Genomic DNA, 57,223 nt, shown 5'->3' with positions numbered 1-57,223 from the left:
GACGGACGCCGAGGCGCTGCGGGCCCAGCTGGCCGCGTACGGCGAGCAGGAGACGGTGCTCGTCGAGGAGAAGGTGACGGGCCCGGAGTACTCGGTGGAAAGCCTGGTGCAGCACGGCAAGGCCATCTTCGCCTCGGTGACCCGCAAGGACACCAACGACCACGACGGCAGGCACTTCGTGGAGCTCGCGCACACCGTGCCGAGCGACCACGCGGCCGTCACGGAGCTCCTGCTGGACGCGAACCAGCGGGTGCTCGACCGGCTGGACGTGCAGGACGGGATCACGCACGCCGAGTGGCGGGTCACCGCGAACGGGCGCCCGGTCCTGATGGAGATCGCGGCTCGCCCGCCCGGCGACGGCCTGTGCTCGCTCTACGAGCTCGCCACCGGCCGCCCGCTGGAGACCGAGGTGCTGCGCATCGCGCTCGGCGAGCACGCCGACTACCCGGCGCCGCGCCGCCGGACCCGGCAGGTCTACCTCGAGCACCCCGAGGGCGTGCTCGACGACGTCGTCGTGGACTGGCCCGGCGTGCGGGTCGAGTGGGTCGGCGAGGCCGGCGTCTGGGAGCAGCCGGAACCGCTGCCCGCGGACGCTCCCGCGGCACTGCGGGCGGTGCACGTGCACGCCGAGCGCGGCGCCGTGCTGGGCCCGATCACCTGTTCCGAGGACCGCTCCGTCACGTTCCTCGTCGACGCGCCCACCGCGGCCGAGCTCGACGAGATCACCGAACGCGTCCGGCGCGCCATCGACATCCGCACCACACCCGCGCCGGCCGAGGAGGCATCGCGATGAGCAACCTGCTGATGGTCATGCCCTACCGCGCCTATCTGGCGAAGGCCAAGGCCGAGGGCTTCCGCGTCGGTGCCGTCTGGGACCCGAAGGTGGCGGTCGAGATCTTCGGTGGCCTCGCCGAGCGCTACCTCGACGACGTGCGGGCGCAGGCCGACGCGTTCTGGGAGGCCGACTTCGCCGACCCGGCGGGATACGAGCGGGTGCTGCGCGAGGCGGCACGGGAGTTCGGCGCGGACCTGATCTGCCACGTGGGCCAGGAGGAGAGCATGGGCCTGGCCGCCCGGGTCGCCGAGGACCTCGGTCTCGCGGCGAACTCGGCGGAGTCCGTGCACCGCCTCAACGACAAGGTCGCGCTGCGCCGGCTGCTGGAAGAGCACGACCTCTCCCCCGTCAAGCACGCGGACGCGCCCGACTGGCGGTCGGCCGCCGCGCTGCTCGACGGCTTCGAGCTGCCGGTCGTGGTGAAGCCCACCCAGCTGTCCGGTAGCCGCGGGGTCGTGCTGGTGCGCGACCTGGCCGAGTTCGAGTCTTGGGGCGCGGGGCTGGACGAGACCGGCTACACCGGGCCCGTGCTGGTCGAGGAGTACCTCACCGGCCAGGAGTACAGCGTGGAGACGATCAGCGTGCACGGCAGGCACCACGTGATCGGCGTGACGCACAAGAGGCTCGGCGCGCCACCGCTGTTCGTCGAGGCGGGGCACGCCCACCCGGCACCGGACTCGGTCGACAAGGACGCGATCGGTGCGGTGGTCGTGGCGATGCTCGACGCCGCCGGGTACCGCACGGGTCCGGCGCACACCGAGCTGCGCGTCACCCCGGCCGGGCCGCGGATCATCGAGTCGCAGGCCCGCCTGGGCGGTGACCGGATCCCGCGCCTGGTGGAGCTCGCCACCGGGATCGACCTGGAGGGCGCGGTGTTCGCCTCGCTGGCGGGACGTGACCCGGCGCCGCGCTCGCGGCCGGACGTGGCGTGGATCCACTACTTCGCGCTGCCACCGGGCGTGCTGCGGTCGGTCAGCGGGCTCGACGAGATCCGGGCGCTGCCCTTCGTCGACGAGCTGTCCTTCCCGTTCGCGCCCGGTGCGCGGGTGCCGTTCACCGTGGACTGGCGTTCGCGGCACGGTTTTGTGGTCGTGTCGGCTGCTTCGCACGAGGAGGCGGCGTGGCGCGTGACGAGCGTGGAACTGCTCCTCCAGGTGTCCGTGGACAGTCTCTCGGAGGTGTCGTCGTGAACATCAGGACGTTGCACCCGAGCCTGCGCATCCGCGTGGGCGTCGGGTTCGTGAACCGGCTCGTGGACTCGATGATCACCTCGTTCATGGCGGTCCACCTCGCGCTGGCGTGGGGTGTGGCGGCCGCGGGCGTGCTGCTGATCGTCGTGGTGGCGCTCGGCGTCGTCGGCATGCTGTTCGGCGGGCACGTCGCGGACCTGCACGGCAGGCGGCGCACGCTGCTCGCGGCGGAGGCCGGCGCGGCCGTCACGTTCGGTGTGATGGCGCTGGCCGACTCACCGGTGCTGTCGAGCGCACTGCTGGTGTACCTGGCGTACGTCGCCAACAAGTTCGCCGCCAGCGTCGCACTGCCGGCCAACGACGCGATGATCGTGGACCTCACCACGCCGGAGACCCGCAAGGGCGTGTACACGATCAACTTCTGGGCGACCAACCTGGCGCTCGCCATCGGCGCGCTCGTCGGTGCGGCGCTCTACTCGCGGTTCGCGGTGGTGCTCGCGGTGGCCACCGGTGCGACGCTGGCGGTGCTCGCCACGACGTGCTTCCTCATCACCGAGTCCAAACCGGACAGTGACGTGGTGCGCGAGCGCCCACGGGGTGTTCTGGCGGTGCTGCGGGAGTTCGGTGGGGGATACCGGCTGGTGCTGCGCGACCGGATCTTCCTGCGGCTGATGGTCGCCGGGACGCTCACGCTCGCGATCGAGTTCCAGCTGGTGAACCACATCGCGGTCCGCCTGGCCACGAACTTCCCGTCGCAGCGGCTGCTGTCGTGGACGCCCGCGGTGGACGGGGTCGGGATGATCGGCCTGCTGCGGGCGGAGAACACGATCCTGGTCGTGGTGCTGGCGTTGTTCTCCACCGTGCTGTTCCGCGGGGTGTCGGACAAGACCGGCCTGTACCTCGGCACGGCGTTGTTCGCGGGTGGGTACGCGGTGCTCGCGGTGAGCTCGTCCGGCTGGGTGCTGATGGCCGCGGGCGGAGTGTTCACGGTCGGCGAGCTGATGAGCGTGCCGGTCAAGCAGGCGCTGCTCGCGAACCTGGTGCCCGACCACAGCCGCACCCGCTACATGGCGGTGTACAACCTGAACATCCGGGTGGCGCAAGGACTCGCCGCCGGCTGCGTCACGCTCGGGGCGGTTCTGCCCGCCTGGGGCATGGCCGCGCTGTACGTGGTGCTCGGCGCGGTGATCGTGCGGCAGTACCGGTTCGTGCTGGCCGGTCGCCCGGTGGCCGAGCAGCAGCCGGTGGGGGTGGCGTCGTGATCCGCCCGGTGGTCGCGTCGCTGCCGACGTTCAAGCCCGGCCCGCCGGTCGTCTCGCCCTCGGGGGAGACGTTCCTGCTGGGCGCCAACGAGTCCCCGGACGGCCCGTTGCCGTCGGTCGCGGAGGCGATGGCCCGCGCGGCCGCGGACGCGCACCGCTACCCGGACTACACCTCGGCCGAGCTGGTCGGCGAGCTCGCCTCGTCGCTCGGTGTCGGCACGGGTCAGGTCGCGGTCGGCTGCGGGTCGTGCGGAGTGATCGCGAACCTGCTGTCCGCAGTGGAGGAGCCCGGCGGCGAGGTCGTGTTCCCGTGGCGGTCGTTCGAGGCCTATCCGACGATGACCAAGCTCGCGGGCATGACGCCGGTGCCGGTGCCGTTGCGCGACGAACGGCACGATCTGCCCGCGATGGCGGCAGCGGTGACCTCGAAGACCCGCGCCGTGATCGTGTGCAATCCCAACAACCCCACCGGGACCGTCGTGCGCCGCGCCGAGCTGGAGTCCTTCGTGGACTCGCTGCCGCCGGACGTGCTGGTGCTGCTGGACGAGGCGTACTTCGAGTACGTCCGCGACCCGGAGTCGCCGGACGGGCTCGACCTGCTCGCGGGACGGCCGTCGCTCGCCGTGGTGCGCACGTTCTCCAAGGCGCACGGGCTGGCCGGCCTGCGCGTCGGGTACGTGATCGCGGACGAGCGGCTCGCCGGTGCGGCGCGCACGGCGAGCCTGTCGTTCGGCGTGAACCGGATCGCGCAGGCCGCCGCGGTGGCGTCGCTGCGGGCGGGTGACGAGCTCACCGCCCGCGTCGAGGCCACGGTGAAGGAGCTGGCCCGAGTCCGGGCCGCGCTGCTCGACCAGTGCCGGACCGTGCCCGAGTCCGAGGCCAATTTCGTCTGGCTCCCCCTCGGTGAGGAGTCGGTCGCGTTCGCCGCCACCTGTGCGGCGGCCGGGGTGGCCGTGCGGGCCTTCCCCGGCGAAGGCGTCCGGGTCTCCATCGGCGATGCCAGGGCCAACGACGCCTTCCTCGCGGCGGCGGAGCACCACTCCCGCTGCCACTGACCCCGCCGTGTTGTCGATGAACGGCGCATTTGTTCACCTCAGGTGCACAAATGCGCCGTTCATCGCGAAAGCTGCCGCCGGCACCAGGTGCCGTGGTTGGAGACTCAGAGAGGAGGAGTCCGCGATGGATCCCTCAGAAAGACTCAGCAACCGCAGCCGAGGGCTGCGAGCCTCGGAGATCAGGGCGCTGTTCGCCGTCGCGGCACGCCCCGGCGTGGTGTCACTGGCCGGTGGCATGCCCGCCGCGGAGGCGCTGCCCAGCCAGGTGCTGGCGCGCATCCTCGGCGAGGTCGCCGCGGAGCCCGGCGCGCTGCAGTACGCCACCGGCCAGGGCGCTCCCGGCCTGCGCGAGATGATCTGCGAGGTGATGGCGGAGGAAGGCATCTCCGCGAACGCGGACGACGTCGTCGTCACCACCGGCGCGCAGCAGGCGCTCGACCTGGTCACCGCGGTGCTGGCCGATCCGGGCGACGTCGTGCTCGCGGAGTCGCCTGCCTACGTCGGCGCGCTGGCCACGTTCTCCGCGCACGGCGTCCACGTCCGCCATGTCCCCGACGACGGCGCGGGGCTGAGCGGCCCGGCCATCGCCGAAGCGGTGGACCGGGCGCGCAGGTCCGGCCGGCGGGTGGCGTTCCTCTACACGGTGCCGAACTTCGGGAACCCGTCCGGCGTCACGCTCAGCGCGGCACGGCGGGCCGAGGTGCTCGCGACCTGCGACAGGATCGGGCTGCAGGTGGTGGAGGACAACCCGTACGGGCTGCTGCGCCTGGAGGGTGAGCCGCTGCCCGCGTTGCGCGCCGCTCATCCCGGCGTGGTGTACCTCGGGTCGTTCTCGAAGATCCTGGCGCCGGGCCTGCGGGTCGGCTGGGCGCTCGCGCCCGGGGAGATCACCGTCAAGCTGGTGCTGGCCGCGGAGGCCGCGATGCTCTGCCACTCGGGGCTCGCCCAGGTGGCTGTCGCGCGGTACCTGGCCAACGAGCCGTGGATCGATCACGTCAAAGGGCTGCGCGAGCTCTACTGGGAGCGCCGGCAGACCATGGTCGCGGCGCTGTCGGCGCTGATGCCGCGTGGTACCCGGTGGCAGGTGCCGCAGGGAGGGTTCTTCCTCTGGCTCGCGCTGCCGGACGGTGTGAGGGCCAAGGCGATGCTGCCGCGGGCGATCCAGGAAGGTGTGGCGTACGTCCCCGGAACGGGTTTCTTCGCCGATGGTTCCGGTGACGACCACCTCCGGGTGTCGTATTCATATCCAGAACCGGCTGCCATCACGATCGGCGTGCGCAGGCTCGCCCGCGTCGTGAAGGAAGCCGCCGAACCACAACCGAACCGGAGAACACCCTCATGACGGCCCAGAAACCGCGCGTCGACTTCTACTTCGACCCGGCCTGCCCGTTCGCCTGGATCACGTCCCGCTGGATCCTCGAAGTGGAGCAACACCGCGACATCGACCTGTCCTTCCAGGTGATGAGTCTCTCGGTGCTCAACGAGCACAAGGAGATCGAGCCCTGGTACCGCGACTTCTGCAACCGGGCTTGGGGTCCGGTGCGGGTCGCGATCGCCGCGGCCGAGAAGTACGGCGACGAGGTGCTGCGCTCGCTGTACACCGAGCTCGGCACGCGGATCCACAACGGCGGCAACAAGGACTACCCGGTCGTCATCGCCGAGGCCCTGGCCGCGCTCGACCTGGACCCGTCCCTCGCCGAGGCCGCGACCTCGGACGCGTACGACGAGAAGCTGCGGGCCTCGCACCACCGCGGCATGGACCCGGTCGGTGAGGAGGTGGGCACGCCGACGATCCACATCGACGGCGTGGCCTTCTTCGGCCCGGTCTTCATGTCGATCCCGCGCGGCGAGCAGGCGGCCCGCCTGTTCGACGCGGCGGTCGAGCTGGCCGCCTACCCCCGGTTCTTCGAGCTGAAGCGCACCCGCACGGGCGAGTTCGACTTCAGCTGACACCACACCGGCGAGGCCCCTGGACGCACGAACCAGGGGCCTCGCCGCGTACGGGGCAACCACCGTCGATGAAGGGCTCCTTCCTCCACTTGGGGTGGATGAAGGGCGCCTTCATCCACGTCACCACGCGCCTGGCGAGGCCTGACCGCACGGTGCACGGCAGTGCGGCAGATCCGGTACGCCCGGCGAGTGCGGCGAACCCGACCGGGATGAACGGCGCAACGCGTCGCCGCTTGAGTTCCTGGCATTGCACGCCAGGTGGATGAAGGAGCCCTTCATCCCGCCCCACCGGCCCCGGATCGCGACCACGACTTCGCAATCCCCCGCCGGCGTGGCCCGTGGACGCACAAGCCACGGGCCACGCCGCCACACCCAGACCCCACATCACGCCGACGAGGCCTCCGGACGTACGAGCCGGGGGCCTCGTCGCATCTCCGGAGGTCCCGAAAATGACCGCAGCAAGCACGGTTCCCGTTGCCGAGGACGCCCTGGAAGCCTTGCGCGCCAAGCTCGACGCCATCGACGTCGTGCTGCTCGACACCCTGCGCCGGCGCATCGGGGTGTGTGTCGACATCGCGGTGCACAAGCGCGAACACGGCGTTCCGATGATGCAGCCGCACCGGATAGGCATCGTCCAGCGCCGTGCGGCCGACTACGGCCTCGAACACGGCATCGACCTGGACTTCCTGCGCAACCTCTATGACCTGATCATCGCTGAGACCTGCCGCGTGGAGGACGAGGTCATCGGCGCCTGAGCCACCGCGAGAGAGCTGCGAAAGGGCGGCCCCACCATGCGCACGCTTCTGATCGACAACTACGACTCCTTCACCTACAACCTCTTCCAGCTGCTCGGCGAGGTCAACGGCCAGGCGCCGACCGTGGTCCGCAACGACGTCGACTGGTCGTCGATCGACGTGAGCGAGTTCGACGCGGTCGTCATCTCCCCCGGTCCCGGCAGTCCCGACGTCGAGACCGACTTCGGCGTGAGCGCCAAGGCGATCCTGGAGAGCGGACTGCCGGTGCTCGGTGTCTGCCTCGGCCACCAGGGCATCTGCCACCTCTTCGGCGGCACGGTCGGGCTGGCGCCGTCACCGGTGCACGGGCGGGTCTTCCCGGTCGAGCACACCGGCGTGGACGTCTTCGCGGGGCTGCCCTCGCCGTACAACGTGGTGCGCTACCACTCGCTGGCCGCGACCACGCTGCCCGACTGCCTCGAGCCGATCGCCTGGACCGACGGCATCATCATGGGCGTCCGGCACCGCAGCCTGCCGATCTGGGGCGTGCAGTTCCACCCCGAGTCCATCAGCAGCGAGTACGGCCGCGAGCTCCTCGCGAACTTCCGCGACCTCGCGCTGTCCCGCAAGCGCGGCTACCAGGTGCACGTGCGCAAGGTGGCGGCGCTGCCGGACACGGAAGCGTTGTTCCGCAAGCTCTTCGCGGGCGGCAGCCACCCGTTCTGGCTGGACAGCAGCTCGGTGATCGACGGGCTCTCGCGGTTCTCGTACCTGGGGGACGCGTCCGGGCCGCTCGCCGAGTTCCTGAGCTACCGGATCTCCGAGAACACCGTCACGATCGAGAAGAACGGCACCACCACGCAGGTCGAGTCGCCCTTCTTCGAATACCTGGACCAGCAGCTCGCCGAGCGCGCCATCCCGACGCCCGACGGCGTGCCGTTCGACTTCAACCTCGGCTACGTCGGCTACCTCGGCTACGAGCTCAAGGCCGAGTCGGGCGCGCAGATCGCCCACACGGCGGAGGAACCCGACGCCGCGATGGTGTTCGCCGACCGGCTGGTCGCGGTCGACCACGTCGCCGGCGAGACGTGGCTGCTGGCGTTGAGCCTCGACGGTGCCGACGCCGACGCCCTGTCGTGGCTCTCGGTCATGGGCGACCAGGTCGCCGCCACGACACGGGCAGGCGAGAAGGCCGCGCGCACGACGCAGTGGTCCGACATGAACTCGCCGGCGGCTCGCAAGATCGCCGTGCTGCGGCACGACCACGACGCGTACCTCAAGCGCATCAACGAGTGCTTCCACGAGATCGACCACGGCGAGTCGTACGAGGTCTGCCTCACCAACGAGGTGAGCATGGACGTGTCGATCGACCCGCTCACCACCTACACGTACCTGCGCGGCATCAGCCCCGTGCCGTACGGCGCCTTCCTCGACTTCCCCGGCGTCTCGGTGATGAGCGCCTCGCCGGAGCGGTTCCTGTCGATCGGCGTGGACCGGGTCGCGGAAGCCAAGCCCATCAAGGGCACGCGGCCGCGCGGCGCCACGCCGGAGGAGGACGCGGCGCTCAAGGCCGACCTGTTCTCCAACGAGAAGGACCAGGCCGAGAACCTGATGATCGTCGACCTGATCCGCAACGACCTCAACGTCGTCTCGGAGATCGGTTCGGTGCACGTGCCGAAGCTCTTCGACGTCGAGACCTACGCGCCGGTCCACCAGCTGGTGTCGACGATCCGCGGCACGCTGCGGGAAGGCCGGTCACCGGTGGCCTGCGTGCGGGCGGCGTTCCCCGGCGGTTCCATGACCGGTGCGCCGAAGCTGCGCACGATGGAGATCATCGACCGGCTGGAGGAAGGCCCGCGCGGCGTCTACTCCGGCGCGATCGGCTGGTTCGGGCTGAGCGGCGCGGTGGACCTCAACATCGTCATCCGCACGCTCGTGGCGACCGAGTCCGGTGTCCGCTTCGGTGTCGGCGGCGCGATCATCGCGCTGTCGGACGCCGAGGAGGAGTTCGCCGAGACCGCGGTGAAGTCCCGCGCCATGATCACCGCGGTCGTCGACACCGCGCTGGAGACCGCACTCGAGGACGTGGCATGAGCACCCGCGTCGTCGTCGCGGGCGGCGCCGGCGCGGTGGGCACGTTGTTCGTCGAGCTGCTGACCGCGGCGGGTGCCGAGGTGCACGTCGCGGACCACGCGTCCGGAGCGGACATCACCGCTCCGGACGCGTTGCTCGCCGCCGAGCTGGCCGTGGCCGACGTCGTGGTGCTCGCGGTGCCGGAAACCGTTGCACTGCAAGCGCTCGGACCAGTCGTGGCGGTGCTGTCGCCCGGCGCGCTGGTCGTCGACACGCTGTCGGTCAAGTCGCGTTACGCCGCGGCGACCGAAGCCGTCCGGTCCGATGTGGAGCTTCTCGGGCTCAACCCCATGTTCGCGCCCTCACTGGGTTTCCCGGAGCGGCCGGTGGCCGCCGTGGAGCTGCGAGGTGGCCCGCGCACCGAGGAGCTGCTGACCCTGCTGACCGGCGCGGGTGCCCGCGTCGTCCGCGTCACGGCCGACCGGCACGACCGGCTGGCCGCCGCGACCCAGGCGCTCACCCACGCCGCCGTCCTGTCGTTCGGTGCGGCGCTGGCCGAGCTCGACGTCACAGTCGACGAGCTCGCCGCGCTCGCCCCACCCCCGCACGCGACCCTGCTGGCCCTGCTGGCGCGGATCGCGGGCGGAACTCCCGAGGTCTACTGGGACGTCCAGTCGGCGAACCCGTTCGCCGAGACCGCCCGCGACGCACTGCGCGCGGGCACGGCCACCCTTGCCGCCGCGGTCGGCGCGGGCGAGGCCGAGTTCACCGATCTTCTGTCGGCTCTGCGTTGCGTGCTGGGCGATCGCCTGCCCGAGTACGGCGAGCACTGCGCCCGGATGTTCCAGGTGCGGGGAGCCGGCCAGAGCGCATTACCTCTCACCACCGCGAGAAGGGATTCTCCATGACCACGTTCGCTCCCACCGTCCTGACCGTCGAACAGCGCGCCGTCGTCGCCGCCGACCCCACGATCGGTGGCGGCAACCTGCTGCCCTCGGCCATCGCCGCGAGCCCCGCGCCGGACCAGCCGTTCCTGCGCACCCTGAGGCCGCTGCTGAATACCTCGGGCGAGCCGCAGAGCGAGTTCAGCCTGCTGCAGCTGGACGAGCTCGTGCAGAGCTGGTCGGTCTGGTACTACGACCAGATGGGTGTCCGCCCGCGCGACCGCGTCGTCGTGTGGATCGAGGACACCTTCAACTACCACGTGCACTTCTACGCACTGGCCCAGATCGGCGCCATCGCGGTGCTGATCAACACCAAGGCGTCCAAGGAGATCGCCGAGTCGCTGACCAGCCAGACGAAGCCGGTCGGCATCTTCGCCGGGAAGTCCAGAATGGACGTTCTGGCGGACTGCGTGGCGAGCCTGCCGTCCGTCAAGTGGACACAGGTGGAGGAGGACAGGCCCTTCCCTCCGCCCGCCGAGATGCCGGCGGAGATGAGGTTCCGGCACAACGACGAGGACCCCGTCACCATCCTGCACTCGTCGGGCACCACGGGCCTGCCGAAGCCGACCATCCACACCCACGGCTCCATCGTCGCGGGCCCGAAGTTCCGGCTGGTCGACTTCAAGGAACAGCCGGGCGCGATGACGATGACCAGCCTTCCGCAGTCGCACCTGGGCTGTATCGCCTACACGGTGTACGCGGTGCTGTCGGGCTCGCAGACCACCGCGGGCTTCGACCGTCCCGGCGAGGAGCTGGCCGAGGCGGTGACCCGGTACAAGCCGACCACCGTCATGTCGTTCGCGCACGCGTACTCCGAGATCCCGGCGCTGGACCTGGCACCGGGAGCGCTGGACTCGGTGAACGTGTGGGTGTCCATCGGTGACGCGGTGCACGAGGCGCACATCAAGGACATCCTCTCCCGGCGCAGCAAGGACCTGCCGCAGTCGGCGTTCTTCGACCGGCTCGGCACGACGGAGCTCGGCTGGGGTGTGCTGCTCAAGATCCGCACACTCGACACCGAGCGCAACGACCGTTGTGCGGGCAAGCCGGTCGGTGTCGCCGAGGTGACGATCCTGCGCCCCGACGGCACGTTCGCCGACGACAACGAGGTCGGTCTGCTCGCCGCCAAGGGTCCGGCCATCACGCCGGGCTACTGGGACAACCACGACCTCAACTACCGCAGCCGCCTGTCGGGCTACTGGCTCACCGGCGACAACGGCTACCGCGACTCCAACGGCGACCACTTCCTGGTGGACCGCACGGTCGACGCGCTGGTCACCCCCGAACGCACCGGCTACTCGGTGTTCATGGAGGAGATCCTGCTCGCCGACGTCCCGGACGTCGTGGACTGCGCGGTCATCGCCGGCCGGGCGGACGGCGTGGTGGTCCCGGTCGCGGTGGTCGTGCCGCAGCCGGGCACCGACCCGGACCCCGACAAGATGCTGAGGTTCGCCAACGAGGAGCTCGCCCGCGCGGGTCACCTCACGCTCGGCGCGCTGGAGCTGGCCCGCACCGACGAGGACTTCCCCGTCGGCGTCACCGGCAAGGTGCTCAAGCGGAACCTCCGCGAGAAGTACGCCGACCTGCCCGCCTACACCCTGTCCGCCGACCCCCGGTCGTTCGCCGCGGTCACTCCCTGACGACGGCCTGACCGGTCCGGTCGCACCCCCTGCTCGTGCCCCGCGGTGGTCTGCTGCCGCGGGGCACGAGTGTCCACACCAGACTTTTCTTTCCCGGAAGACTTCCTTGCCAACGGAGGCACATCATGTCCAGCCAGTCGATCCTGTCGTTCGCTCCCGGCACGCCTGCTGCTCGCCTCAACGAGTGGCTGCAGTTCTTCGACACCACCGGGACGACCGCGGCCCAGCAGTTCCTCGGCGACACGCCCGTCATCATCGCCCACGGTCCGGGCGTCGATACCCGGGCACCCGAGAACCTGGTGGCACCGGCGGCGAAAGTCGCGGTGACAGGCGACTTCCGCCTGGGGCGCCGGGAGCTGCGTCACGCGGGCACGATCGTGCGCATCGGTGACGCGGCCGTCGGTGACGGTTCGCTCAACGTGTTCGCCGGTCCGTGCGCGGTGGAGAACCAGCAGCAGCTGCTGGCCTGCGCCGATGTCGCGGCCAACTACGGCTCGGTCGGCCTGCGCGGCGGTGCGTTCAAGCCCCGCACCTCGCCGTACTCCTTCCAGGGCCTCAAGTGGGCCGGCCTGGAGCTGCTCGCACAAGCCCGCCAGCACACCGGTCTGCCGATCCTCACCGAGGTGCTCGACCCCCGCCACGTCGAGCGGGTCGCCGACATAGCCGACGGTCTGCAGATCGGCGCACGCAACATGCAGAACTTCGAGCTGCTGACCGAGGTCGGCAGGTCGGGCCGCCCGGTGGTGCTCAAGCGCGGCTTCGGCTGCACCGTCGACGAGACGCTGGCCGCCGCGGAGTACGTGCTGGCGCAGGGCAACGACCAGGTCATCCTGTGCGAGCGCGGCATCAGGACGTTCGAGCACGCCACCCGGTTCACGCTCGACATCTCGGCGGTGGCGCTGATGAAGCAGCGCTCGCACCTGCCGGTGATGGTCGACCCGAGCCACTCCGTCGGCATCCCGTCGCTCGTCGAGCCCGTCTCGATGGCCGCGGCCGCCGCCGGCGCGGACGCCCTGCTGATCGACGTGCACGTCGCGCCGGAGCAGGCGCTGTGCGACGGCAAGCAGGCCTTGCTGCCCACCGACTTCGGCTCGCTCATGGGCAAGCTGGAGCTCCTCTCGATGGGTCTCGGCCGCAAGATGGCGGGCGTCATGCGCCCCGTTCTCGCTGACTCCGAGCACTGATTCTCCTTCTCCCCGAACCCTTTTCCCGACCGACTCCCCCCGCCGCGAGGGGTCGAGTGTGGTCGTGCCCACTGGAGGACACCGTGACGCACATCTGCATCATCGGCGCGGGACCGCGCGGATTATCAGTGCTGGAGCGCCTGCACTCGACAGCCGCGGCGCAGAACCCGCCCCAGCCGATCACCGTCCACGTCGTGGACCCGAGCCTGCTGAGCGGCAGCGCGGTGTGGCGCGTCGACCAGTCACGCGAGCTGCTGATGAACACGGTCGCAGCCCAGATCACCATGTTCGCCGACGAAACCGTCACCTGCGCCGGACCGATCGTGCCGGGACCGAGCCTGCACGAGTGGGCGCGGTTCGCCGAGCACCTCGGCCCGGAGGACAGGCTGCCGGACTGGGTGCGCGCCGAATGCCGCGACCTCGGCCCCGACACCTACCCGACTCGCGCCTTGTACGGCCACTACCTGCGCTGGGTGCTGCGGCACCTGCTGCGCACCGCTCCCGCGAACCTGACCATCACCCTGCACACCGTCACCGCCGTCAACCTCACCGACGCCGAGGACGGCACGCAGGTCGTCGAGCTCAGCGACGGCACGGTCCTCGAGGGACTCGACTCGGTCGTCCTCACCCAGGGCCACCTGCCCACCATGATGACCGAGTCGGAGCTGGAGCTCGCCGAGCACGCCGCCCGCAACGGGCTCAACTACGTCGCTCCCGGCAACCCCGCGAACGCCGACCTGTCGTTCGTGAAGCCCGGCGACGAGGTCGCGTTGCGCGGCATGGGCCTGAACTTCTTCGACCACATGGCTTTGCTGACCACGGGACGCGGCGGCCGGTTCGCCCGTGCCGACGACGGATCGCTCACCTACCACCCGTCCGGCGCGGAACCGGTGCTGATCGCCGGCTCCCGGCGCGGCGTCCCGTACACGGCCCGCGGCGAGAACCAGAAGGGGGCTTTCGGCCGCCACGAACCGCTTTTCCTGACCCCGTGGGTGATCCGGACGCTGCGCCGGCGCGCCGAGCGGGGCCGTCCCGCCGACTTCCGCACGGAGGTCTGGCCGTTGATCGACCGCGAGGTCCGTTCGGTGTACTACACGGCACTGGTCACCCAGCGGTCGTGCTCGTGCGAGGCGGAGGTGTTCTCCCGCCGGTACCGCGCGGTGTGCGAGGAGGAGTTCGCGAACACCCCGATCGGCGACCCGTTCGACCAGCCGAGGTCCGACGCCGAGAAGATGCTCCTCGACAGGTTCGGCATCGCCGAGGCCGACCGCTGGGACTGGAACGCCATCGCCAAGCCGTACGGCGACCTGGAGTTCGCCGACGCCGACTCCTACCGCGCGTGGCTCGTGTCGTACCTGAAGGACGACGTTCGGGAAGCGTTGCGCGGCAACGTGCGGAGCCCGGTCAAGGCCGCGCTGGACGCCATGCGCGACCTGCGCAACGAGATCCGCCAGATCGTCGACCACTCCGGCATCAGCGGCGACTCGTACCGCGACGACCTGCAGAAGTGGTACACGCCGTTCAACGCCTTCGTGTCCATCGGCCCGCCCGTGCGGCGGATCGAGGAGATGGTCGCGCTGATCGAGGCGGGCGTGCTGCGCGTGATGGGACCGGGCATGGAGGTCCGCCCGGCTCCCGACGGCTCGGCGTTCCTGGTCTCGTCGAAGGTGCCGGGCGAGCCGGTCCAGGTCACCACGCTGATCGAGGCGCGGCTGCCGGAGCCGGACATCCGCACCACCACCGACCCGTTGCTGGGCGGGCTGCTGGCGCGCGGCGAGTGCGTGCTGCACCGGATCCCGATCTCCGGCGGCGGCTACTACGAGACCGGCGGTCTCGCGGTCGGCCCGCGCCCGTACCCCGTGCTCGGCCCTGGCCGGGTGCCGCACCCGCGGCGGTTCGCGTTCGGCGTGCCGACCGAGACGGTGCACTGGGTGACGGCGGCGGGCATCCGTCCGGGCGTCAACTCGGTGATCCTCGCGGACGCCGACGCGGTCGCCCAGGCGTGCGTGGCGGTGGCTGTGGCGGTGCCGCGGTCGTCGCTGATCGCCGGTTTCTGAGCCGGTTCTGCTGGCCGGCTTTCGGATCTCGCGGGGCGCTGTCCGCCTCCGTCGGCGCCCCGCGTTTCCTCCCTGCCGCAGAGAGGAGTCGTCGCCACACCCGTCCTGTCCCGCGGGGCGCCGTCCCACCCCCAACGGCGCCCCGCTTCCTCCCCTCTCCCAGGAGTTCGTCATGCCCGATAGCGCTCCCGTCGACAGCGGGTTGCTCGCCCCCGTCCGCGCGGGCGTCGTGGCCGCGTCCCTGACCGACGACACCGCGTGGCTCAAGGCCATGCTCGACGCCGAAGCCGCCCTCGTGCGCGCGCAGGCGGCCCTCGGTGTGGCGCCACGCGACGCGGCCGATGTCATCACGAAGGTCGCCGACACCGCGGAGTTCGACCTCGTCGCCCTGGCCCGCGCGGCCCGCGGTGCCGCGAACCCCGTGGTGGCCGTGGTCGGTGCGCTCGGCGCGGCCGTGGCGGAGGTCGACCCGGCCGCCGCTCAGTACGTGCACCGGGGTTCGACGAGCCAGGACATCCTGGACACCGCCGCCATGCTCGTCGTCACGCGCACGAAAGCCGTCATCGAAGAAGATCTCCGCCGGGTGGAGGCCGCCGCGCTCAGGCTCGCCGCGGCACACCGCGACACGCTGATGGCCGGCCGCACGCTCGGCGCGCACGCCGTCCCCGTCACGTTCGGACTCAAGGCGGCGGGCTGGGCGACGGCCGTGCACGACGCCGCGAAACGGCTGAGCAAGCTCGACCTCCCGATCCAGCTCGGTGGTGCGGCGGGCACTCTCGCCGGCTACCTGGAAAGCGCGAAGGCCGAAGCGGGCGAGGCCGGCGAGGCCTACGCGCGCCTGCTCGGCGAGGAGTTCGCCAAGCAGACCGGGCTGTCGGCGCCGCTGCTTCCGTGGCACACCAACAGGATTCCCATCGCCGACACCGGGTTCGCCGCGGCACTCGTCACCGGCGTGCTCGGCAAGATCGCCGTGGACGTCCAGGTGCTGTCGCGCACGGAGATCGGCGAAGTGGCCGAACCCGTCGCGGAAGGCCGCGGCGTGTCGTCCGCCATGCCGCACAAGCGAAATCCAGCGCTGGCCACCCTCATCCGAGCAGCCGCCACGCAGACTCCCGGCCTCGTCGCGACCCTGGCGTCGTGCCTGCCCGCCGAGGACGAGCGTCCCGCCGGTGCCTGGCACGCCGAGTGGCACCCGTTGCGCGAGCTGCTCCGGCTCACCGCGGGCGCCGCCGAGACCGCCGCGGAGCTCGTCGAGGGGCTCACCGTCGACGCCGACCGGATGCGCGACAACCTCGATCTCACGCACGGCCTGATCGTGTCGGAACGCCTGTCCGCCACCCTGATGCCGCGGCTCGGCCGGACCGAGGCGGCCACGGCGATCCGCGCCGCATCCCTCACCGCCCACCACACGAAGACACCGCTGCACGACGTGCTCGCCGCGGACCCCGCGGTGACCGCGCACCTGACCGAGACCGAGCTCGCCGACCTCACCCGCCCGAGCGGCTACCTGGGTGCGGCACAGGTCCTGGTCGACGAGACGCTGGCCGCTCTGGCCTGGCCGAGCACCGACACCGAATGAGGCGAGAAGTGAACGAGAAGGCGACGACGTTCCGCGCGCTGCACGAGAACGGCCTGCTGATCCTGCCCAACGCGTGGGACGCGGCCAGTGCCGCCCTCGTCGAACGGGCCGGAGCGAAGGCGATAGCGACCACCAGCGCGGGCGTGGCGTGGTCGCTCGGCCGCCCCGACGGTCACGGTCTCTCCCGCGACGAGATGGTCCAGGCCGTCGCGAGGATCGCGGCCGCGGTCGACGTGCCGGTCACCGCGGACGTCGAGGGCGGCTACGACGACCTCGCCGCCACCGTCGGTGAGGTGATCGAGGCCGGCGCGGTCGGCGTCAACATCGAGGACTCGAAGGGCGACGGCACCCTGTTCGAGATAGCCGAGCAGACACAACGCCTGCGCGAAGCCCGAGCGGTGTCGGCCGACCTGGTGATCAACGCGCGCATCGACGTCTACCTGCTCGGCGCAGGCGCCCCGGAAGGGCGGCTCGACGAGGTGCTGGCCCGCGCCGCCGCCTACGCCGAAGCCGGCGCGGACTGCCTCTACGTCATCGGCCTGAGCGACCTCGAGGCGATATCCCAGATCGCCAGGACCTCGACACTGCCGCTCAACGCGCTGGCCTTCCCCGGCTCGCCCACCGCTGCCGAGTTCGAAAAGGCGGGCGTGCGCAGGCTGAGCGTCGGCCCGCTCGTCGCCCAGGCCGCGTACGCCGTGGCCCAGCGCGCCGCCGCGGAACTGCTCGTCGAGGGCACCTGCACCGAGTTGGCGGGAGGAGTCGACTACGGCACGCTCAACGCCCTTTTCTGAGCGGGAAAAGCGCCGTCCACGCCTCTATCGGATCGCTATCGAAGGGCTCTGCGCGGACCGACAGAGCATGGAACGAGGACCGATGGAGCCGGTGGCTGAACTGGTGTCAGCCAGGGGGAACGCCCCCGAGAACACCGGAGGTAGAAGATGTTCGCCAGCCGCAAGTCCGCCGCCTCGACGCTGGTTTCGCTGATCATCGCCACGCTCGCCATCCTCGGAATCGCGAGCGGCACCGCCTCCGCGGACGACACCCACTGGAACACCCCGGTCACCGTCCAGGGCTCGACCGACTGCCCGGCGGACACCCACTGGAACTCCACCCTCCAGACCTGCGTCGAGGACACCCACTGGTGAACCCGCGCCACCGAGTCCCCCTCCGAGAACCCCCGTCCTGTGCCCCTCAGGACGGGGGTTTTTCGTGTTTTCGCAAACTCGTGCCGGAACGGCCGGGAAGCCGTGATGGCTTCCCGGCCGTTCCGGTCAGGAGATTCAGCCGACCGGCTGCTCCCGAGGCATCATCAGCGCGGACACGACAGCCGGCACCGCACCCACGACCAGCATCACCACCGGCCACGACGACACCGACAGCACGATCGGGATGATCAGCGGCGTGACGAACGCGCCGCCGAACACCATCGTGTTCTCCAGTCCGAGCGCGGTGCCCGACCGTTCCGCGCCGGCCATCGTGGCGATCTCGGCGTAGTGCACGCCGTGCCAGCCGCAAGCGAGGAACCCCGCCGCGACGAACAGCGCGACCACGAGCCACGTCGGTGCGAACGAGTAGGCCGACACGCCGACGAACGCGGCCGCGATCGCCCAGCTGTAGCCGCGCACCAGGGTCCGGCGGTACCGGCCACCGCGGTTGTCGGTCCACCGGCCGCTCCACACCCGCGACGCGGCGGCGAGCACCTGGACCACCACGAGCGCCACCACGACCCCCTGGATCGGCAGGCCGATCTCGGTGGTGAGGAACACCGTGCCGAAGGTCAGGACGGTGAACTGCGGCAGGTCGAGCAGGAACGCGGTGATCGCGACCCGCCAGATGTCCCAGCGCCGCAACGGACTGACGGTCGTCGTCGCCGCGATGCCCCCGGAGGCCTTGGTGCGCGCGATGGGCGGCTCGTCCAGCCACAGCACGACCGCGACGGTCGCCGCGAGCATGAAGACCGTCAGGAACGCGAACACCCAGCGGAAGCCGGCGCCCAGCGCCAGCGACGGCAGGATGGCGGCACCGAGCGCACCGCCCAGCGGCACGGCGGCGACCCGCAGGCTGATGGCGAAACCGCGCTTGTTGGCCGGGAACCAGCCCATGACCGCCCGGCCGGACGCGCCGTTGACACAGCCGCCGAGCGCACCGGACAGGAACAGCACCGCGGCCAGCGCCCACGCCGCGGGAGCCGTGTCGGCACCGGGCACCAGGAACGCGGTGACGTAGGCGAGGGCGGTGGTCGTGCCACCGAGGCCGACGATCAGCACGGTCCGCTCACCGATGCGGTCGGACAGGATGCCCCAGAACACGTCGGTGATGAAGATGCCCGCCGTCACCGCCGCGAGCACGAGGCCGAGCTCGGACAGGGAGTAGCCGTAGGCGGCGGCGAGGATGGAACCCGACGTCGGGATGCCCTGGAACGCGGCGCTGAACGCCGCCTGGGCGAAGATCCCGATGGCGAGGATGCCCCAGCGGTAGCGGGACGAGTGCCGCTTCCCGGTGCGCCCGATGACGATGTCGTCGGTTTTCGGGGGTTGGATGGTCTGTGGTCGGTCCTGCGTCGTCTGGGACATCGGAATGTTCTCCTGGGTCGTTGCACGGAGTCGCCGGTCTGGAGGACACGGGCGTGATGCGGCGGGACCGGAGCCCCGGTCCCGCCGCGAAGGCTCGCCGAGCTGGGAAGGTCACGTGGATGAAGGGCGCCTTCATCCACGCCAGGTGGATGAAGGCGCCCTTCATCCGGCTCTCCTCGCTAGTCGGCCGCGGCACCGGCGGCGGTCATGGCGCTCACCTCGTCGTCGGTGAGCCTTCTGGTGCCCTTCTCCCGCACCACGAGCGCGTAGCAGCCGGTCGGCGACGACACCTGGTGGATGCTCTCCGGCTTCTCGATGAACAACGTCCCCGCCGGGTAGCGGTCGCCGTTGTCGTTGTGCAGCTCGCCTTCGAGGATCAGCAGCAGCTCGTACCCGAGGTGTTCGTGCAGATCGCCGTGCGAACCGGGCTTGAAGTGCGCGATGTAGGCCTCGGCGCCGGTGGGACCGGTGTCCGCCGCGGTGTAGAGCCATTCCACGTCCACCGCGTTGCGCCCCGGCTGGACGTACTCCTCCCACTTGATCTGGCCGTTGTGCAGACCACCGGCGAAGAGGGACGAGTAGATCTTGATGTCGCGCATGGCAGTTCTCTCCTGGGGTGTGGTGGTGCGGGTGGGTGGAACTGGTGTCGTTCAGCCGATTCCGGGAGCCGCGGGCAGCGCGGTCTCCAGCAGGTCGTCGGCCAGGTATTCGACGGTGCCGGGGAACTCGACCCCGGCGGCCCGCTCGACGTCGCGGGCCCGCAGCTCGTTGCGGCGGATCTTCCCGGACGTGGTCTTCGGCAGGGCCGCGAACTCCAGGCGGCGAACCCATTGGTGCGGCGCCAGGTTCCTGCTGACATGGCTCAGGATTCGCCGCGCGGTCTCGTCGTCGGGAACTTCGCCCGCCGCGAGTGCGACATAAGCCTTCGGCACCACCAGGCCCACCGGGTCAGGCGCGGGCACCACGGCGGCCTCCGCCACGGCGCCGTGTTCGAGGAGAACGCTTTCCAGCTCGAACGGCGAGATCCGGTGGTCGTAGGATTTGAACATGTCGTCCGTGCGCCCCAAGTAGTGCAGGTAGCCGTCTTCGTCGCGGTGCGCGATGTCACCGGTGTGGTAATAGCCGCCGGCGAACGTCTTGGCGTTCTTCTCGTCGTCGTCGACGTAGCCGGGCATCACGCCCAGCGGCCGCGGCGTGAGGTTGACGCAGACCTCGCCGTCGTCGCCCACCGCGCCCGTGGCGGGGTCGACGAGCACGATGTCGTAGCCGGGCAACGGCTTCCCCATCGACCCGAGCCGGACCGGCAGCGCGGGGCTGTTGCCGATCTGGGCCGTCGTCTCGGTCTGCCCGTAGCCGTCCCGCACGGTCACGCCCCACGCCGCGCGGACCTGTTCGATCACCTCGGGGTTGAGCGGCTCGCCGACGCTTCCCGCTTCGCGCAAGGACACCGGCCACTGGCGCAGGTCCTCCTGGATGAGCATGCGCCACACCGTCGGTGGCGCGCAGAACGTCGTCACGCCGTGTTGCACCATGCGGTCCATCAGGTCCTTGCCGTTGGGCGTGGTCACGCTCAGCACGGACGCTTCGGCGTTGAGCGGCACGAAGAAAGAGCTCCACGCGTGCTTCGCCCAGCCGGGCGCGGAGACGTTCAGGTGCACGTCGCCGGGCCGGACACCGTTCCAGTACATGCCCGACAGGTGCCCCACCGGGTAGCTGACGTGGGTGTGCCGCACCAGTTTCGGCCGCGAGGTCGTGCCGGAGGTGAAGTACAGGAACAACGTCTCGTCGGCGCGGGTCGGGGCGTCGGGTGTGAACCCGGCCGGGGCCGACCGCAGCTCGTCGAGGGCGAGCCAGCCGCGCACCCGGCCCGCGCAGATCTTCGTGACGTGGCCGGGCAACCACTCGAAGCCCGCGGTGAGCTCCGGCGTCGTGAGCACGTGCCGCACGTCGGCCCGTTCCACGCGGTCGACCAGGTCGGCGCCGGACACGGTGGTGAAGGTCGGGACGACGACGATGCCCAGCTTCATCGCGGCGAGCTGCGCCTCCCAGACCGCGAGCTGGTTGTCGAGCATCAGGAGCAGCCGGTCGCCCCGGCGCACACCGGCGGCGCGCAGGCCGTTGGCGAGCCGGTCGGACCGTTCCGCGAGCTCGGCGTAGGACACCTTCTCCTCGGACCGGCCACCCACGACGTGCAGTGCCGTGCGGTCGTTTCCCCTTGCCACGGCGTCGAACCAGTCGAGCGCCCAGTTGAACTCGTCGAACTCCGGCCACCTGAACTCGGCGTGGGCGCGGTCGTGGTCGTGCCGCAGCTCCAGCAGCAGGTCGCGGGCGGCGCGGAACTTCTCGGTGGCAGTTCTCGGTGACATGACCGGGTTCTCTCCTCAGATCGCGGCGGCCGGCTGGGAAGGGGAGGACGCCCTGGGCGCCCGGACGGCCGCGCGGTGGCGCAGAACGTCCTCGGCGATGCCGTCGGCATCGGTGTGGAAGCCGGTCATCGGACCGGGCCTGCCGGTACCGATCTGCGTGAACCACCGCGTGTTCTCGGTGGGCACGCCCAGCGCGTAGAGATCGGGGTCGGGGTTGCCCAGCACGTCGATGACGTGGAACGGGCGCCGCGTGACCGAGACGCTGCCGGCGCGGAACCGCACACCGCTCGACAGATCGGTGTTGACCAGCTCGGTGATCAGCCCGTCGGCCACCAGACCCGCGATGAGCGAGTCCGAGTTGGTCGACAGGGTCGACTTCGGGATGCGCGCGTCGATCAGCGTGGTGACCAGCCGCCGTGATCCGGCGACGCACGACGACTCCAGCGCGAAGGTGCCGCTGTCGTGGTCCGGCTTGACGGACGTCCCCGGTCCCACCACCGTCAGCAGCCCCGCGCGGATCACGGCGGCCGCCTGGTCCACCCGGATCCAGGGCGGGCCGGCGGACACCATCGTGTTGATGGGGTTGAACCACGTCACGAACTCGCGGTGCGACTCGGGCCGCAGCCCGGCGAAGTCGACGGCCTGCCGCACCATCGCACGGGTGTCGCGCAGGATGTCGAGCGACGCCTTCAGCGGGTTGTCGACGTTGCCCTCCCTCGCCTGGGCGACGTCCTGCCGCAGCAGCTCCAGCAGCTCGTCGTGGAAAGCCTCCGGGCTGTCGAACGCGCGATCGACGAACGGGCGCGCGATCTGCTCGAGGTCCAGCGCCGGCACGTCCCCGAGATCCCACGCCGCCAGCAACTTCTCGCGATCGGTGGACGTGAGGTGACTGGCCGCGAACCACCGCGCCGCCTCCTCGCCCTGCCGGCGCCGGACGTGCGCGGTGTAGTAGACGTGCTCGACCTCCAGGCGCAGCAACGACAACACGTCCCGCACGAAGTCGAGCTGCGCGGAACCGGTGATCCGCTGGGCACCGCGCCGGGCCCGCACGATCGCGTCCTCGGTGACGAACTTGGCCTGGTAGCGGTAGGTCGGGGCCTTCTGGTTGCGCCCGCGCGCCAGCATCACCAGCCCGCTGCGAGAACCGGCGACCAGGTGCGGCTCCCGCCCGCTGGGCAGGTACTCGGTCCGCCCGTCGCGCTCGACGAACCTCCCGCCGCGCCCGATCGTCAGCTCCGCGAGCACGTCGAAGAACGTCAGCCCGAGCCCGATCACCCCGACCTGCTCTCCCGGCGCGATCACGCCCAGCGGCAGGTCGGCCGCCGAGTCCCCGCGCAGGTACGTCAGGCCCGCCCGGTGCCGGGTGAACGTGAGCAGCTCCTTCTCCCCGTCGTCCGGTCTGACCCGAGGATGGCCGGTGGTCAGCACCACCTTGTCGGCCGTCACCACCGTGCCGCCGGAACCGGTCACCGTCGTCAGCCCGAACTCGCGGGTGAGCGACACGGCCTTCTCCTGGACGTGCCGGACCGTCACGTTGGCCGGTGCGTTGGCGACAATCGCCTCGTACGCCATCCGCAGGTACTCGCCGTACACCGCCCGCGGCCCGTAGTCGTCAGGCCCGATACCGGACCAGCGCGGATGACCGGAGAGCCAGTCCGAGAACGACGGCCCGAACCCGGCCCTCGTCGGACCGCCGTCAGGCTCGGCGGAGAACACGCTCACCTCACCGGCAGCGGTGTTCATGAGGAAACACGTCGACTGCGAGGTTCTCCAGACCCGCCCGGCACCCGCCTCGTCAGGCTCGAACAGGTGCACGCGCACCTCGCCCTCCCTGGGCGTGTCCGTCAAGCGCGCGACCAGCCTCTCCAACACGGAGAGTCCTCGCGGACCCGCGCCAACGATCACCACATCCAGGTCCGCTCGCGGGACGAAGTCAGTCATGGCTTTCCTTTCCAGGAGCCGACTTCCCCAGCGAACGTCTCGTTCTCGGCAGTCGGCGCTCTCGGCGGGCTTGCTCCTGCCACGATCGAGATCACCGCTGTCGACCGACTATCGGTCAGGTATGGGAACCCCTTTCGGCAGTTCGACCATCCATAATGGACTTGACCGGTTCTCGTGCGCAGAACCCGTCGATCTCTGTTCGAGCAGCTCAGCCAACCCCTCGCACTCGCCGCTGCACACGCGGGAACCGCCATGGGACACACGGAACGCGGCTGCTCACCAAGCGGGCGTGGAACTGGCTCAGCGTCCCGTCAGGTACGTGAGGGTGCTGTCGGCGAGCCGCGCTTCGACCCCCTTCGGATCGCCGGCGGTCGCCTGCCGGAACCTCTGCGAGGAGACCAGGGACAGCAACCACCAGGCGGCGGCCTCGGTGTCGAGGTCCGCGCGAAGTTCCCCGTCCGCGTGGCCGCGGTCCAGCAGGGCGGTGATCGCGGCCGCGAATCGTTGGACGGCGCTGCGGGAGGCGGCTTCGATCTCGGGTTCGCCGGTGATGGTGGAGGCGTCGGCGAAGATCGCGCCCACCGCGCCCGCGCTGTGCACGTGTTGCAGATGCCCGGGATCGAGCATGGTCTTGAGCAGGCCGGACACCGGGAGATTCGTGGCCGTGAGGCGCTCGACCATGCGGCAGACGTGGTCGGCGGCCCGGTCCACGACCGCCGCGAACAGGCTCGCCTTGGTGCCGAAGTTCTGGAACACCACGGGTTCGCTCACGCCGACCTTGCGGGCGACCACCGAGGTCTTGCCCCGGAGGTAGCCGACTTCCGCGAACACCTCGGTGGCCGCCGCGAGGATCGACTCGCGGCGTTCCATTGCCGGCATCCGGGTTCGGCGGGCCTGTTGTTCGGTCACGGAAGCATCCTAGACAACCTTACTTAGTCGTGACTAAGCTCGCCGCCACCAGTTCTTAGTCACCACTAAGTTAGGCGGTCCCGATGCACAAGACACACGCGCACGACGGCGCTCCCGGCGCCATCAGCCACGCACGTTCTTATGAACTCTTCTCGGCGATCGCGTTCGCCGGACGACGTCGGCGCATCTTCGGCCGGTTGGTCGAACTCGCCGAGGTCGGCGCGGGCGACGTCGTGCTCGACGTCGGCTGCGGTCCCGGCTACCTCACCGCACTCGCCGCCCGGGCGGCGACACCGAACGGGCGCGCGCTGGGAGTCGACGTGTCCGAACCGATGATCGCGCAGGCCCAACGCCTGCGGGCGGGCGCGAACTGCGCGTTCGAGGTCGGGGCTGCGCAAGGGCTGAGCGCGGCGGACGCGACGTTCGACGTGGTGCTGTCGAGCCTCGCGATCCACCACATCACCGAGGAGGCGCGGGCGACGGCGTTCGCCGAGATGTTCCGGGTGCTGCGACCAGGTGGCAGAGTGCTCATCGCGGACTTCCTGCCACCCGAGGGACCTCTGGCCCGGCACCTCGTCGGCTCCACCGCGGGCAGGACGATGCGGGACAACCCGGTCGAGCGCATCGCGCCCATGCTCGGCGACGCGGGATTCGACGTCCGCGCGACGACGCAGGTCAGCTGGTTCCTGCACTGCGTGCGTGCCGACAAGCCCGGCGGTGACGAGTGAGGAGTCATGTCGCGCGCTTGCTCACCCCGCTGGTCGTGCTGATCGGGCTCACTCTCCACATCGGACTCGGTTACCGACTCGGCCTGTTCGTTGCGGGAATCGCCATCGTGGCTCACCTCCTGCTCGGCGCTGTGGCCCGCAAGGCGTGGCACCGCGTGAGACGTGCGGGGAGCGCGGGCCGGCGTTCGCGGTGGTCGTCGATGCCGAACTCGTAAGCAAGCCCCGGTTGTTCTACCTGCACTTCTGGGCCGTCGATGATGGGGTGACCCCGGCCAAGGCGCTGCGCACAGCGGTCGACGCGCACCACGTGCACCCCCGCGAGCTGACCAGCGCCACCCGACAGGCGAAACTGAGCAGGTGACCAGCACGACGCCCAGCCAACCGAGCGCATCGAGCCAGTGGGTGCTGCTGTCGTACCGGATACCGCGTGAGCCGTCCACGCCGCGGATCACGGTGTGGCGCAAGCTCAAACGGCTGGGCGTCGCGCAGCTCGGTGACGGGCTGGTCGCGTTGCCCGCCGACGCGCGCACCCGCGAAGCCCTGGAGTGGATCGCGGAGGAGGTCATCGAGGCCGACGGGTCCGCGATGGTCTGGCTGGCGCAGCCCGCGAGCCGCACCCAGGAGCAACAGCTCGCGCAGGCGATGACCGATGCCCGCGCCGCCGAGTACGACACCGTGCTCGCCGATGCCGAACAGGCCGCGGCGCTGCCGGAAGCGGAGCGGCTGCGGGTGATGCGGCGGCTGCGAGACGAGTTGCGGCGCATCCACCGTCGTGACTACTTTCCACCACCGCAGCGCAGTGCCGCGGAACGGGCGGTCGCCGGCCTGCATCCCGATCACCCCGAGCAGGAGACCGCATGAGGTGGGCCACCCGCGCCGGCATTCACATCGACCGGGCCGCGTGTGCCTGGCTGATCCGGCGCACCGTCGACCCCGCGGCCGAGTTCGTGTTCGTCACCGATCCCACCGAAGTGCCGTCGGACGCGACGCCGTTCGACATGCGCGGGGTGGAGCTCGGGCATCACGGCGGGGACTGCAGCTTCGAGACGATCCTGCGCCGGTACGAGATCACCGATCCGGTGCTGTGGCGCATCGCCGAGATCGTTCACGAGGCCGACGTCGACGACGAGCGCTTCGACGCCCCGGAAGCTCCCGGGCTCGACGTCGTCCTGCGCGGTCTCTCGATGATCGGTGACGACGAGCACACGCTCACGGTCACCAAACCGGTCTTCGACGGGCTCTACGAGTACTACAGCCGAGCCGGAGCCCTCGGCCGCGAGCCGGCCTGATTCAGCGGGCCGTGGCCGTCAGGTCGTCGAAGCAGGTCCGGCAATCGGCCTTGGTCCACGTTCTTCGTGGACGCACCGGCTCCGGCGTGTTCGCCCTCGTCGCCGACGTCCACCTCCACTGACATTGCAACCACGGTTACATTAGGTGACGTGACCTTCGCCCTCGACGATGTGACGGTTCGGCGGGGTTCGGCCCAGGTGCTCGACGAGGTCAGCGCCCGCATTCCGACCGGCAGCTGCACCGGTGTGATCGGCTCGAGCGGCGCGGGAAAGACCACGCTGCTCCGCTTGCTCAACCGGCTCGAAGAACCCGACAAAGGCCGGATCCTGCTCGACGGCGTGCCGCTGCCGGAGCTGGACGTCCTGGCCCTGCGCCGTCGAGTCGGCTTGGTGCCGCAGAGGCCCGTGCTGCTCGCGGACCACGTGGCCGACGAGCTTCGGATCGGGCGTCACGACCTGCCCGAGAGTCGTGTCGACGAACTGCTGACGACGGTCGGCCTGCCGACGTCGTTCGCGGCGCGTCCGACGAGCGAGCTGTCGGGCGGGGAGGCACAGCGGGTGTGCATCGCGCGGGCACTGGCCGTCGAACCAGAGGTGCTCCTGCTGGACGAGCCGACGTCCGCACTCGACGAGGTGAGCGCTGTGCTGATCGCCGATCTCGCCAGGGCACACGCAACCGGCGGCGGCACCGTCGTTCTGGTCAGCCACAACCTCGACCTCGTCCGCGATGTCGCCGACGAGGTGCTCCTGCTCGAACACGGCAGGCTCGTCACCCCGGGGCAGGCCCGGTGATGGCCGACGTACCCGCACTCGGCTGGGGTGGCGTCGCCGCCTCCGCTCTCCTGGTCCTCCTCGTCGTCGCGGTGACCTACCAACAGCGTCTGCACCTGACCCGTGAACTGGCGATCGCCTCCGTGCGCGCGGCCATCCAGCTGATCGCCGTCGGGGCGCTGCTGGTCGTCCTGTTCGCCCGCACAGGTCTTCCCGGCGCTCTCGCCTGGGTCGTGGTCATGATCCTGATCGCCGGACAGGTGGCCGGCCGCCGCGGCGGAGGGCTGCCGCGCGCCCGCTGGGCGGCCACCGCCGGAGTAGCGGCGGGCAGCGCCGTGACGCTCGGCGCACTCGTGGCGTTGGGTGTGATCTCCACTCAGGCAAGGGTGATCGTCCCGATCGGCGGCATGATCGTGTCGGGAGCGATGCAGGCGGCCGGTGTGACGCTGCACCGCCTGGGCGAGGACGTGCGACAGGCCCGGCCGGTCATCGAGGCCAGGTTGTGTCTCGGCCTGTCCGCACGCGAGGCCTTCCTGCCCCATCAGCGCTCGGTGCTGCGCGTCGCCCTGATGCCCGCGATCGACTCCACCAAGGTCGTGGGGTTGATCAGCCTGCCGGGGGCGATGACCGGACTGATCCTGGCCGGCGTGGACCCGCTGACCGCGATCCGCTACCAGATCGTCGTGATGTACATGCTCCTCGCCGCGGCCGCCCTGGCCGCCCTGGCCACCGCCCGTCTGGCAGAGCGCACACTTTTCGACGACGCGCACAGGTTGATCAACTTGTCGGCGAGCCCATAGTAAAAACGTCGGCATTCACATGCCCTATGGCCGCCCTACAGCTCACTAAACACCGTATAACCAGGCATCCACGAGATAGCGGAGTGCCCATTTAGACAACAAATGACAACCGTGACAATTGGTCGAACGACACTGGTCCGACAACCGCAACCAGCTCGATCCTTGCCCTTTGGCAAGCAACATAAGCGCAGGTAAAAGGCCGGAAAGAATTCTTGTAGCCCGGCAACCGACGGGTTAGCATTCCTGCGATCTACGTGGAGTAACCACGGTTACACCCGAAGACCCACGCCGGTTGGTGATGGGTTTGTTTCGGCACGCCTGCACGGAGGACTGATGAACTTGGACCGCCGCCAATTGCTGTTGTCCGCTGGTGCGGCCGGAGCAGCACTCGGGATTGGACTGCCCGCCGTCGGGCACGCCGATCCAGCGCCTGCCGGCGATGGCGAGTCGTGGCGACATCTGTTCGTGCTGGACCGCGACCCGCTGTTCATGAACGTCGGCACGGTCGGTTCTCCCCCGCGCGCCGTGCTGACGGCCGAGACCGACGAGCTGAACCGCGTGGCACGGGAAGCGGCGAGCAACTACCACGGCACGTTCCTCGACGTTCGCACGCAGGTGGCACCGGGTTTCGGCTGCGACCCCGACGAGCTGTGGATCTCGGGCAACACCACCGAGGGGGTCGGGACCGTCCTCAACGGACTCGCGCTCGGCGCCGGGGACGAGGTGCTGACCACCAACCACGAGCACCCGGCGGTCAACACGCCGCTGGCGATCCTGCACAACCGGCGCGGTGTCGTGGTCCGCCGCGTCGCCCTCCCCGTCGGGGACAACCAGCGCGCCGAGGACCACGTGGCTTTGTTCGAGAAGGCCATCACGCCACGCACCAAGGTGTTGTTGTTCTCCGCGCCGATCTTCCGCACCGGCACGATGCTGCCGATCCGCCTGCTCGCCGAGCTCGCCCAGCGGCACGGCCTGGTCAGCGTGTGCGACGCGGCGCACGTGCCCGGCCTGTTCGACTACCGGTTCCGCGAGCTCGGCGTGGACTTCCTCGCCGGATCGGGCGGGAAGTGGCAGTGCGGCCCGGCCCGCACGGGTGTGCTGTACCTGCGCAACAAGGTGCTGCCCGCGTTCAACCCCAACCCGCTGCCGGAGTTCTGGCCCGCGATCACCTCGACGCAGGACTACCCGGACGCCGGGCTTCCCCCGCGCAGCAGCACCGCCACCGCCTCCTACGACATCGCCGCGTTGTTGCAGGACGTCGGCAACCCGAGCCTCGCTCAGATGACCGGCTTCGCGACCGCGTGCGCCACGTGGGATCGGCTCGGCCGCAAGAACGTTCAGGACTACTCGATCGGTCTGGCCAACCGGTTGAAGGCGGGCGTCGCCGAACGGTGGGGTGCCGGTGCCCTCTACAGCGCGAAATCCGACGCGCGGCTGCTCTCGGCCATGACGGCGTTCAACCCGTTCGCCAGGCCCGCGGACGTGCTGGACAAGGCGAAGGCCGACGCGTTCGTGGCCCGCCTGCACGACGAACACCACATCACCATCCGCAACACCATCGTCCCGGTGATCGGCTCACCGACGCCGCACTACGCGATGCGCGTCTCCACCCACCTGTTCCACCGCCACCGCGACGTCGACCGGTTCCTCGACTCCGCCTGGCGCCTGTCCCGGGCCATGGCCTGACCCGGAAGAAGGGGGGAACCGATGACAACCGCAGTGGCAGCCGAGCCACAGGACCGGACGGACGGTCCGTCCGGAAAGCGCCCGGCTTTCATCTACCTGATCGTCGTAGTGGTGCTGGCCGGAGCCGTGTTCGCGGCCGTCGGCGTCGCCAACGCCCGGCTCAATCCCTACGTGTACGACGACAACGCCATCGCCGAGGTCGCGCAGGGGCTGGCGGACGGGAAGAACCTCGCCAACTACGACCCCAACCTCGACCTGCGCAAGGTCCGCAAGATGACGATCGAACGGATGACGACCACCCCGGACGTCGTGATCTTCGGCGGCAGCCGGTGGCAGGAGGCGCGCTCCGAGCTCGTCCCCGGCGGGCACACCGTCTACAACGCCTTCGTCAGCAACGACCAGGTCGAGGACATGCTGGCGTTGACGAACATCCTGGACAAGGCGGGCAGGCTGCCGAAGACCATCGTGTTCAGCCTGCGGTTCGTCTCGTTGCAAGCGATCCCGGAACGCACGACCTACGACTGGAAGGGCTGGGAGTCCGACTACGCGGAGATGGCCCGCCGCCTCGGCGTTCAGCCGGTGTCCTATGTGGATAGAGCACCGGTGCAGCAGGTGTCCGGGCAGTACTACTTCCCGGACGTGTTCAGCCGCTGGCTGCAGGTGGATGCGGCCAAGTCCACTCCAAGACTCACCTCCGAGACCGAGACGCAGGACCTCGACATCATCGCCGCCGATGGTTCGCTGCACTGGTCCAGGGACAGCCAGGCCAAGTACACCAGGAAGTTCGTGGACAAGGCCGTCGACGGCGAGATCCTGCGCGCCGGGCCGACCCGGCCGGGCATCGACCGCGGCGCCGTCGACCTGATGGGCAAGCTGATCGACTGGTTGAAGGCCAAGGGCGTCAAGGTGTTCGTCGCGCAGTCCCCGTACCACCCCGACTACTGGAAGCGCATCCAGAACTACCCGTTCGGCAAGACCCTGCAGGGCCTTCAAGCGGTCGCCACCGAACTGCAGAACACGCACGGCGCGATCGCCTACAACCACTACGACCCGGCGGGCTTCCCGCACTGCGTGCCGGAGAACTTCGTCGACCACATCCACCCGACGTGGAAGTGCCTGCAGGACGCGTTCAACGACATGCCCGACCTGGTGACCGGGGTGAAGAGATGACCCTGACCTTCACGTCCTACGTGTTCCTGCTCCTCTTCCTGCCGGTCGTGATCGCGGGCTACCACCTGCTCACCCGCATCTTCGAAGGCCAGCGCCCGGCACTGGTCTGGCTGGTGGCGGCGTCTTTGACGTTCTACGCCTTCCAGGGCTCGGGTTTCCTGATCGTCCTGATCGGATCGGTCGTCTTCAACTTCCTCGTGGCCTGGTGGATGAGCACGCGCGAGGCCGGAAGCGGTTCGCGCCGGCTCGCGCTGGCGGTTGGGCTCGTGGGCAACCTGGTGCTGCTCGGCACCTACAAGTACACCGGGTTCCTCGCCGACAACGTCAACGCGCTGCTCGGCACGCATCTCGGCAAGGTCACGGCGGCGTACCCGATCGGGCTGTCGTTCTACACGTTCATCCAGATGGGCTTCCTGATCGACTCGTACGCCGGTCGGAGCAAGCGCCCGGACGTGCTGCGGTACACGTTGTTCGGGACGTTCTTCCCGTACATCACCGCGGGCCCGCTGGTGCGCCCGAACGAGGTGCTCGGCCAGCTCGACACCCCGGTGCGGGAGCGCACCGGCACCACCCAGATCGCCGTGGGCGCGACGATGTTCGCGATGGGCCTGTTCAAGAAGGCCGTGCTGGCCGACAGCGTGGCGCCGTACGCGGGGACCCTGTTCACCTTCGCGTCCGGGCACGACGACGTCGGCGTCGTCAACGCGTGGCTCGGCATGCTCGCCTACGCGCTGCAGCTGTACTTCGACTTCTCCGGCTACACCGACATGGCGCTGGGCATCGGGTACATGCTCGGCATCCGGCTGCCGCAGAACTTCAACTCGCCGTTGAAGGCGACCAGCATCATCGACTTCTGGCGCCGCTGGCACATGACGATGACCCGCTGGTTCACCGACTTCGTCTACACCCCGCTGACCGCGAACCTGATGCGGCGCAGCATGACCAAGGGCTACACGACCGCCGTCCGGGTGCTGCTCGTGCTGTGCCTGCCGGTGATCGCGACCTTCCTGCTCGTCGGGCTGTGGCACGGCGCCGGGTGGGGGTTCGTGGTCTGGGGCGGCATCCAGGGCGTCGCGATGGCGGTGAACCTCGTGTGGCGCGAGGCCAGGCTGCGGATGCCCGGCGTGCTCGGCTGGCTGCTCATGATGATCACGTTCGTGTCGTCGCTGACGTACTTCAGGGCGCCCGACCTCGGTACCGCGAACACCGTCCTGGCGGCCATGTTCGGCTTCGGCCCGTCCGGAGCACCAACCGGTCAGTTCTTCGGCACCACCAACCTGTTCGGCGTGCTCACCGTCACGCCCGTCGTGCTGTGGGTGCTCGCCCTGCTGGCGATCGCGGTGTTCTTCCCGCGCAACACCGAGCAGATCCTCGGCCGCTACGACGTCGCACTGCCCGCCATCGCCCAGGTGCCGGACAAGCCGTCGAAGATCCGCCTGGACTGGCAGCTCAACCTGCGCTGGGCCCTGCTCACCGCGGCCGCCGCGGGGACCGCGCTCGTGTTCGCCGGCGGTCCTTCACCGTTCCTGTACTACCGGTTCTGAAGGGGAGCAGAGTCATGACGTTAGCCGAGGTGTTCGCCGAGGTCTTCGAAGAGCCGGCGGACAGCTTCACCGACGAGTCCGACCAGCAGTCGGTGCTGAACTGGACCAGCATGCGTCACGTCGCGCTGCTCGTCCGGATCGAGAAGGCGTTCGGCACCCGCTTCACCAACGCCGAGATGGCCACGATGCGCTCGATGGGCGACATCCGCGAGGCGTTGACCCGCAAGGGAGTCCAGGCAGCATGACCGCCAGACTGCCGCTCGTCGCCGATCCCGCCTCCGTGCGGGACCCGGTGACGTGCCGACGCCACCGGGAACTACCCGAGTCCGTGCGCCGCGCGCCGGCGGCCCACGACGTGCCGCTGTACGTCGTGCTGGCGACCGCGTTCGCCCGCGTGGTCGCCGACTGGTCCGCCCAGTCGCAGATCCAGTTCTCCGTGCCACCGGACCGGACCGTCATCGCGGACATGGACCCGCGGCGCTCGTTCCTCGACTGCGCCCGCGACATCCACAGCCAGCTCCCGGAACCCGTCTCCGCTTTCGCCGTCGGGACCTGGCTGACCCACCGCATCGACGACGGCCTCACCTGGGACGCGGTCGACGCGCTGTTCGCGGCCGGAGTGGTCGACAGCATGACCGCGGCGCACGAGGCCTTGTTGGACACGCTGGCCGAACACCCGGCCGCGTGGCTGGGCCCGGCACCGGAGTGCCTGCCACCCGAGCAGGTCCGCCTGCGCGAGAAGGTCAACTCCACCGACCACCCCGTCGACGACGTCCTGCTCCACGAACCGTTCTGGGGCCAGGCGGCTCGAACCCCGGACGCGATTGCCGTGATCGGCTCGCGCTCGCTCACCTACGGCGAACTCCGTCGTGGCGCCGCACAACTGGCCACTCGGGTTCACGGTCACCGCATGGTCGCCGTGATCATGCGCAAAGGCTGGGAACAGGTTCTCGGTGTGCTCGGCACCCTCGCGGGCGGCGCCGCCTACGTACCGATCTCCCCCGATCTACCTGTCGAGCGGCTGCACCACCTCCTCCGACACGCGGAGATCACCCTCGCGCTCACACAGCCCGGTGTGGTGGAGGACCTGCCGTGTGAGCACATCGAGATCGATCCCGGCTTGCTGGAGGGCGACGAGCCGGCCGTCGAGTGGCCACAGGCGACGACCGATCTCGCCTACGTCATCTACACGTCCGGCTCGACCGGTCTGCCCAAGGGCGTGATGATCGATCACCGCGGCGCGCAGAACACGGTCCTCGACATCAACGACCGGTTCGGCGTCGGCCCGGCCGACCGCGTGTTCGCGCTGTCCTCGCTCAGCTTCGACCTGTCCGTCTACGACATCTTCGGCCCGCTCGCGGTCGGTGGCGCCATCGTCCTGCCGCCGCCCGGAAGCGAGCGCGCTCCGTGGGACTGGGCCGACCTCCTGAACGAGCACGAGGTCACCGTCTGGAACAGCGTCCCCGCCCTCATGGAGATGCTCGTCGAGTACAGCGAAGGCAGGGAACTGCGGCTTGCCGACTCCTTGCGGCTGGTCCTCATGAGTGGTGACTGGATCCCGGTGTCGCTACCCGATCGCATCCGCGCACTGTCCACACCGGACATCACGCTGATCGGCATGGGTGGTGCCACGGAAGCCTCGATCTGGTCCAACTTCTACGAGATCGGCGAGGTGGACCCCAGCTGGCCCAGCATCCCCTACGGCACGCCGCTGTCGAACCAGTCCTTCGAAGTCCTCGACCCGGCCCTGCGCCGCAGACCCGACTGGGTACCCGGTGAACTCCACATCGGCGGCCGCGGCGTCGCCATGGGCTACTGGCGCGATCCGGAGAAGACCGCCGGATCCTTCATCACCCACCCGGTAACCGGCGAACGCCTGTACCGCACCGGCGACCTCGGCCGGTACCTGCCGGACGGCAACCTCGAGTTCCTCGGCCGCGAGGACTTCCAGGTCAAGATCAACGGCTTCCGCGTCGAACTCGGCGAGATCGAAGCCGCCCTGCTCTCCCACCCGGACGTGACCGGCGCCGTCGTGGTCGCCACCGGCAGCCGCAACAGCAAACGACTCGCCGCCTACGTCACCCCGGCACGCGCAGACGTCGACGCCCTCCGCAAGCACCTGGAGGCGAAGCTCCCGCCCTACCTGGTGCCGGAACGCATCACCGCGCTCCCGCAGTTCCCCTTGACCCACAACGGAAAGGTCGACCGCACCGCCCTACCCTAGCCCGATCAGACCCGCCACCAGGCCCAGAACCGCCGCAACGCCGAGCACCCGCAGCACCGGCCACTTGAGCCGGAAGACCAGCACCGCGGCTACCAGTGCGATGACCAGGGAAGATGGACTTCGACGCTTCCCCTTGCTCCGCGTCACCCGACGGGCTCCTGCTCCAGGAGCGCAGGACGGCCATCCGCCCCGGCAGGCACCGGGTAGAAGCTGTGGTGGGTGGCCGGGTCGACCGCAACCACGTGCGCACCATCGGCCAAATGACCCGATCCGGCCACGCTCAACCGCCGATCACGCAGATCCAGCACGGTGACCACACCGCTCTCCGCAGCCACGTAGAGGCGGTGCGCCGCCTGGTCGTAGGCCAGCACATCCGGATCCGCCCCCACGGCATGAGTGTCGAGCACCTGCTCGGTCTTCAAGTCCACGGTCAACAAGGTCGCGTTCCCGTCGCACGCGACGAACGCCAGCCGGTCAGCTGTGTCCAGGCCGAGTCCGTGATCGTGCTCGCAGCCCGGCAACGGCACCCGCCGCTGCACCGTCAGACTGGCCGGGTCGACCACCGCAAGGTCGTTGCGGCCCTGCACGTCCACCAGCATCCGGTCGCCGTCCGGGTCATAAGCGACGTTGCCGACCTCGCCGCCCAGCTCGACCGTGCCGCGCACGGCTCCGGTCGCGGCGTCGATCACCGTCTCCGACCCGCCGGACTCGTTGGTCGTCCAGATCGCGCCCCGCCGCGAGTCGTACGCCAGCCCGTCCGGATACGCACCCGTCGCCGCCTGACCGGCCACCGTGCCGTCGTCCTCGTCCAGGATGACCATCCGGTTCGCCCCGGTCGCGGTCGCGAACACCCGGTGCAGCGCGGGCACCACCAGCACCCCGTGCACCTGCGGCAGGTTCGGAATCGTGCGCACCACACGACGCGCGCGGACATCGATCTCGATGACCTCACCGGCACCCAGATGTGCCACGAACAGCAACCCGCGGTCGGCGTCCAGGCTCGCGTAGTCGAACCGCGAGGAATCGCCCGGCAACGCCACCTCACCAGCCGCTCGCAACGGCAGCGCCGCCGATGACGGCTGCCGACCGCCGCTGCACGACGCCACCGCGAGCACCACGACCGCCGCACCCGCAGCCATCAACATCGAGCCAGACCGCGCGGCCAGCCTCATCGCACCTACCTCTCCCGCCGAAAGCAACCGAGGTTACAGTGCAGGGGGTGGTGTCCCGGTGTGCTGCGGAAATGGGCCTGCACGCCAGCCTGCGCAACGCGGTGCTGCGGGACATGGACGCAGCGAGCAGATCGGCCAGGCGTGCCGCCGCACGGCCAGCCAACTCTTGCGCCACATGGGACATCTGCCGGACAAGCCGCACCGTGCGGCACCGATGGCGTTCCACCAGGCCGGGAATCCGCTTCCGGAACGTCTGCCGCGGGCAGTTCCGAGCCGGGCAGACCAGCCGCCGTCCGCGCACCCTGACGACGACCTGGCGGCCATCGACCGATCAGTGGAACACATGCGCGGGTTCGGGAGTTGGGGGATGGTATGAGTCAACTCGTCGACCGCGCGATCACTGCCCTGCGTGCCGAGCACGACCTGCTCGCCGGTCTCGTCCGCACCTTCACCGACGAACAGCTTGCCCTCACCAGCGGCGCCGCGGAATGGACCGTCGCTCAGGCTCTGTCCCATCTCGGCAGTGGCGCGGAGATCGGCCGTGCGCCGATCGCCCGGGCCGCCGGAGAGACCGTGGCGCCTGAGGACAACCAGACGATCTGGGCCCGCTGGGACGCGTCCGCGCCGCGGGCGCAGGCCGAGGGCTTTCTGGAGCACAACGGCCGCTGGCTCGACATGGTCGAGGCGCTCACGCCCGAGCAGCGCTCGTCGCTGACCGTCGACCTCGGCTTCCTGCCGGAGCCGGTCCCGCTGCTGACCGCCCTGGGCCTGCGGCTCAACGAGGTGGCCAACCACTCGTGGGACGTGCGCGCGGCCTTCGACCCGCACGCCGGGGTGAACGCCGACTCGGCCGCGGTGCTCGTCGACCTCCTGACCGGGCCGATGGGCTTCATGCTGAGCTTCCTCGCGAAGCCGGCCGAGCTCGCGGACCCCGTGTCGGTCGCGATCCCCGGCGCCGGTCTGGTGATCGACGACGCGGTCACCGTGGTGGACCACCTCGAGTCACCTTCCGCGACGTTCAACGGTCCGCAGGAAGCGTTCGTCCGCCTGATCAACGGCCGGCTCAAGGCACCGTACGACAGCGGCGTCACCGTCGAGGGCAACGTCACGCTCGACGACCTGCGTCGCGTATTTCCCGGCTTCTGACGGACCTGCCTGACACGCGGGCAGTTCCTCGCGGGCAGCAGGCACACCGGCTGCTGCAGGGGTGCGCACGCAGGGAGAAGATGCCAGACGGGCCCGCCACCGCAGCGGTGACGGGCCCGTTCCGGTCGCGAGATCAGCAGTTGCCGAGCAGCCCCCAGTAGATCCACACGCCGGCGCGGCCGCCGACGATGTTGCCGTGGGCCCACGTCAGGTCCGGGCCCCCGGACTCGAACACGTCGAAACGCCGGCCGCGGTGCACCTGACCCAAAGGCGTGCCTTCCGGCGTCTTGCGATAAATGACGTTGTTCTCCTGCACGCAAACGATTGACTGCGCGGACACCGGTGCGGCCGAGGCGGTGGACGCGCCGACCGTGATCAGGGCGGCGCTCGCGGCGCACACAACGGCCATTGCGGTGAACTTCATGCTTTTAGCTCCCCAGTTCAAGAAGTTGACCTACGTTTCCGTTCTAGCGGTTCGGAGACGTTCTGCATTGCGAATGTGACCCACGTCGCCTTCGGCGCCGGAGAGGGGCCACCGCTGGAGCTCGGCGGGACCGCACTCGTCGAGTTCGCAGTTGATCTGCGGCGTTTGCGTCAAGCACGGCGATGCGAGCGCGGAGGTCACCCGGGGTTCCACCTGGGGCCACACTGTCCACAAGGGACGGTTCGCTCAGGTCGCGATCCGCCGGTGCGATGCGTCCCAGGTAACCGGGGCAGATCCTGGAGTGCCGGCGGCGAAAGCCAGCAACAACATCACCACGTGGATGCGATGTGTTCCGGAGTCGGCCATCACTCCCAGAAGCGCTTCATCACGTCTGCGAACCTCTCCACCAGGTATGCGCGGTGCACCGGGTCGTTGGCGTCCGGACGCACATTCGGGTACTGGTGTTCGACGTAGTACTGCGTGGAGAACCGGCGCAGCTCCTCGTGCGTGAACCGGGCGGGCGAGATGCGCCGGATCGACTTGCCGCGCGCGGCCGCCCGCGAGATGATCTCCGCCGGGACGATGAACTGCTGTGGTGCGATCAGCAGCACCGATTCCTTCGCGTATTCCAGGGCGGTGACGAGCATGATCTCCCACCACCTGTTCCAGTCCAGGTACAGCCCGTAGGTGTCGGCGAGGCGCTCACGCAACGGCTCCTCGTTCTCGACGATCTCCACGGGCGGCACCCTGGAGTAGAGCGAGTCGCCCAGCCGGGCGCGGATCTGGTCCAGCGTGTTCGCCCAGCCCTGGAAGTTCAGCCGGGCGTAGACGTCGTAGGCCCACACCTTGATCGGCTCACCGAGCGCGTTCTTCAGGTCGGGCTGAATGGTCAGCGTTCTGCCCAGGTACCAGTCGACGACCTGGGTCTCGGCCGCGGTGCCGCAAAAGGTGTAGCCGAGCTGGCACTGTTCGTCGCCCAGGTCGACCGAGTCGTAGCGGGCGGAGAGCCACATCACCGGTTCCGCGTGGTCGATCACCGGCTTGCGCACGGTGCGGGACCGGCGGACATAGAGCTTCGGCTCCTTCTTGTAGTAGCTGCGCAACGTGCGCCGGAAGTCCAGGCCGTCGTGCATCGAACCCTGGAACTCGATGCTCTTGACCTCGTTGTCCCCGACTGTCTTCGCGAGGTCGAACGCCTTGCCGCGCATGCAGTCCATGAACTCGTCGGCAGGTGGCCAGGTGGAGCGCTCCCACCCCTGGCGGGTGGGGTTCGGCAGCCTGACCTGCCGCCGCGACGGCGGGCCCTCGACCTCGATGATCTCCCCGAACGGCAGGTCGGGTGCGAAGTCCGGCGAACCGTCGTGCGGCGCGGCGGTGGTGCCGACGACCTCGAAGTAGTGCTCGAGCTGGGCGCAGTTGCGGGCCACCCAGACCGCGCCGCCCCGTGCGCGCGGTTTCGTGACGCCCACCTCGAACAGCGACTCGCGCGTGCCCTTGATGCGCCCGATCCGTTCCACCTTCACCTGGTCGAAGTAGCCGAGCAGGTCCCGGAAGACGCGTTCGCCGAACAGGTTGCCGAAGCAGCCGCGGCAGGCGGTCAGCACCGTCTCGAACTGCGGCGAGATCCGCTTCTCCGCTTCCAGCAGCTTGGTCAGCACCTGCGAGAACACCTGGTAGTGCCGCACCGACAACCGCAGGTCCGTCGCCTCCACGCTCAGCTTGTGGATGAGCCACAGCAGGGCGGTGCTCTTGTCGAACTCGTGTGCCGTGCCCGCCGCCCGATGTTCCTCGTACCGCTGGACCAGGCGCGGGATGTAGTCGAGGTAGCGCAGGAGGATGTGCAGCGCCGGCTCGTGGATCTCGTACTTCATCTTCGGCAACGCGGGCCGCACGTCGTCGGTGAACAGCTCGGGCTGGCGCAACAACCGCTGGATCGCCGGCACGTGCGTAGCGCTGCACACGAACAACACGCGCCGGTACCGCAGATGCAGCCGCCGCAGCTGGGCCGCCATGTGCAGCTCGCGCCAGGTGTCGACCGGCTCGAACCGCGACGGCGGATGGGCGAGGCGCTCGGCGACGAGATCGAGGTACCACTGGGCGCCGTGCTGCAGCGCCAGGCCGTCGTCCGGCCAGTCCTCGTCGGCCATGCAGAAGCGGTCGACCAGGTGTCCCGGTGCGATCTCCTGGTCCACGAACCGCAGCGGGATGGCGCGATCGGTGGCGATCCGGACCGCCTCGGTCATGCCGTCGGCGGGGGTCACGGGGAAGACTTCGCGCTGGTCGCCGTCGCTCACCCTGGAGATCACCAGCGACACGCGCGGCAGCTTGTCGACGGCCTTGAGCATCGGCGCGTGCACGGACTCGGGCAAGCCGACGGCGATGACGTCCTGCTCGTCGAGTTGCAGCTCGCGCACCGTCCGCTGCACCTGGACGGCGAAGTTGAGGTGATGGCGCAGCACGGGAACGATGTAGACGTTGCCCTGCCTCAGGTACGGGGAGCTCATGCTCAGCTTCTGCGGCCGACGACGAACGACGCGACCTGGTCGAAGATCTTCGTCTTCTGCCCGCCCACGTGCTGTTCGTAGTTCATCGCGTAGTTCATCAGCGCGACCGCCTGCCGGACCGAGATGTCCTGCCGCTCCTGCTCGTAGTACCAGTCCGTGAAGGCCACGAGGAAGTCCGGCGAGGGGCTCAGCGAGGTCCGGATGATCTCGTGCACGTCCTCGAACGGCGGGTGGTCGATCTCGATCACCGGCAACGTCCGCTGCTCGATGTACTCGGGCAGCACGTGCCCCTCGTTGCTGAGCGACGGGTTGAGCGCGCAGCAGAACCGGAACCGCTTCCTCGCGGCACTGTCCCTCGGGCCGATGTTCATGCCGGTCATCGCGGAGTAGATGTACTGCCGCCCGTCGAGCACGGACGCGAGCGGGCTCAGCGCGCGGTCGGGGACGCGGTTGATCTCGTCGAAGAAGCACAGCCCGCCCTCGTACAGCGCCGTCGCCAGCGGACTCGCCCGCAGCGTCAGCGGTGGAACCTCGCCGTACACCGCCTCCGGATCGGGCGTCAGCAGCAGGGCGAGGTCCTCCGGCGTGAACTCCTCGTGCCCCTGGACGATGTAGAGCGGCATGTCGAGCCTGCGGGCGATCTCGTACACGATCTCGTTCTTGCCCAGCCCCGGCGCGCCCTCCAGCCGGAAGTTGAGCGGCGGGGCGCTGCTGTCGACGAGCTCGGTGCCGTCGCTGCTGATCCCCCACGCGACCCGGCACAGCTGCAGTTCCTTGTCACGTCCGACGAACGCGCGAGGCGGCACCTCGACCGGTTCCGCCAGCGCCACACGCACATCGTCGATCTCCACATAGCGGGCCATGCGCCTATCCCCTCGTCTCCACGCGGTCCTGGACAGAACGGCAACTCACCCTGAAACCCAGCCGGTGGTAGCGCACGAACGGGTCGAACCACCCGCCGATCACGGACCAGACGGGGTTGTTCGCCTCCGCCGTGTCTCCGCCCTTCACCACCATCGACGCGCCCCTTCCGGTTTCCTGGACAGCGGACAGGTCCTGCAGGTGCTGCTCGGTCGCCGACATGACCGACATCGACGTGTTGCACCACTGCCAGACGGTGCCGAAGAGGTCGTGCGCGCCAAGGTGGTTCGGCGGGTGCACCCCGACGGGAGCGCCGAGCTCGTGGGGCTGCGACTGCATGTGCTGCTCGATCTCCGAGGCCACCTTCTCGATGATCGCGATCGACTCGGCGGCGTCGATCCAGCGGGGCGGCGGGACGGCGGGAATCCCGTTGCGCCCGAAGAACTGCCTGATGGCCCTGGCGATCGACGACCTGCCGCCGCGTGGGCCGGCCGGGACGTGGTTGCCCCGCGCGATGGCCAGTGCCCGCTCGAAGATCTGGTACTGGCCGTGCGCAGCCCAGTCCCACTCGACCGCGGACGGCAACCGGAAGACCCGGCCGGGATGCCTGCTCGTGAGCCACGCGCAGTACGCGCTCGCCTCGAAGAAGCTCACCCCGGTGACCGGCTGGTTGGGCAGGTTGAACCGGCTGTTCAGCCAGTACCGGGGAAACCGGAGCTTGTGTTCGTTGATCCAGCGCCAGCCCGTTTGGTCCCACCACCCGCGTTCGGTGTAGCCGCCGTGCGTGACGAACTCGGCGAACTCCATGTTGGTGACGGGATAGCGGCCGATCAGGAACGTGTCCATCAGCTCGGACCGGGGCGCCTCGACCAGGTTCTGCGCCGGCGCGTCCACCACGATCCGGGGGTCGAGCCGGCCGAGGGTTCGCGCGAGTCGCGTCCGCGTGCGCGGATCGTCGGTCTCGTCCATCCGGCGCAGGAGCGCGCTCGACGTCAGCTCACCCGCCCGGCCGCCGCGGCCGCGCAGCTCCAGCACGCAGTCGTGCGCGAGCTCGAGGTCGCCGCGCTGGGCGAGCACCTCCGTCAGGCGCACCGCACCGGCGTCGTCCAGCAGAGCGATCAGCATCCGCAGAACGTCGTCCCAGCCACCGTTTCCGGCGAGGTAGCGGCGAACGACGGCGTCGACGTTCGAGGTGGCGGCCAGTCTCGCCAGCTCGCGTGCGGCGAAGTAGTCGCGCAACGCCTCGAACCTGAACTCCAGGACGGCGGGATCATCGCTTTGCCGCAGCAGGCCCAGCACCCGTCCGGTGGCGATCAGGTCCTGGGCCGCCGCCTCGCCGAAGATCCGACGCCGGGCTCCCACCACCTTCAGCTCGAGTGCCACCTCGCCCAGCCAGTCCTCCGTCACGCGCCGGTCGACCCCACCCCACTCGCCCCACCGCGAGACGTAGAGCTCCAGGATCGAGGCCAGGGTGGCGCCGTCGAGGTCCTTGCTCGTCAGCTCCAGATCGCACAGCAGGCTCAGCAGACGAGGGTTGCTCAGGTGGCGGGAGACCGAGGTGCCGTTGCCCAGCAGCAGATCGAGCAGCGACGGGTGCCCTCGCCGTTCTCTGACCAGCGCCCTGATCTGCAGCTCGCTCAACTCGCGGATCGCCACGTCACTGATTCGCAGCAGGCGTGCGGTGCGCTCGTCCCGGCACGCGAGCAGGGCGCCCATCCTGGGGTCGTCGGCGCGCAACCTCTCCAGATCGGCGTTCAGCCTGTTCTGCGCGGCCGCGGACAGCTCGTCGACGTCGTCGAGCAACAGGTACAGCGGAGAACCGAACAACCGGCGGAACGCCCGCACCGAACCGAGGCGGCGCACCAGGGCGTGACACGGCAACGTGAACCGCGCGCCGCCCTCGCCGAACGAAGCGAACGCATCCTCGGCGATGAGCGCCTCGACCCGGCTGGTCAGGCCGACGTGCTCGTTCTGCGCCAACGGGAGGTAAAGAGGCAGGTAGTGCTGCACGCGGAGGCCGGTCTCGCCGCGGTACGGCAGCGACCACGCGTGCTCGATGCCCAGCAACGAGGTGGTCTTGCCCGCGCCCGTTCCGCCGGAGACCGTGCCGAACGGCACCATCGCCGGCAGGTCGTCAGTGGCCTCGACGAAGCCGACGACCACGTCCTCGCCACGCGCCTCGGTGTTCTTGCGGATGTCCGCCGCGAGCTCGACGAGACCGCGCTGCCGGGCCGCGGTCCGGCAGCGCGCCTCCAGCCGGAACGCGATCTCGTGGAAGCCCAGCTCGGTGAGCCGTCGCGCGATCTCCAGCGCGATCTCGACCTCCTCCGCGCCGGCGATCGGCGAGTCCACCAGGGACGGCCGCGCCGGGAGGGTTCGCAGGACCTCCGCGACCGCGTGCGGCAGCATGGCGCTGTTCGCGCTGAGCAACGGGAACAACGTGGTGCGGAAAGGGAGTCTGCCGCCGAGAAGCCGCTCGCAGTCCTCCGCGCGATGCCGGTACCGCTCCCCGAACAGGGGTGCCGCGGTGAGCACCTGGGCACGTCTGCCGAGCCGTTCGACGTCCTGCGGTGCCAGCACGAACCGCGGCAACCCTGCCACGATCCGGCGGTCGTTCACGCCGGCCCAGGTCAGCAGGGCTTCGATGCGCGTCGCGAGATCGCTCGTGAACGCCTGCTCCGGCAGCACGCCCGAGAAGTCGGCGACGACGAGCGCCTCCGGGGCCAGGTCCGATCCGTCGATCTGGTGCGGCAGTTCCTCGCCGGCGAGCCAGACGGCCTGCTCGCCGGCGGACCTCGCGAGCAGGACCTGCGGCACGTCGGCCGCGAAGTCCGTGATCAGCACCAGCGACCGCTCGTCGTCCGGAGCTTCGTCCCCCGGGAACACGACCGGCGGCGAGTCCACGAACGCGGGCGCGGGTTTCGACCGCAGTCCTCCTCCACGGCCGCGGCTGCCGAGCACGGGTGCCGGTCCCAGCGGCGGCTCGGTCTCCGCCGGCTGGCTGAGCAGCAGGCGCAGCAACGGTTTCATGCCCGCCAGCGACATGTCCCGCACGTGGTACACGGTGGCCGAGTTCGGCGCGAGGAAGTCCGGTATGCCGTCCACGGACTGGCCCGGCAGCACGACGGGGAGGAACCGGTCCAGCGCACGCTGATCGAGGTAGAAGGCGTCGCGGATGAGCCGTGCCTCCCACTGCACCCCACGTCCCTCGTCCGGTGCGCTGCGCGCCTCCGCTCGGCGGCGGTACGCGGCGGAGGCGATCACGAGCACGTGGTCGGCCAGGCGAACCTGCTCGCCCATCCACACCGGCCAGTCCTGCCGTCGTTCCGCGGCCAGCAGGTCGAGTTTCGCGTCAACGCCGTTGTCGCGCAGGAAGTAGTAGAGGTCGCGGACAAGTTCGATGTGCTCGGCCGACTCGTGCGCGTACGAGATGAACACCCGGCACGGTCTGTCGGCGCCGCCAGCCGCCATCAGCATCACCTCACACCTTGGATCGCGCGAGGCACGCGGTTCGTTCCTGCGTCACGCAGAACAAACGCCGACAATGCTGAAAAAGTGCGGGTTGTCCAAGAACTGGCCACTAACTGGCATGGAGTGGCCCGGAAGCAGGGACGAGATTTTCGGCGTGCCTGCTTCCGGGCCTTTCCTCCTGCTCGTCCGCTGACCGAGCAGCTGCACCCAGAACTGGTCGCCGTCGAGGATGCGGTCCCAGCCGTACCAGTTGTTCAGCTGGATCCCGCCCTCCCGGTTGACCTTGGCGTCGATCAGCCGGCCGGACACCGGGCCGCCGCTCGTACCGCCCTGGTAGGTCGACGCGAACGGGTACTCGTCACAGTTGATCTTCTTGCCGTCCACCCACCAGACTCGTCTCGCCGGGCGCGAACACGGCGTGCCTCTCGGCTAGGTGGTTCGTCACGTCCCCGGCGGAAGGACCGACCAACAACACAGGATCGCCGAAGTTGTCGATGACTTCCAGGATGCCGGTCGACACTTCGGCTCGCGGAGACGGCGTGAAGTCTCCCCACCGCACGTAGAAGTCCCTGCTGCGGTGCACGTCAGCGACCCGGAGGGCCGTGTTGGGGATGTCCGTCAACCACACCTCTTCATTCCGTTCATCGTTTCCAGACCGAGCGAGCCCGTTGATCTCGACCGAGGAAGTGAGCCGATGAGACCGACCGTGCGGATTGTCCCGTTCGACGTGCACAAGGCGACCGAGGCCGACTTCACCGCCTACTACCGAGTGGCAGCGGCGAGCCAGGAGATCGATCGCCCGGACGAGCCACCCGCCACCTGTGACGACATCGTCAACCGGTTGAAGAACCCGTTCGTCGGCTTCGGCGCCGAGCTGATCTGGATCGCGTACGAGCACGACAACCCAGTCGCGATCGTCACGTCCGACCTGCCCGAAGACGCCAACAGCCACATCGCGGTGTGCTACATCACCGTCCACCCCCAGGAACGACGCCGAGGCATCGGTACAGAAGTTCTTCGAGGCATCCTCGCGGTGCTGCGCGCGCAGCACCGCACCCTCGTCGAAGGCTGGGAGCTCTCGAAGGGTGGCCCCGGTGAACTGTGGGCCAGGGCGATCGGCTTCGACGTGGCGAACACGATGTACGTGCAGAGCCTGACGTTTGCGGATGTGGACCATTCGCGATGGGACATCCCCGCACCAGACGGCTACCACCTCCAGCAGTGGTCGGAACCAGCACCGCAGGACCTGATCACGTCCTACGCCCGTGCCCGGACCGCCGCAGAAGACGTGCCTGGCGGGGAGTCGACCTACCGGCCGCCAACATGGACACCTGAACGCGTCAGGAAGACCGAAGCGGAGTTCGAGAAGAAGGGCATCGAACACCGCGTGGTGGTCGCGGTGGACAACGTCACTGGTGAGGTGGCCGGTCTGACCGAGATCGAACGGTACTCGCACCGTCCGCTCATCGGCTTCCAACGCGACACCGCCGTGCTCGCCGCGCATCGCGGACGTGGACTGGGTGCGGCCATGAAGGCGCACATGCTCCGTTGGCTGATCGCCGACCACCCGGACACGGAGAAGATCATCAGCGGCACGAACGAGCTGAACATCCACATGCGACGGGTGAACGCACAAATGGGCTTCACCACCACACGAGTCGTGACCACGGTGCACCAGAACATCTCCGTGCTGGAGGCGGCCTTGGCTGCCCGATGACGCCATCACCGATCATCGCCGTCACCCGGCCCACGAAGTACGAGGCGGTGTGCTGGTCACCTGTGGGGTGCCAGAAGTGAGGCCGACGGCGAAGCCGAGCGGATGAACGCGATGTTCAGCTGTCCGGGACACCTGGCCGGCGTCGCCCGGTTCAAGGACAGGGCGATCGGTCTGCTGATGTCCGCGTCCGATCCCCTCGACCACCGGGGAGGACCGATGGGCCCACCGAAGAAGTACCCCGACGAGCTGCGTGAGCGGCCGACGATCGCTTCTTGCGTGGGTGGCACGAGCAGCGCATCGCCATCTTCGACGGTGCCCTGCATCCGGGTTTGACGGGTCTCCGCCAAACCCGGACGAGGAGGAACGACCTAGCGGCTTGGCGACACGTGGTGGTCGGTTGGTTGCCACGGCGGAACGGATATCGCGATGAATCGTGCGCCCTCGTCGCCGGCGGTCACTCCATGATGGACACCGGGCGGGATCGCCACGACGTCCCCGGTGCGCAACGTCTTGGGAACACCGTCCAGCAACACGGTGATCGAACCTGCCAGCACGACATAGGTCTCTTCGGTGCGCAGGTGGAAGTGCTCTTCGACGGCACCGCCGGGAGCGAGTGTCGAGCACGCGACGGTGTGGCTTGTGCTGTTGCCGAGTTGAGGACCAACGAGCTCCTGCAGGGCGTGCCCGTCGGGCGAAGACGCGGGTTTGATCGCTGTGTGCGAAGCGGAAGACAACGGAGGCGCGGTGGCGACTCCGGCCACATAGGACTGAAGTTCGAGCGGAAGTGGCTGCACGCCGGGCTTTGCGGTGCGCCAGCCTTCGGTGATCAGCCAGTCGCAGCTCAGCACGGTGACGGCGCTGAAGAGATCCCAGAGGTCGTCGCCGTAGGTGCGGTCCGCCGCGAGGTTCACCGGACTGCCGCCGGCGAGGACGTACAGGGACTTTCCGGCGGGGCGGAACTCCACGATGCCGGGCATCGGTTCGCCCGCGACGCTCGCGTTCAGGTGACCGAAGTCGATCTCGGCCGGGGAGTGGCCCGCGTTCGCGACGATCGCGCCGTCCGGCAGGCGGTCCAGGACGTCGGCGTTCAGCACACCGGCGCGTCCCGTCGCGGTGACCACGTAGTCCGCGGCGTGGGCGGCGGCCTGTGGCGTGGGAACGACCGCGTGACCGGCGAGGTGGGCGTTGAGGGCGCGCAACGGATGAGGTTCGGCGACGGTGACCAGAGCACCGAGCTTGCGGGCGCGGTCGGCGATGCCTTCGCCCACTTTGCCGTAGCCGACGACGAGAAAGCGTTTTCCCTCCACGGACATGCCGGTGAGCCAGGCGATGGCGCCCAGAACTCCGGCGGCGACGTGGTGGCGGTGTTCGACGTCCTGCTTCAGCGGGATGTCCGCCCACTGCAGCACGGGGAACGCCACGGACAGCTGCTCGAGCGCGGTGATGCCGGACGTCGTGGACTCGACGGCGGCCAGCGGAGGCACGCCGGCGGCGACGAGGCTGGTGACCAGTTCACCGCCCGTGTCGAAGACGAGCTCCGGCCGCCACTCGACCGCGTCCCGCAGGCCGTCGAGAAAGGTGAAAGACGAGAGGTGCTCCAGTACCTCGGGAGGGGAGGTGTTCGGGTCGCACACTCCGAGCCGAAGATCTACGCCTGTTTTTGAGAGCCACTCGAACAGCGGTACCGAATTAGCGGTGATGTGGCCCCAGTACGCGAAGCGCCTGCCCGGGGAGCTGCGCTTCGCCAAGTCGCCGATGACGCGACGGGTCACGGGCATGGTGCGCTTTTGCCAGTTCAGGCGGGGAATCAGTGTCGAGTCGGTCATCCGGTTCCTCGTGTCAAGTTGGCCGAATCAGGGGTGCGGCGTCGGGTGTCGGTCATGAACCGTTCACCTGGAAGTCGCGATGATGCCCTGGTGACTCCGCGCACCTGTGCAGCAGTTGCAAGGTGGTTGCGTAGTGCGTTGATTCTGTGCCAAGGTGTTGGACAACGCAGAGTAAAGCAGCCTGGGGGAGGCTTGGCCTTGCGAACAATTGTGATCGGTACTGGCTTCGGGCGACAGCATCTCTCCTGGTTGTCGGAATGTCCAGGAGCTGAGGTGCGGTTCATCGGCTTTTCCAGCGATGAGAGACGTGCACGGGAACTGGCCGCCGAGTTCGGTGTTCCGGGGGTGACCGGCGATCCGCTGGCGGTCATCGAATCGGGCGAAGTGGACGCGGTTGCCGTGGCGAGTCCACCGGCAACTCACGAGCTGTACGTCAATGCTGCCGTGACGGCGGGGCTGACGGTCGTCAGCGACAAGCCGCTGGCCGCGGACGTGGCGAGTGCGGCCAGGATCGCCGATCGCGCGAAGGCCGCCGGTGTGGCCAACGCCGTGACGTTCCAATGGCGCGCGAACACGGCGTTCCGGAGGCTGAAAGAGCTGGTCTCCATGGGGCAGCTCGGCGAGGTGGTGCACCTCGATCTCGAGTTCCGGCACGACTTCCTGGCCGGCCCGACGACGGCGTGGCCGTGGCGGCACAGGTGGCAAACCGCCGGCGGAGGTGCACTCGGCGACATGGGGGTGCATCTGTTCGACCAGGTCAGGTGGCTGGTACCGGGTGACTGGTCGGCCACCGCGGCCACCGCGTCGGTCGTGTGGCCGCGACGGCAGGCGATCGACGGCTCGGTGGCGGTCGAGTGCGAGACCGACGATGTCGCCGAGGTTCTGCTGAGCAACGGCACAGCGGGTGCGCGGGTGTTCGTGTCACGCGTGTCCAGCGGCTACAGGACGTTCCGCGTCCAGGTTTCCGGAACTCAGGGTGTCGCCGTGCTCACAGCGGACCCGGACGACGGCAGTGCCACGCTCACCGTTCGGTCGGCGGGGTCCGATCAGCTGGACGTGCGGTTCGGTCCGGACGCCATGAATCCTTATGCCGCGTTGCTGGCACGGGATCCCGAGTCCGCGTCGTTTTTGGACGGATATGCGGCTCAATTGCTGGTCGACGAGGCCTTGCGTCTTGGCGGCGCAACGCCGTCAGTAATCCTGACAGGTTCACTGAACCAAATTTGAGCAGTGTGTGCACATCGCCCTGCCCCTTTTCCGGGGCGAGTGGGCGGTGTTCGCCTGCCTGGGGAGGGGTAAGGAAATGTCAAAGCCAATCCTTCTTGCTGTCGCCGGTATGGGCAACAACATCTCGGCGTTGTTCCAAGGGGCCGAGTTCTATCGCAAGCTGGCCGCCGAGGGGACGTCCGAGGAGGACTTCCCCGGCATCAAGCTGCCGCGCATCGGCGGTATCGGCGTTTCTGACATCGAGTTCGTCGCGGCGTTCGACGTGCACCCCGACAAGGTGGGGGCGAAGTTCGGGGACGCCGTTCTCGCCCCGCCGAACAACTACCCGCGCCTCGACGTCGACCTGCCCAATCCCGACGTGGTCGTCGACGAGGGCCTGTCCGCGGACTTCACGCCGCAGCAGTTCGACGCCGTGGTTTCGAGGCTGCGGGAAAGCGGTGCCGAAGTGCTGCTGTACTCACTGCCGACCGGTCTGCAGTGGGCGGCGACGGCGTACGCGAAGGCGGCCCTGGAGGCCGGCGTGGCGTTCGTCAACTGCACGCCGGAGCTCGCGGCGCGGGACGAGGAGCTGCTGGCCGCGTACGAGGCGGCGGGCGTGCCGCTGATCGGTGACGACTTGGCGAGCCACCTCGGCACGTCGGTCGTGCACCGCGTGCTGCTCGGTCTGCTCAGCGACCGCGGTCTCACGCTGTCGAGCAGCTACCAGCTGAACTTCGGCGGCAACGAGGACTTCCGCAACCTGCGCGACGCCGGCGCGAGCAAGCGCCAGTCGAAGCTGAACGCGCTGGCCCAGGAGGGCGTCGACACCACACGGGTCGAGGTCATCCCGTCCGCCGGGTTCATCGGGCAGCTCAAGGACAACAAGGTCGCGATCCTCAACGTGGAGGGTCAGGGCTGGGCCGGTACGCCGGTCTCGCTCGACCTCAAGCTCAAGGTGCAGGACTCCAGCAACGCGGCCGGTGTGATCATCGACTTGATCCGCGTGGCGGCGGCGGCGAAGCGCGCCAACGCGGGTGGGTTCTCGGCCGCGGCGGTGCCGGTGCTGAAGTCGCCGGCCGGTGGGCACCCGAAGTACTCGGCCGCCGACGTGCGCGAATCGCTGCAGCAGCTCGACGGAGTCACGGCGGCCCAGTGATGGCAGCCACCACCGCACCCGTCCGGGTCGTCGTGCTCGCGTATCCGCGAGTCGACGAGCTCGACCTGTTCGGCGCGTACTCCGTGCTCACGAAGGCCGCGCCGCGGCTCGACGTGCGCATCGCCGCACGCGAGGAGCAGATCACGGGGTCGGGTGGCGTCACCTTCACAGCGGGCACCGATCTCGCCGCGGTGGCGTGCGCCGACGCCGTCGTCGTGCCGGGCGGGCGCGGTGCGGTGGACGCGGCGGCCGACGCCGAGCTGCGAGAGGTGTTGCGGGCGGCCGGCTCCAGAGGAGCGGCGGTGTACGGAGTCTGTTCCGGCACTCTGCTCATCGCGGCGGCGGGCCTCGCGGACGGCCGCAAGGTCGCTGTGCACCACGGAAAGCGGGACCTGCTTCGCGCGCACCAGGTCGGGGAGGTCGTCCGCGGCCTGGTGCGCGACAGAGGAGTCAGCACGGTGGGCGGCGACCAGCGCGACTCGGTGAAGTCCGTCGACCTGGCGTTCGCGCTGCTCGCGGACTTCGCGGCGGACCTGGTCGAGCCGATCTCCACGCGGATGGAGCTCCGGCCGGGAAGGAGTGCGTCATGACACGGGGCTGGGTGCTGGTGACCGGCGCGAGCCGGGGCATCGGCGCGGCGGTCGCGCGGCGGCTCGCGAAGTCCGGGTTCGATCTCCTGCTGTGGGCACGTGACCAGGAAGCGCTGACCTCGGTGGCCGCCGAGGTCGGTGCCGTCCGGGTGCGCACGGCCGCGGTCGACGTCGGCGACGCGACTCAGGTCGACGCGGCGGCGGAAGCGCTGCCGCAGCTCGCCGGGGTCGTGCTCAACGCGGGCAGCGGCAGGTGGGCACCGTTGGGCGACGTCACGCCCGACATGTGGTCCGCCACCGTCAGGACGAACCTCGACGGTTCGTACCACGTGCTGCGCGCAGTCCTGCCAAGGCTTGCGGCACAAGGGCTCGTGGTCGGCATGCTCTCCGATTCGGTGCGCTATCCGCACGCCGGACGCGCCGCCTACACGGCGTCGAAGGCCGGTATGGCGGCACTGCTGGAGGTCGTCCGGCGCGAGGTGAGGGAAAGCGGTGTGCGGATCAGCGCGTTGCTGCCCAGTCGTGTCGACACGTACTTCCAGGGCAGCTACGCCGAAGCAGGGCCGGGGACGCGCGAGGGCTCACTCAGCGCGGACGACGTCGCGGAGGTGGTCGGCGGTCTTTTCGACCTGCCCGGTCACGTCGAGGTGCGCCGGCTCGAGCTCGCGGCGATGACCTCCACCTACGGCCCGTTCCCGGAGAGGGTGCCATGAAGACCACGCTCGTCCCCCGAGGACATTCGAAGCCGGTGGGCAAGTACTCGCCGGGGCTGTCCGTCGACGGCGGCCGGTTCGTGTTCGTCAGCGGTCAGGTCGCGACGGACGAACAAGGCAACGTCGTCGCCCCCGGCGACGCGGCGAAGCAGACCGAGATCGTGTTCGAGCGCATCGAGCAGGTGCTCGCCCAGGCACAGGCGACTCTGGCGGACCTCGTCAGCGTCGTGATCTACGTCGTGGACGTCAAGCGCGACTTCGCTGCGGTGTCGGGGGTGCGCAACCGCGTGCTGTCCAACCCCCCGCCGACGAGTGCGCTCGTCGAGGTGTCGAGTCTGGTCGAGGACGGTTGTCTGGTGGAGATCAGCGGGATCGCCGTGGTGGCGGGGACATGAGCGCGGCACTCGACCAAGCCCTGTCCGAAGTAGACGGTGAACGGCTGTGGGCGGCCGCGACGGGGGCACGGGTCCTCGTCGTCGGCTCGCTCAACGTCGACCTCATCCTCGAGACCCGTGGCGAACAGCCACCGGACGAAGGTGCGGTGGAGGTGCACACGGCCACCACCCTCGTCGGCGGCCACGCGGGGAACTGCGCGTCCGCGCTCGCCGCGCTCGGCATCCAGGTGAGCGTCGCCGGCGCGGTCGGCACGGACCCGGACGGCGATCTGCTGATCGCCGACCTGGTCGACCGCGGCGTCGACGTCACGGGCGTGCGGCGGCGTGCGGACCAGCAGACCGGGCGCGTGGTGATCCCGGTGTTCGGGGAGAAGCACTACATGCTGCTGATCCGCGGCGCGAACGACTCGTTCGGCGCGGACGACCTGCGGGACGTCCTCGACGACGAGTACGACGCCGTGATGCTGTTCGACCCGAACGTCGAGGCGTTGCGCGCGGTTCGCAGCCAGAAGGGGCTGCTCTGCTGGACGCCTGGTGGGGTGTACTCCGCCCATCCCGTTGCCGCACAGGTGGTTCCGCACTGCGACGTGGTGTTCGTCAACCGGACGGAACGAGATCAGCTGGCCAGGCACGTGGCCGATGTGCCGGGCGAGCTCGTCGTGACGCTCGGTGGTGACGGCTCAATGCTGCGGCACGGGAGTGAGGAGATAGTCATGCCCGCACGCAGAGTGCCGGTCGTCGACCCGACGGGCGCGGGTGACGCGTTCGCCGCCACATACCTGCTGACCAAGCTGGCGGGTGTCACTGCAAGTAGTCGTTTGGCTACCGCTAACGTGAGTGGCGCGCTCGCTGTGGGCGCCACTGGGGCGAGATCACGGCTCGCGACGCTGCCGGACCTCCTTCAGCACGTGTCCGAGAACAGAAACGGATGAATCAACCATGAGCATGCTGCGAGACATCTCGCTGGCAGACGCAGGGCAAACCAAGATCGAGTTCGCCTCGCGCCGGATGCCGGTCCTGGCCGCGCTGACGGAGCGCTTCGCCGAGACCAAGCCGTTCGCCGGCCATCGGATCGCGGCTTGTCTGCACGTCACGACCGAGACCGCGAACATGTGCAAGGCGCTCGTCGCCGGCGGTGCCGAGCTGGCACTGTGCGCGTCGAACCCGTTGTCCACCAAGGACGACGTCGCCGCGTCCATCCAGCGCGACATCGGCGCGGAGGTCTTCGCGATCTACGGGTGCGACCGCGAGACGTTCTACAAGCAGGTGCAGGGTGTGCTCGACATCCGGCCGACGATCGTGGTGGACGACGGCGCCGACCTGACGTCGATCATCCACAACGACTACCCGCAGCTGCTGGAAGACATCATCGGCGGGACCGAGGTGACGTCGACCGGTGTGCTCCGCATGCGCAACATGGCGAACGACGGCGCGCTGCGGTATCCGGTGCTGCCGACGAACGACGCGGCGACCAAGCACCTCTTCGACAACCGGTACGGCACCGGCCAGAACACGATCGACGGCATCCTGCGTGCGACCAACATGCTCCTCGCCGGCTCCACCGTCGTCGTCATCGGCTACGGCTGGTGCGGCCGGGGTGTTGCGATGCGTGCTCGCGGCATGGGCGCGAACGTGATCATCACCGAGATCGACCCGGTGCGCGCGCTGGAGGCCAAGCTCGACGGCCTGCTGGTGATGAAGCTGGACGACGCACTCGCGCACGGTGACATCTACGTGACGGTGACCGGCAACCGTGACGTGATCACGCTCTCGCACATGGAGCGCATGAAGGACGGCGCGGTGGTCTGCAACTCCGGCCACTTCGACGTCGAGATCGCGGTCGAGGCACTGCAGAAGACCGCCGTGGACCGGCGTGAGCTGCGGCCGAACTGCGTCGAGTACGTGCTGCCGGAGGGCCCGCGCATCATTCTGCTCGCCGAGGGCCGCTTGGTCGGCCAGTCCGCGGCTGAGGCCCACCCGGCCGAGGTCATGGACATGACGTTCTCCACGCAGGCGCTGGGAGTTCAGTACCTGATCGAGAACGCCGCGGCGATGAAGCCGGGCGTGCACGAGATCCCGAGGTCGATCGAGAACGTCGTGGCCTCGGCGAAGCTCGAGGCGTACGGCGTGTCCATCGACACGCTGAACGACGCGCAGCAGCAGTACCTGACCGACTGGCGCATCGGCACCTGATCCGGCGTCACCGCGGAGCAACGGGGGGAGGTTCGGCGTGAGCGAGCCGCAGTTGGGTCTGAAGGCCAGTGCCGACGGTTGGCGAGGCGTCATCGGCGACGGTTTCACCCTTGCCGGGACAGCTTCGCTCGCGGCCTGTGTGGTCGACCGCGTCGGCCTCGCCACCGGTGCGCCGGTTGTGCTGGTCACCTACGACGGCCGTCGTGCTGGAGCCGAGGCCGCCGCGGCGGCCGCACGCGCCGCACTGGCGGCGGGAGCACGGCAGGTGCGGCTCGTGCCGCACCTGCCCACTCCGACCGCCACAGCGGCCGTGCGGCGTGGTGAGGCTGACATCGCGCTGCTGGTGACGGCGAGCCACAACCCGGCGCGGTGGAACGGGCTCAAGGTGAAGGTGGCACCGGGATGTCCGCTGCCGCGCGAGCTGGAGTCCGAGATCGACACGCGTTTCCGGACCCACCGGCTCGACGCGCTGCCCCAGGGCGAGATCGCGGTGGAGTCACCGGAAGCGTTGGTGGGCAAGCACATCACCGAGGTACTTGCGCGGGCCGGCATGCGCAGGCCGCTCGCGGTCACCGTCGACGGTCTCGGCGGGGTGGCCGGAGAACCCGTGGCACGGCTGTGCGAGCAGCTCGGCTGGACGGTGACCCGCACGGCCTGTGCGCCGGATCCGGACTTCGGCGGCATCGTGCCCGACCCGTCGGTGCCCGCGTCGCGCGAGCGAGCCGCCGGGCACCGCACGGATCTGGCGATCGTGCTGGACGGCGACGGCGACCGCGTCTACGTGCTGGACCATCGGGGCAGGACGGTCCAGCCGCACGAACTGCTCGCCTTGTTGCTGGAGCGCAGGGAGGAGCTCGGCGTTCCCACCGCCGGCGTCGCCGTCACGGTGTCGACCGGCACGGCGGTGCGCGAGGTCGCCCGGCGCATCGGGGCACCGGTGCACGAGGTGGGCGTCGGCTTCAAGCACCTGGCACCGTTGCTGGCGACGAACGGCGTGGACCTCGCAGGCGGTGCGGTGGGCGATCTGAGCTTCACCGAGTTCGGCCTGGATCGCGACCCGTTCGCCGCGATCGTCCTGCTGGCGGACCTGCTGGGTGGCACGGCCGCCTCGCTCGCGGAGTTGCTCGACGACCTGCGCGGGCGGGTGGGCGACCTCTGCTGGTTCGAGTCCAAAGTGGACGCCGATGTGCCGGATCTGCGCGGGATCGGCAGTGCGGCACTGCGGACCTGCGGGCTGGAGCCGGCCGAGATCACCGAGGTGGACGGGACGAAGTTCTGGTTGCCGGACGGGCAATGGCTGTTGTTGCGCACATCGACAACTGAGGGGGGAGTGCGGATGTACGGCGAACTCGGCGACGAGCAATCGACCCGTGCGCTCATGCACTCCGTCGAGGAACAGCTGACAAACGGAACCAATTGGGGAGTTGACCATGACTGACGAGGTTGGCATCGCCATCATCGGCGGCACCGGCTTTTACAAGTTCCTCGAGGACGCCGAGGACGTGAAGCTCAGCACGCCCTACGGCGAGCCGTCGGCACCTATCAGCATCGCGACCGTGTCCGGCAAGAGAGTCGCTTTCCTCCCGCGGCACGGGCGCAACCACGACTTCCTGCCGTCCGAGGTGCCGTACCGGGCGAACCTGTGGGCTCTCAAGCAGCTCGGCGTTCGGCAGGTCGTCGCGTTCAACACCGTCGGCAGCCTGCAGCCCGAGTACCGCAAGGGCGACTTCGTGCTGGTGGATCAGTTCGTCGACCGCACCACCGGGCGTCCCGACACGTTCTTCTCGGGTGACATCGGCGCGCACATCAGCTCGGCGGACCCGTACTGCGCCCGGCTGCGGGAGACCTCCGCGAAGGCACTCGTCGGCGCGGACGCGACCGTGCACCCGAGCGGCACCGTCGTGGTGATCCAGGGACCGCGGTTCTCGACCAGGGCGGAGAGCCGGTGGTTCTCCAGCCAGGGCTGGCACCTGGTGAACATGACGCAGTACCCGGAGGTCGTGCTGGCCCGCGAGCTGGAACTCTGCTACGCCAACCTCTCCTACATCACCGACTACGACGTCGCGGCCGCCGAGGTCGTCGGTGAGGAGAGTGCCGAGGTCGTCACGCATGACGGCGTGCTCAAGGCGTTCAGCGCTGACTCCGAGCGCGTGCTGGACATCGTGCGCCGGCTGGTCGCCGCAATGCCCGAGTCGGCGGAGTGCGGGTGCCAGGCGGCGCTCGCGGGGGCTCGGACGTGACGGAGGACCTGGTGCGGGCGGGGCGCGAGGCGCTCCGCTTCGCACGCTCCCAGATGCCCGTGCTCGACGGAATCCAGCGCGAGGCCGCCCGGACCCGCCCGCTGGCCGGTCACCGCGTCAGCGGGTGCGTGCACCTCACGAAGGAAACCGGTGTCCTCGTGGAACTCCTGGTCGCTGCGGGCGCCGAGGTCGCGTGGACGGGCGGTGACGAGGTGTCCACGCAGGACGAGGTCGCGGAGGCACTGCGGGCCGCCGGAGTCCAGGTGTTCGGGCGGCGTGGCATGACGACGGCCGAGGTCGAGCAGGGCATCGACGACGTGCTGAAGGCGTACCCCGCCGGTCCGACCATCGTGCTGGACAACGGTTCCCGCATGATCGAACGGGTCGTGCGCAACCGGTCCGCGTTCCCGGAGCTCGTCGCGGCGACCGAGAAGACCACCGAGGGCTCGCGGCGCGTCCGCGAGCTGGAACTGGACTTCCCCGTGGTGTCGGTGAACGACATCGTCACCAAGTGGGAGGTGGACAACACCTACGGCACAGGTCAGTCCACCGTCGACGGCATCCTGCGGGCGACCGGTGCGCTGCTCGCCGGCAAGCGGTTCGTCGTCGCCGGGTTCGGGCACGTCGGCCGCGGTGTTGCGGTGCGCGCGGCCGGCCTGGGGGCACGGGTGATCGTCACGTGCCGCAGCAACGAAACCGCGGTCCGCGCGCGGCTGGCCGGTTTCGAGGTGCTGTCGCCGGTGAAGGCGGCGGCACAGGCCGATTTCCTCTGCACCGCAACGGGCTACCCGGACGTCGTCACGGGCGAGCAGCTCGACGTGCTGCCGTCGGGGGCGGTGTTGTGCAACACCGGGCACTCGATCACCGAGATCAACCTCGCCGACCTCGCGGAACGTACCGCCGAGGTGGAGCAGGTGCGCCCGCACGTGGCCAGGCACCACCTGCGCGACGGCCGGTACGTGGATCTGCTCGCGGGCGGCGGCCTGGTGAACCTCGCGGCCGGCGAGGGGAATCCCAGCGAAGTCATGGACGTGACCTTCGCGAATCAGGCGCTGGCCACGTTGGCACTGGGTGTCGGGGTCCCGGGTGCCGGTGTGCACGAGGT

The 57,223-nt window shown here is 69.5% G+C and carries 52 protein-coding genes and 1 pseudogene (2 of these 53 only partly in view); 38 read left to right on the top strand and 15 right to left on the bottom strand.

The genetic code is table 11. The features are described 5' to 3' along the window. From ABZV40_RS16600 to ABZV40_RS16530, 15 genes are all read left to right on the top strand, one after another. Positions 1–793, top strand: the 3' portion of a protein-coding gene (locus ABZV40_RS16600; protein WP_355441405.1) for an ATP-grasp domain-containing protein. The gene continues 527 nt to the left of window position 1, outside the view; only the last 793 of its 1,320 coding nucleotides appear in the window; its start codon lies off the left edge, out of view; the stop codon is at positions 791–793. Next, on the top strand, positions 790–2,025 hold the full coding sequence (locus ABZV40_RS16595) for an ATP-grasp domain-containing protein (protein WP_355441402.1): 1,236 nt from the start codon (positions 790–792) through the stop codon (positions 2,023–2,025). Before ABZV40_RS16600 ends, ABZV40_RS16595 begins: the two co-directional genes overlap by 4 nt. Further along, complete coding sequence (locus ABZV40_RS16590; protein ID WP_355441399.1) at positions 2,022–3,287, top strand: MFS transporter; 1,266 nt, start codon at positions 2,022–2,024, stop codon at positions 3,285–3,287. The genes ABZV40_RS16595 and ABZV40_RS16590 overlap by 4 nt, the downstream gene beginning before the upstream one ends. After that, a complete protein-coding gene (locus ABZV40_RS16585) occupies positions 3,284–4,342 on the top strand; it encodes a histidinol-phosphate transaminase (RefSeq protein WP_355441397.1) in 1,059 nt (352 codons plus the stop codon). The genes ABZV40_RS16590 and ABZV40_RS16585 overlap by 4 nt, the downstream gene beginning before the upstream one ends. 124 nt (positions 4,343–4,466) lie before the next feature. Beyond that, positions 4,467–5,684, top strand: a complete 1,218-nt coding sequence (locus tag ABZV40_RS16580; RefSeq protein WP_355441394.1) for a PLP-dependent aminotransferase family protein — start codon at positions 4,467–4,469, stop codon at positions 5,682–5,684. Continuing rightward, positions 5,681–6,292, top strand: coding sequence for a DsbA family protein (locus tag ABZV40_RS16575; RefSeq protein ID WP_355441391.1), 612 nt, complete (start codon positions 5,681–5,683; stop codon positions 6,290–6,292). Before ABZV40_RS16580 ends, ABZV40_RS16575 begins: the two co-directional genes overlap by 4 nt. A 449-nt stretch (positions 6,293–6,741) precedes the next feature. Continuing rightward, complete coding sequence (locus ABZV40_RS16570; protein WP_355441389.1) at positions 6,742–7,047, top strand: chorismate mutase family protein; 306 nt, start codon at positions 6,742–6,744, stop codon at positions 7,045–7,047. 36 nt (positions 7,048–7,083) lie between these two features. After that, positions 7,084–9,120 (top strand): aminodeoxychorismate synthase component I, encoded by a 2,037-nt coding sequence (pabB, locus tag ABZV40_RS16565; RefSeq protein WP_355441386.1) that lies wholly within the window; start codon positions 7,084–7,086, stop codon positions 9,118–9,120. Further along, a complete protein-coding gene (locus ABZV40_RS16560) occupies positions 9,117–10,007 on the top strand; it encodes a prephenate dehydrogenase/arogenate dehydrogenase family protein (RefSeq protein ID WP_355441383.1) in 891 nt (296 codons plus the stop codon). The genes pabB and ABZV40_RS16560 overlap by 4 nt, the downstream gene beginning before the upstream one ends. Beyond that, positions 10,004–11,683, top strand: coding sequence for a class I adenylate-forming enzyme family protein (locus ABZV40_RS16555; protein ID WP_355441380.1), 1,680 nt, complete (start codon positions 10,004–10,006; stop codon positions 11,681–11,683). Before ABZV40_RS16560 ends, ABZV40_RS16555 begins: the two co-directional genes overlap by 4 nt. A 125-nt stretch (positions 11,684–11,808) precedes the next feature. After that, a complete protein-coding gene (gene aroF / locus ABZV40_RS16550) occupies positions 11,809–12,867 on the top strand; it encodes a 3-deoxy-7-phosphoheptulonate synthase (protein WP_355441377.1) in 1,059 nt (352 codons plus the stop codon). An 83-nt stretch (positions 12,868–12,950) separates the two neighbouring features. Next, on the top strand, positions 12,951–14,924 hold the full coding sequence (locus ABZV40_RS16545) for an FAD/NAD(P)-binding protein (protein WP_355441374.1): 1,974 nt from the start codon (positions 12,951–12,953) through the stop codon (positions 14,922–14,924). Between the two features lie 172 nt (positions 14,925–15,096). Then, on the top strand, positions 15,097–16,503 hold the full coding sequence (locus ABZV40_RS16540; RefSeq protein ID WP_355441371.1) for an adenylosuccinate lyase family protein: 1,407 nt from the start codon (positions 15,097–15,099) through the stop codon (positions 16,501–16,503). Next, entirely contained in the window at positions 16,500–17,294 is a 795-nt protein-coding gene (locus ABZV40_RS16535; RefSeq protein WP_355441369.1) for an isocitrate lyase/phosphoenolpyruvate mutase family protein, read from the top strand. The genes ABZV40_RS16540 and ABZV40_RS16535 overlap by 4 nt, the downstream gene beginning before the upstream one ends. 147 nt (positions 17,295–17,441) lie before the next feature. Next, positions 17,442–17,648: a hypothetical protein gene (locus ABZV40_RS16530; protein ID WP_355441366.1), complete on the top strand. Its 207-nt coding sequence runs from the start codon at positions 17,442–17,444 to the stop codon at positions 17,646–17,648. 135 nt (positions 17,649–17,783) lie between these two features. Here ABZV40_RS16530 and ABZV40_RS16525 read toward each other — a convergent pair whose 3' ends face one another. From ABZV40_RS16525 to ABZV40_RS16505, 5 genes are all read right to left on the bottom strand, one after another. Then, positions 17,784–19,076 carry an MFS transporter gene (locus ABZV40_RS16525; RefSeq protein ID WP_355441363.1) on the bottom strand — a complete coding sequence of 431 codons (1,293 nt, stop codon included), beginning with the start codon at positions 19,074–19,076 and terminating at the stop codon, positions 17,784–17,786. A 179-nt stretch (positions 19,077–19,255) separates the two neighbouring features. Then, a complete protein-coding gene (locus ABZV40_RS16520; protein ID WP_355441361.1) occupies positions 19,256–19,675 on the bottom strand; it encodes a cupin domain-containing protein in 420 nt (139 codons plus the stop codon). A 51-nt stretch (positions 19,676–19,726) separates the two neighbouring features. Beyond that, the gene (locus tag ABZV40_RS16515; RefSeq protein ID WP_355441358.1) at positions 19,727–21,442 is read right to left on the bottom strand and encodes an AMP-binding protein; all 1,716 of its coding nucleotides are present in this window, start codon (positions 21,440–21,442) and stop codon (positions 19,727–19,729) included. A 15-nt stretch (positions 21,443–21,457) separates the two neighbouring features. Then, positions 21,458–23,383, bottom strand: coding sequence for an FAD/NAD(P)-binding protein (locus ABZV40_RS16510; RefSeq protein ID WP_355441356.1), 1,926 nt, complete (start codon positions 23,381–23,383; stop codon positions 21,458–21,460). A 300-nt stretch (positions 23,384–23,683) separates the two neighbouring features. Then, positions 23,684–24,292 (bottom strand): helix-turn-helix domain-containing protein, encoded by a 609-nt coding sequence (locus tag ABZV40_RS16505; protein ID WP_355441353.1) that lies wholly within the window; start codon positions 24,290–24,292, stop codon positions 23,684–23,686. A gap of 83 nt (positions 24,293–24,375) precedes the next feature. Between ABZV40_RS16505 and ABZV40_RS16500 the strand changes: the two genes are divergently transcribed. The 11 genes from ABZV40_RS16500 (at position 24,376) to ABZV40_RS16450 (ending at position 34,504) form a co-directional block, all read left to right on the top strand. Then, entirely contained in the window at positions 24,376–25,020 is a 645-nt protein-coding gene (locus ABZV40_RS16500; RefSeq protein WP_355441349.1) for a methyltransferase domain-containing protein, read from the top strand. A 145-nt stretch (positions 25,021–25,165) separates the two neighbouring features. Then, positions 25,166–25,381 carry a DUF1259 domain-containing protein gene (locus tag ABZV40_RS16495; protein WP_355441346.1) on the top strand — a complete coding sequence of 72 codons (216 nt, stop codon included), beginning with the start codon at positions 25,166–25,168 and terminating at the stop codon, positions 25,379–25,381. Then, a complete protein-coding gene (locus ABZV40_RS16490; protein ID WP_355441343.1) occupies positions 25,378–25,881 on the top strand; it encodes a Chromate resistance protein ChrB in 504 nt (167 codons plus the stop codon). The genes ABZV40_RS16495 and ABZV40_RS16490 overlap by 4 nt, the downstream gene beginning before the upstream one ends. Then, on the top strand, positions 25,878–26,309 hold the full coding sequence (locus tag ABZV40_RS16485; protein WP_355441339.1) for a chromate resistance protein ChrB domain-containing protein: 432 nt from the start codon (positions 25,878–25,880) through the stop codon (positions 26,307–26,309). Before ABZV40_RS16490 ends, ABZV40_RS16485 begins: the two co-directional genes overlap by 4 nt. A 150-nt stretch (positions 26,310–26,459) precedes the next feature. After that, positions 26,460–27,101 (top strand): ATP-binding cassette domain-containing protein, encoded by a 642-nt coding sequence (locus ABZV40_RS16480; protein ID WP_355441336.1) that lies wholly within the window; start codon positions 26,460–26,462, stop codon positions 27,099–27,101. Beyond that, the gene (fetB, locus tag ABZV40_RS16475; protein ID WP_355441333.1) at positions 27,101–27,880 is read left to right on the top strand and encodes an iron export ABC transporter permease subunit FetB; all 780 of its coding nucleotides are present in this window, start codon (positions 27,101–27,103) and stop codon (positions 27,878–27,880) included. The genes ABZV40_RS16480 and fetB overlap by 1 nt, the downstream gene beginning before the upstream one ends. A 333-nt stretch (positions 27,881–28,213) precedes the next feature. Next, entirely contained in the window at positions 28,214–29,566 is a 1,353-nt protein-coding gene (locus ABZV40_RS16470; protein ID WP_355441330.1) for an aminotransferase class V-fold PLP-dependent enzyme, read from the top strand. Positions 29,567–29,587: 21 nt separating this feature from the next. Further along, a complete protein-coding gene (locus ABZV40_RS16465) occupies positions 29,588–30,736 on the top strand; it encodes a hypothetical protein (protein WP_355441327.1) in 1,149 nt (382 codons plus the stop codon). Further along, positions 30,733–32,280, top strand: coding sequence for an MBOAT family O-acyltransferase (locus ABZV40_RS16460; protein WP_355441324.1), 1,548 nt, complete (start codon positions 30,733–30,735; stop codon positions 32,278–32,280). The genes ABZV40_RS16465 and ABZV40_RS16460 overlap by 4 nt, the downstream gene beginning before the upstream one ends. Positions 32,281–32,294: 14 nt before the next feature. After that, positions 32,295–32,525: an acyl carrier protein gene (locus ABZV40_RS16455; protein WP_355441321.1), complete on the top strand. Its 231-nt coding sequence runs from the start codon at positions 32,295–32,297 to the stop codon at positions 32,523–32,525. Further along, on the top strand, positions 32,522–34,504 hold the full coding sequence (locus ABZV40_RS16450; protein ID WP_355441318.1) for an amino acid adenylation domain-containing protein: 1,983 nt from the start codon (positions 32,522–32,524) through the stop codon (positions 34,502–34,504). The genes ABZV40_RS16455 and ABZV40_RS16450 overlap by 4 nt, the downstream gene beginning before the upstream one ends. On the opposite strand, the gene ABZV40_RS16445 is transcribed toward ABZV40_RS16450, so the two are convergent. The 3 genes and pseudogenes from ABZV40_RS16445 to ABZV40_RS16435 form a co-directional block, all read right to left on the bottom strand. Next, entirely contained in the window at positions 34,496–34,651 is a 156-nt protein-coding gene (locus tag ABZV40_RS16445) for a hypothetical protein (protein ID WP_355441316.1), read from the bottom strand. The genes ABZV40_RS16450 and ABZV40_RS16445 overlap by 9 nt on opposite strands. After that, positions 34,648–35,676 (bottom strand): YncE family protein, encoded by a 1,029-nt coding sequence (locus ABZV40_RS16440; RefSeq protein ID WP_355441314.1) that lies wholly within the window; start codon positions 35,674–35,676, stop codon positions 34,648–34,650. Before ABZV40_RS16440 ends, ABZV40_RS16445 begins: the two co-directional genes overlap by 4 nt. Before the next feature lie 85 nt (positions 35,677–35,761). Further along, positions 35,762–36,004, bottom strand: a pseudogene (locus ABZV40_RS16435) (ISL3 family transposase); the annotation flags it as partial. A 44-nt stretch (positions 36,005–36,048) separates the two neighbouring features. Between ABZV40_RS16435 and ABZV40_RS16430 the strand changes: the two are divergent. Next, entirely contained in the window at positions 36,049–36,822 is a 774-nt protein-coding gene (locus tag ABZV40_RS16430) for a maleylpyruvate isomerase family mycothiol-dependent enzyme (RefSeq protein ID WP_355441311.1), read from the top strand. A 133-nt stretch (positions 36,823–36,955) separates the two neighbouring features. Here the strand turns inward: ABZV40_RS16430 and ABZV40_RS16425 are convergent, their stop codons facing one another. From ABZV40_RS16425 to ABZV40_RS16400, 6 genes are all read right to left on the bottom strand, one after another. Beyond that, on the bottom strand, positions 36,956–37,246 hold the full coding sequence (locus ABZV40_RS16425; RefSeq protein ID WP_355441308.1) for a hypothetical protein: 291 nt from the start codon (positions 37,244–37,246) through the stop codon (positions 36,956–36,958). Between the two features lie 365 nt (positions 37,247–37,611). Then, positions 37,612–39,750, bottom strand: a complete 2,139-nt coding sequence (locus ABZV40_RS16420; protein WP_355441305.1) for a hypothetical protein — start codon at positions 39,748–39,750, stop codon at positions 37,612–37,614. 2 nt (positions 39,751–39,752) lie between these two features. Then, positions 39,753–40,613 (bottom strand): MoxR family ATPase, encoded by an 861-nt coding sequence (locus ABZV40_RS16415; RefSeq protein WP_355441303.1) that lies wholly within the window; start codon positions 40,611–40,613, stop codon positions 39,753–39,755. A gap of 4 nt (positions 40,614–40,617) precedes the next feature. Next, complete coding sequence (locus ABZV40_RS16410) at positions 40,618–44,088, bottom strand: SUMF1/EgtB/PvdO family nonheme iron enzyme (RefSeq protein WP_355441300.1); 3,471 nt, start codon at positions 44,086–44,088, stop codon at positions 40,618–40,620. 45 nt (positions 44,089–44,133) lie between these two features. Beyond that, on the bottom strand, positions 44,134–44,466 hold the full coding sequence (locus ABZV40_RS16405; RefSeq protein ID WP_355441297.1) for a NucA/NucB deoxyribonuclease domain-containing protein: 333 nt from the start codon (positions 44,464–44,466) through the stop codon (positions 44,134–44,136). Next, on the bottom strand, positions 44,441–44,704 hold the full coding sequence (locus ABZV40_RS16400; protein ID WP_355441294.1) for a hypothetical protein: 264 nt from the start codon (positions 44,702–44,704) through the stop codon (positions 44,441–44,443). Before ABZV40_RS16400 ends, ABZV40_RS16405 begins: the two co-directional genes overlap by 26 nt. 72 nt (positions 44,705–44,776) lie before the next feature. Here ABZV40_RS16400 and ABZV40_RS16395 point away from each other — a divergent pair, with 72 nt between their 5' ends. After that, on the top strand, positions 44,777–45,799 hold the full coding sequence (locus tag ABZV40_RS16395; RefSeq protein WP_355441291.1) for a GNAT family N-acetyltransferase: 1,023 nt from the start codon (positions 44,777–44,779) through the stop codon (positions 45,797–45,799). 368 nt (positions 45,800–46,167) lie between these two features. Here the strand turns inward: ABZV40_RS16395 and ABZV40_RS16390 are convergent, their stop codons facing one another. Beyond that, positions 46,168–47,625 carry a cupin domain-containing protein gene (locus tag ABZV40_RS16390; RefSeq protein ID WP_355441288.1) on the bottom strand — a complete coding sequence of 486 codons (1,458 nt, stop codon included), beginning with the start codon at positions 47,623–47,625 and terminating at the stop codon, positions 46,168–46,170. Positions 47,626–47,715: 90 nt separating this feature from the next. Between ABZV40_RS16390 and ABZV40_RS16385 the strand changes: the two genes are divergently transcribed. The 10 genes from ABZV40_RS16385 to ABZV40_RS16340 all read left to right on the top strand — a co-directional run. Beyond that, positions 47,716–48,852: a Gfo/Idh/MocA family oxidoreductase gene (locus ABZV40_RS16385; RefSeq protein WP_355441285.1), complete on the top strand. Its 1,137-nt coding sequence runs from the start codon at positions 47,716–47,718 to the stop codon at positions 48,850–48,852. 76 nt (positions 48,853–48,928) lie between these two features. Next, positions 48,929–49,987, top strand: a complete 1,059-nt coding sequence (locus ABZV40_RS16380) for a hypothetical protein (protein WP_355441282.1) — start codon at positions 48,929–48,931, stop codon at positions 49,985–49,987. Then, the gene (locus ABZV40_RS16375; protein WP_355441279.1) at positions 49,987–50,577 is read left to right on the top strand and encodes a DJ-1/PfpI family protein; all 591 of its coding nucleotides are present in this window, start codon (positions 49,987–49,989) and stop codon (positions 50,575–50,577) included. The genes ABZV40_RS16380 and ABZV40_RS16375 overlap by 1 nt, the downstream gene beginning before the upstream one ends. Next, complete coding sequence (locus ABZV40_RS16370) at positions 50,574–51,290, top strand: SDR family oxidoreductase (protein WP_355441276.1); 717 nt, start codon at positions 50,574–50,576, stop codon at positions 51,288–51,290. The genes ABZV40_RS16375 and ABZV40_RS16370 overlap by 4 nt, the downstream gene beginning before the upstream one ends. Further along, the gene (locus tag ABZV40_RS16365; RefSeq protein ID WP_355441274.1) at positions 51,287–51,685 is read left to right on the top strand and encodes a RidA family protein; all 399 of its coding nucleotides are present in this window, start codon (positions 51,287–51,289) and stop codon (positions 51,683–51,685) included. The genes ABZV40_RS16370 and ABZV40_RS16365 overlap by 4 nt, the downstream gene beginning before the upstream one ends. Beyond that, entirely contained in the window at positions 51,682–52,617 is a 936-nt protein-coding gene (locus tag ABZV40_RS16360; protein ID WP_355441271.1) for a PfkB family carbohydrate kinase, read from the top strand. The genes ABZV40_RS16365 and ABZV40_RS16360 overlap by 4 nt, the downstream gene beginning before the upstream one ends. 7 nt (positions 52,618–52,624) lie before the next feature. Further along, positions 52,625–53,878 carry an adenosylhomocysteinase gene (gene ahcY / locus ABZV40_RS16355; protein ID WP_355441269.1) on the top strand — a complete coding sequence of 418 codons (1,254 nt, stop codon included), beginning with the start codon at positions 52,625–52,627 and terminating at the stop codon, positions 53,876–53,878. Positions 53,879–53,915: 37 nt separating this feature from the next. After that, positions 53,916–55,316 carry a hypothetical protein gene (locus ABZV40_RS16350; RefSeq protein WP_355441267.1) on the top strand — a complete coding sequence of 467 codons (1,401 nt, stop codon included), beginning with the start codon at positions 53,916–53,918 and terminating at the stop codon, positions 55,314–55,316. Continuing rightward, complete coding sequence (locus ABZV40_RS16345; RefSeq protein WP_355441264.1) at positions 55,309–56,118, top strand: S-methyl-5'-thioadenosine phosphorylase; 810 nt, start codon at positions 55,309–55,311, stop codon at positions 56,116–56,118. The genes ABZV40_RS16350 and ABZV40_RS16345 overlap by 8 nt, the downstream gene beginning before the upstream one ends. Next, a protein-coding gene (locus tag ABZV40_RS16340; RefSeq protein ID WP_355441261.1) for an adenosylhomocysteinase crosses the window boundary here: on the top strand, positions 56,115–57,223 show its 5' portion. Its footprint extends 82 nt past the window's final position; 1,109 of the gene's 1,191 nt are visible here — the first part of the coding sequence; the start codon lies at positions 56,115–56,117; its stop codon lies beyond the right edge, outside the window. The genes ABZV40_RS16345 and ABZV40_RS16340 overlap by 4 nt, the downstream gene beginning before the upstream one ends.

Source organism: Lentzea sp. NPDC004782 (assembly GCF_040609115.1).
GTDB lineage: Bacteria > Actinomycetota > Actinomycetes > Mycobacteriales > Pseudonocardiaceae > Lentzea.
Note: the sequence above shows the minus strand (reverse complement) of the source record. Positions and strands in the feature narration are given on the sequence as shown.

Excerpts from the sequence above, each read along its gene's own strand:
- ABZV40_RS16595 (WP_355441402.1), top strand. The coding sequence starts at position 790 with ATGAGCAACCTGCTGATGGTCATGCCCTACCGCGCCTATCTGGCGAAG.
- ABZV40_RS16580 (WP_355441394.1), top strand. The coding sequence starts at position 4,467 with ATGGATCCCTCAGAAAGACTCAGCAACCGCAGCCGAGGGCTGCGAGCC.
- ABZV40_RS16575 (WP_355441391.1), top strand. The coding sequence starts at position 5,681 with ATGACGGCCCAGAAACCGCGCGTCGACTTCTACTTCGACCCGGCCTGC.
- ABZV40_RS16570 (WP_355441389.1), top strand. The coding sequence starts at position 6,742 with ATGACCGCAGCAAGCACGGTTCCCGTTGCCGAGGACGCCCTGGAAGCC.
- pabB (WP_355441386.1), top strand. The coding sequence starts at position 7,084 with ATGCGCACGCTTCTGATCGACAACTACGACTCCTTCACCTACAACCTC.
- ABZV40_RS16560 (WP_355441383.1), top strand. The coding sequence starts at position 9,117 with ATGAGCACCCGCGTCGTCGTCGCGGGCGGCGCCGGCGCGGTGGGCACG.
- ABZV40_RS16555 (WP_355441380.1), top strand. The coding sequence starts at position 10,004 with ATGACCACGTTCGCTCCCACCGTCCTGACCGTCGAACAGCGCGCCGTC.
- aroF (WP_355441377.1), top strand. The coding sequence starts at position 11,809 with ATGTCCAGCCAGTCGATCCTGTCGTTCGCTCCCGGCACGCCTGCTGCT.
- ABZV40_RS16540 (WP_355441371.1), top strand. The coding sequence starts at position 15,097 with ATGCCCGATAGCGCTCCCGTCGACAGCGGGTTGCTCGCCCCCGTCCGC.
- ABZV40_RS16535 (WP_355441369.1), top strand. The coding sequence starts at position 16,500 with ATGAGGCGAGAAGTGAACGAGAAGGCGACGACGTTCCGCGCGCTGCAC.
- ABZV40_RS16530 (WP_355441366.1), top strand. The coding sequence starts at position 17,442 with ATGTTCGCCAGCCGCAAGTCCGCCGCCTCGACGCTGGTTTCGCTGATC.
- ABZV40_RS16525 (WP_355441363.1), bottom strand. The coding sequence starts at position 19,076 with ATGTCCCAGACGACGCAGGACCGACCACAGACCATCCAACCCCCGAAA.
- ABZV40_RS16520 (WP_355441361.1), bottom strand. The coding sequence starts at position 19,675 with ATGCGCGACATCAAGATCTACTCGTCCCTCTTCGCCGGTGGTCTGCAC.
- ABZV40_RS16515 (WP_355441358.1), bottom strand. The coding sequence starts at position 21,442 with ATGTCACCGAGAACTGCCACCGAGAAGTTCCGCGCCGCCCGCGACCTG.
- ABZV40_RS16510 (WP_355441356.1), bottom strand. The coding sequence starts at position 23,383 with ATGACTGACTTCGTCCCGCGAGCGGACCTGGATGTGGTGATCGTTGGC.
- ABZV40_RS16500 (WP_355441349.1), top strand. The coding sequence starts at position 24,376 with ATGCACAAGACACACGCGCACGACGGCGCTCCCGGCGCCATCAGCCAC.
- ABZV40_RS16485 (WP_355441339.1), top strand. The coding sequence starts at position 25,878 with ATGAGGTGGGCCACCCGCGCCGGCATTCACATCGACCGGGCCGCGTGT.
- fetB (WP_355441333.1), top strand. The coding sequence starts at position 27,101 with ATGGCCGACGTACCCGCACTCGGCTGGGGTGGCGTCGCCGCCTCCGCT.
- ABZV40_RS16470 (WP_355441330.1), top strand. The coding sequence starts at position 28,214 with ATGAACTTGGACCGCCGCCAATTGCTGTTGTCCGCTGGTGCGGCCGGA.
- ABZV40_RS16465 (WP_355441327.1), top strand. The coding sequence starts at position 29,588 with ATGACAACCGCAGTGGCAGCCGAGCCACAGGACCGGACGGACGGTCCG.
- ABZV40_RS16460 (WP_355441324.1), top strand. The coding sequence starts at position 30,733 with ATGACCCTGACCTTCACGTCCTACGTGTTCCTGCTCCTCTTCCTGCCG.
- ABZV40_RS16455 (WP_355441321.1), top strand. The coding sequence starts at position 32,295 with ATGACGTTAGCCGAGGTGTTCGCCGAGGTCTTCGAAGAGCCGGCGGAC.
- ABZV40_RS16450 (WP_355441318.1), top strand. The coding sequence starts at position 32,522 with ATGACCGCCAGACTGCCGCTCGTCGCCGATCCCGCCTCCGTGCGGGAC.
- ABZV40_RS16440 (WP_355441314.1), bottom strand. The coding sequence starts at position 35,676 with ATGAGGCTGGCCGCGCGGTCTGGCTCGATGTTGATGGCTGCGGGTGCG.
- ABZV40_RS16430 (WP_355441311.1), top strand. The coding sequence starts at position 36,049 with ATGAGTCAACTCGTCGACCGCGCGATCACTGCCCTGCGTGCCGAGCAC.
- ABZV40_RS16425 (WP_355441308.1), bottom strand. The coding sequence starts at position 37,246 with ATGAAGTTCACCGCAATGGCCGTTGTGTGCGCCGCGAGCGCCGCCCTG.
- ABZV40_RS16420 (WP_355441305.1), bottom strand. The coding sequence starts at position 39,750 with ATGAGCTCCCCGTACCTGAGGCAGGGCAACGTCTACATCGTTCCCGTG.
- ABZV40_RS16415 (WP_355441303.1), bottom strand. The coding sequence starts at position 40,613 with ATGGCCCGCTATGTGGAGATCGACGATGTGCGTGTGGCGCTGGCGGAA.
- ABZV40_RS16410 (WP_355441300.1), bottom strand. The coding sequence starts at position 44,088 with ATGCTGATGGCGGCTGGCGGCGCCGACAGACCGTGCCGGGTGTTCATC.
- ABZV40_RS16395 (WP_355441291.1), top strand. The coding sequence starts at position 44,777 with ATGAGACCGACCGTGCGGATTGTCCCGTTCGACGTGCACAAGGCGACC.
- ABZV40_RS16390 (WP_355441288.1), bottom strand. The coding sequence starts at position 47,625 with ATGACCGACTCGACACTGATTCCCCGCCTGAACTGGCAAAAGCGCACC.
- ABZV40_RS16380 (WP_355441282.1), top strand. The coding sequence starts at position 48,929 with ATGTCAAAGCCAATCCTTCTTGCTGTCGCCGGTATGGGCAACAACATC.
- ABZV40_RS16375 (WP_355441279.1), top strand. The coding sequence starts at position 49,987 with ATGGCAGCCACCACCGCACCCGTCCGGGTCGTCGTGCTCGCGTATCCG.
- ABZV40_RS16370 (WP_355441276.1), top strand. The coding sequence starts at position 50,574 with ATGACACGGGGCTGGGTGCTGGTGACCGGCGCGAGCCGGGGCATCGGC.
- ABZV40_RS16365 (WP_355441274.1), top strand. The coding sequence starts at position 51,287 with ATGAAGACCACGCTCGTCCCCCGAGGACATTCGAAGCCGGTGGGCAAG.
- ABZV40_RS16360 (WP_355441271.1), top strand. The coding sequence starts at position 51,682 with ATGAGCGCGGCACTCGACCAAGCCCTGTCCGAAGTAGACGGTGAACGG.
- ahcY (WP_355441269.1), top strand. The coding sequence starts at position 52,625 with ATGAGCATGCTGCGAGACATCTCGCTGGCAGACGCAGGGCAAACCAAG.
- ABZV40_RS16345 (WP_355441264.1), top strand. The coding sequence starts at position 55,309 with ATGACTGACGAGGTTGGCATCGCCATCATCGGCGGCACCGGCTTTTAC.